General features: G+C 38.1%; 48 protein-coding genes and 1 other annotated feature (1 of these 49 running past the window's edge). Of the genes, 39 read left to right on the forward strand and 9 right to left on the reverse strand.

The features are described from left to right. The 28 genes from AC5WOF_RS08355 to AC5WOF_RS08490 form a co-directional block, all read left to right on the forward strand. Positions 1-717: the 3' portion of a hydroxymethylglutaryl-CoA lyase gene (locus AC5WOF_RS08355; RefSeq protein ID WP_496049506.1), read on the forward strand. It extends 183 nt beyond the left edge of the window; only the last 717 of its 900 coding nucleotides appear in the window; its start codon lies beyond the left edge, outside the window; its stop codon occupies positions 715-717. Next, positions 714-1,487 (forward strand): enoyl-CoA hydratase-related protein, encoded by a 774-nt coding sequence (locus tag AC5WOF_RS08360; RefSeq protein ID WP_496049507.1) that lies wholly within the window; start codon positions 714-716, stop codon positions 1,485-1,487. Before AC5WOF_RS08355 ends, AC5WOF_RS08360 begins: the two co-directional genes overlap by 4 nt. 5 nt (positions 1,488-1,492) lie before the next feature. Next, entirely contained in the window at positions 1,493-2,995 is a 1,503-nt protein-coding gene (locus AC5WOF_RS08365; RefSeq protein WP_496049508.1) for an acyl-CoA carboxylase subunit beta, read from the forward strand. Between the two features lie 6 nt (positions 2,996-3,001). After that, complete coding sequence (locus AC5WOF_RS08370) at positions 3,002-3,913, forward strand: ketopantoate reductase family protein (RefSeq protein WP_496049509.1); 912 nt, start codon at positions 3,002-3,004, stop codon at positions 3,911-3,913. 60 nt (positions 3,914-3,973) lie between these two features. Continuing rightward, entirely contained in the window at positions 3,974-5,560 is a 1,587-nt protein-coding gene (bshC, locus tag AC5WOF_RS08375; RefSeq protein WP_496049510.1) for a bacillithiol biosynthesis cysteine-adding enzyme BshC, read from the forward strand. A 29-nt stretch (positions 5,561-5,589) separates the two neighbouring features. Continuing rightward, positions 5,590-6,849, forward strand: a complete 1,260-nt coding sequence (locus AC5WOF_RS08380; RefSeq protein ID WP_496049952.1) for an adenosylhomocysteinase — start codon at positions 5,590-5,592, stop codon at positions 6,847-6,849. A 220-nt stretch (positions 6,850-7,069) separates the two neighbouring features. After that, positions 7,070-7,501 carry a division/cell wall cluster transcriptional repressor MraZ gene (mraZ, locus tag AC5WOF_RS08385; RefSeq protein WP_496049511.1) on the forward strand — a complete coding sequence of 144 codons (432 nt, stop codon included), beginning with the start codon at positions 7,070-7,072 and terminating at the stop codon, positions 7,499-7,501. Between the two features lie 15 nt (positions 7,502-7,516). Continuing rightward, positions 7,517-8,449, forward strand: coding sequence for a 16S rRNA (cytosine(1402)-N(4))-methyltransferase RsmH (gene rsmH / locus AC5WOF_RS08390; protein ID WP_496049512.1), 933 nt, complete (start codon positions 7,517-7,519; stop codon positions 8,447-8,449). A gap of 109 nt (positions 8,450-8,558) precedes the next feature. Further along, positions 8,559-8,765, forward strand: coding sequence for a hypothetical protein (locus AC5WOF_RS08395; RefSeq protein ID WP_496049513.1), 207 nt, complete (start codon positions 8,559-8,561; stop codon positions 8,763-8,765). Then, entirely contained in the window at positions 8,758-9,111 is a 354-nt protein-coding gene (locus AC5WOF_RS08400) for a hypothetical protein (RefSeq protein ID WP_496049514.1), read from the forward strand. Before AC5WOF_RS08395 ends, AC5WOF_RS08400 begins: the two co-directional genes overlap by 8 nt. Before the next feature lie 40 nt (positions 9,112-9,151). Further along, positions 9,152-10,903 (forward strand): peptidoglycan D,D-transpeptidase FtsI family protein, encoded by a 1,752-nt coding sequence (locus AC5WOF_RS08405; RefSeq protein ID WP_496049515.1) that lies wholly within the window; start codon positions 9,152-9,154, stop codon positions 10,901-10,903. Between the two features lie 1,270 nt (positions 10,904-12,173). Next, positions 12,174-12,332, forward strand: a complete 159-nt coding sequence (locus AC5WOF_RS08410) for a hypothetical protein (RefSeq protein ID WP_496049516.1) — start codon at positions 12,174-12,176, stop codon at positions 12,330-12,332. A gap of 53 nt (positions 12,333-12,385) precedes the next feature. Further along, positions 12,386-12,609: a binding site (T-box leader), on the forward strand. Positions 12,610-12,848: 239 nt separating this feature from the next. Further along, complete coding sequence (locus AC5WOF_RS08415) at positions 12,849-14,138, forward strand: bifunctional folylpolyglutamate synthase/dihydrofolate synthase (protein ID WP_496049517.1); 1,290 nt, start codon at positions 12,849-12,851, stop codon at positions 14,136-14,138. A 17-nt stretch (positions 14,139-14,155) separates the two neighbouring features. Then, positions 14,156-15,538 (forward strand): UDP-N-acetylmuramate--L-alanine ligase, encoded by a 1,383-nt coding sequence (murC, locus tag AC5WOF_RS08420; RefSeq protein ID WP_496049518.1) that lies wholly within the window; start codon positions 14,156-14,158, stop codon positions 15,536-15,538. A gap of 158 nt (positions 15,539-15,696) precedes the next feature. Further along, the gene (locus AC5WOF_RS08425; protein ID WP_496049519.1) at positions 15,697-16,335 is read left to right on the forward strand and encodes an SCO family protein; all 639 of its coding nucleotides are present in this window, start codon (positions 15,697-15,699) and stop codon (positions 16,333-16,335) included. A 138-nt stretch (positions 16,336-16,473) separates the two neighbouring features. Continuing rightward, positions 16,474-16,899 (forward strand): hypothetical protein, encoded by a 426-nt coding sequence (locus tag AC5WOF_RS08430; RefSeq protein WP_496049520.1) that lies wholly within the window; start codon positions 16,474-16,476, stop codon positions 16,897-16,899. Positions 16,900-17,043: 144 nt separating this feature from the next. Then, a complete protein-coding gene (locus AC5WOF_RS08435) occupies positions 17,044-17,691 on the forward strand; it encodes a DUF4004 family protein (RefSeq protein ID WP_496049521.1) in 648 nt (215 codons plus the stop codon). Next, the gene (locus AC5WOF_RS08440) at positions 17,684-18,406 is read left to right on the forward strand and encodes a polymer-forming cytoskeletal protein (protein WP_496049522.1); all 723 of its coding nucleotides are present in this window, start codon (positions 17,684-17,686) and stop codon (positions 18,404-18,406) included. The genes AC5WOF_RS08435 and AC5WOF_RS08440 overlap by 8 nt, the downstream gene beginning before the upstream one ends. 14 nt (positions 18,407-18,420) lie before the next feature. Then, entirely contained in the window at positions 18,421-19,923 is a 1,503-nt protein-coding gene (locus AC5WOF_RS08445) for an MDR family MFS transporter (RefSeq protein ID WP_496049523.1), read from the forward strand. A gap of 78 nt (positions 19,924-20,001) precedes the next feature. Continuing rightward, positions 20,002-20,685, forward strand: coding sequence for a prepilin peptidase (locus AC5WOF_RS08450; RefSeq protein WP_496049524.1), 684 nt, complete (start codon positions 20,002-20,004; stop codon positions 20,683-20,685). 25 nt (positions 20,686-20,710) lie between these two features. After that, on the forward strand, positions 20,711-21,742 hold the full coding sequence (locus tag AC5WOF_RS08455; RefSeq protein ID WP_496049525.1) for a hypothetical protein: 1,032 nt from the start codon (positions 20,711-20,713) through the stop codon (positions 21,740-21,742). 255 nt (positions 21,743-21,997) lie between these two features. After that, entirely contained in the window at positions 21,998-22,600 is a 603-nt protein-coding gene (locus tag AC5WOF_RS08460; RefSeq protein WP_496049526.1) for a Maf family protein, read from the forward strand. A 12-nt stretch (positions 22,601-22,612) separates the two neighbouring features. Next, positions 22,613-23,296, forward strand: a complete 684-nt coding sequence (gene radC, locus AC5WOF_RS08465) for a RadC family protein (RefSeq protein WP_496049527.1) — start codon at positions 22,613-22,615, stop codon at positions 23,294-23,296. 64 nt (positions 23,297-23,360) lie between these two features. Then, positions 23,361-24,041 carry a septum site-determining protein MinC gene (locus AC5WOF_RS08470; protein ID WP_496049528.1) on the forward strand — a complete coding sequence of 227 codons (681 nt, stop codon included), beginning with the start codon at positions 23,361-23,363 and terminating at the stop codon, positions 24,039-24,041. A gap of 15 nt (positions 24,042-24,056) precedes the next feature. Continuing rightward, positions 24,057-24,851 carry a septum site-determining protein MinD gene (gene minD / locus AC5WOF_RS08475; protein ID WP_496049529.1) on the forward strand — a complete coding sequence of 265 codons (795 nt, stop codon included), beginning with the start codon at positions 24,057-24,059 and terminating at the stop codon, positions 24,849-24,851. Between the two features lie 225 nt (positions 24,852-25,076). Beyond that, positions 25,077-26,282, forward strand: coding sequence for an ATP-grasp domain-containing protein (locus AC5WOF_RS08480; RefSeq protein WP_496049530.1), 1,206 nt, complete (start codon positions 25,077-25,079; stop codon positions 26,280-26,282). 561 nt (positions 26,283-26,843) lie between these two features. After that, complete coding sequence (locus tag AC5WOF_RS08485) at positions 26,844-27,587, forward strand: peptidoglycan DD-metalloendopeptidase family protein (RefSeq protein ID WP_496049531.1); 744 nt, start codon at positions 26,844-26,846, stop codon at positions 27,585-27,587. Positions 27,588-27,592: 5 nt separating this feature from the next. Next, positions 27,593-28,432, forward strand: coding sequence for a M50 family metallopeptidase (locus tag AC5WOF_RS08490; RefSeq protein ID WP_496049532.1), 840 nt, complete (start codon positions 27,593-27,595; stop codon positions 28,430-28,432). Here the strand turns inward: AC5WOF_RS08490 and AC5WOF_RS08495 are convergent. After that, on the reverse strand, positions 28,421-29,332 hold the full coding sequence (locus tag AC5WOF_RS08495; RefSeq protein WP_496049533.1) for a S66 peptidase family protein: 912 nt from the start codon (positions 29,330-29,332) through the stop codon (positions 28,421-28,423). The two genes, AC5WOF_RS08490 and AC5WOF_RS08495, sit on opposite strands and share 12 nt — an antisense overlap. 313 nt (positions 29,333-29,645) lie before the next feature. Between AC5WOF_RS08495 and AC5WOF_RS08500 the strand changes: the two genes are divergently transcribed. Beyond that, positions 29,646-30,314, forward strand: a complete 669-nt coding sequence (locus tag AC5WOF_RS08500; RefSeq protein ID WP_496049534.1) for a hypothetical protein — start codon at positions 29,646-29,648, stop codon at positions 30,312-30,314. Positions 30,315-30,483: 169 nt separating this feature from the next. On the opposite strand, the gene AC5WOF_RS08505 is transcribed toward AC5WOF_RS08500, so the two are convergent. Continuing rightward, the gene (locus tag AC5WOF_RS08505) at positions 30,484-31,263 is read right to left on the reverse strand and encodes an SGNH/GDSL hydrolase family protein (protein WP_496049535.1); all 780 of its coding nucleotides are present in this window, start codon (positions 31,261-31,263) and stop codon (positions 30,484-30,486) included. Positions 31,264-31,605: 342 nt separating this feature from the next. Between AC5WOF_RS08505 and AC5WOF_RS08510 the strand changes: the two genes are divergently transcribed. The 6 genes from AC5WOF_RS08510 to AC5WOF_RS08535 all read left to right on the forward strand — a co-directional run bounded on the left by AC5WOF_RS08510 (position 31,606) and on the right by AC5WOF_RS08535 (position 40,705). Beyond that, the gene (locus AC5WOF_RS08510; protein WP_496049953.1) at positions 31,606-32,283 is read left to right on the forward strand and encodes a response regulator transcription factor; all 678 of its coding nucleotides are present in this window, start codon (positions 31,606-31,608) and stop codon (positions 32,281-32,283) included. Positions 32,284-32,298: 15 nt separating this feature from the next. Continuing rightward, entirely contained in the window at positions 32,299-33,318 is a 1,020-nt protein-coding gene (locus tag AC5WOF_RS08515) for a sensor histidine kinase (protein WP_496049536.1), read from the forward strand. A 155-nt stretch (positions 33,319-33,473) separates the two neighbouring features. After that, positions 33,474-35,414, forward strand: a complete 1,941-nt coding sequence (locus AC5WOF_RS08520; RefSeq protein WP_496049537.1) for an FtsX-like permease family protein — start codon at positions 33,474-33,476, stop codon at positions 35,412-35,414. Between the two features lie 136 nt (positions 35,415-35,550). After that, on the forward strand, positions 35,551-38,565 hold the full coding sequence (locus tag AC5WOF_RS08525; RefSeq protein WP_496049538.1) for an efflux RND transporter permease subunit: 3,015 nt from the start codon (positions 35,551-35,553) through the stop codon (positions 38,563-38,565). 351 nt (positions 38,566-38,916) lie between these two features. Further along, positions 38,917-39,693, forward strand: coding sequence for an ABC transporter ATP-binding protein (locus AC5WOF_RS08530; RefSeq protein ID WP_496049539.1), 777 nt, complete (start codon positions 38,917-38,919; stop codon positions 39,691-39,693). A gap of 460 nt (positions 39,694-40,153) precedes the next feature. After that, positions 40,154-40,705 (forward strand): GNAT family N-acetyltransferase, encoded by a 552-nt coding sequence (locus tag AC5WOF_RS08535; protein WP_496049540.1) that lies wholly within the window; start codon positions 40,154-40,156, stop codon positions 40,703-40,705. Positions 40,706-40,751: 46 nt separating this feature from the next. Here the strand turns inward: AC5WOF_RS08535 and AC5WOF_RS08540 are convergent, their stop codons facing one another. Together AC5WOF_RS08540 and AC5WOF_RS08545 are read right to left on the reverse strand one after the other, a co-directional pair. After that, positions 40,752-41,477: a sensor histidine kinase gene (locus tag AC5WOF_RS08540; protein ID WP_496049541.1), complete on the reverse strand. Its 726-nt coding sequence runs from the start codon at positions 41,475-41,477 to the stop codon at positions 40,752-40,754. Between the two features lie 415 nt (positions 41,478-41,892). Further along, positions 41,893-42,648 (reverse strand): helix-turn-helix domain-containing protein, encoded by a 756-nt coding sequence (locus AC5WOF_RS08545; RefSeq protein ID WP_496049542.1) that lies wholly within the window; start codon positions 42,646-42,648, stop codon positions 41,893-41,895. Between the two features lie 185 nt (positions 42,649-42,833). On the opposite strand from AC5WOF_RS08545, the gene AC5WOF_RS08550 reads away from it, so the two are divergent. Next, a complete protein-coding gene (locus tag AC5WOF_RS08550) occupies positions 42,834-45,200 on the forward strand; it encodes a beta-glucosidase (protein ID WP_496049543.1) in 2,367 nt (788 codons plus the stop codon). A 272-nt stretch (positions 45,201-45,472) separates the two neighbouring features. On the opposite strand, the gene AC5WOF_RS08555 is transcribed toward AC5WOF_RS08550, so the two are convergent. Continuing rightward, the gene (locus tag AC5WOF_RS08555) at positions 45,473-46,009 is read right to left on the reverse strand and encodes a DinB family protein (RefSeq protein WP_496049544.1); all 537 of its coding nucleotides are present in this window, start codon (positions 46,007-46,009) and stop codon (positions 45,473-45,475) included. 405 nt (positions 46,010-46,414) lie between these two features. Between AC5WOF_RS08555 and AC5WOF_RS08560 the strand changes: the two genes are divergently transcribed. After that, entirely contained in the window at positions 46,415-48,316 is a 1,902-nt protein-coding gene (locus AC5WOF_RS08560) for a PhoX family protein (RefSeq protein WP_496049545.1), read from the forward strand. A 263-nt stretch (positions 48,317-48,579) separates the two neighbouring features. Beyond that, complete coding sequence (locus tag AC5WOF_RS08565) at positions 48,580-49,629, forward strand: alpha/beta hydrolase (protein WP_496049546.1); 1,050 nt, start codon at positions 48,580-48,582, stop codon at positions 49,627-49,629. Positions 49,630-50,208: 579 nt separating this feature from the next. Here AC5WOF_RS08565 and AC5WOF_RS08570 read toward each other — a convergent pair. From AC5WOF_RS08570 to AC5WOF_RS08580, 3 genes are all read right to left on the reverse strand, one after another. Then, a complete protein-coding gene (locus AC5WOF_RS08570) occupies positions 50,209-50,760 on the reverse strand; it encodes a COG4315 family predicted lipoprotein (RefSeq protein ID WP_496049547.1) in 552 nt (183 codons plus the stop codon). 78 nt (positions 50,761-50,838) lie between these two features. Continuing rightward, the gene (locus tag AC5WOF_RS08575) at positions 50,839-51,957 is read right to left on the reverse strand and encodes a M56 family metallopeptidase (RefSeq protein ID WP_496049548.1); all 1,119 of its coding nucleotides are present in this window, start codon (positions 51,955-51,957) and stop codon (positions 50,839-50,841) included. A gap of 2 nt (positions 51,958-51,959) precedes the next feature. Next, complete coding sequence (locus AC5WOF_RS08580; RefSeq protein WP_496049549.1) at positions 51,960-52,334, reverse strand: BlaI/MecI/CopY family transcriptional regulator; 375 nt, start codon at positions 52,332-52,334, stop codon at positions 51,960-51,962. A gap of 474 nt (positions 52,335-52,808) precedes the next feature. Between AC5WOF_RS08580 and AC5WOF_RS08585 the strand changes: the two genes are divergently transcribed. Continuing rightward, positions 52,809-53,570: a gamma-glutamyl-gamma-aminobutyrate hydrolase family protein gene (locus AC5WOF_RS08585; RefSeq protein WP_496049550.1), complete on the forward strand. Its 762-nt coding sequence runs from the start codon at positions 52,809-52,811 to the stop codon at positions 53,568-53,570. A 471-nt stretch (positions 53,571-54,041) separates the two neighbouring features. Here the strand turns inward: AC5WOF_RS08585 and AC5WOF_RS08590 are convergent, their stop codons facing one another. Continuing rightward, positions 54,042-57,521: a DUF3109 family protein gene (locus tag AC5WOF_RS08590; protein ID WP_496049551.1), complete on the reverse strand. Its 3,480-nt coding sequence runs from the start codon at positions 57,519-57,521 to the stop codon at positions 54,042-54,044. Positions 57,522-57,671 lie beyond the last annotated feature (150 nt).

The following is a 57,671-nucleotide window of genomic DNA, read 5'->3' on the forward strand; positions in this document are numbered from 1 at the left end:
GTACCAAAACTAACCACCAATAAAAAGATCAGCTATCGAGCTTTAGTTCCTAATCTCAGAGGAATGGAGCGCGTAAAGATCCCGCCTTTGACAGAAATAGCTGTTTTTGTATCAGCAAGCGAGACGCACAATCTCAAAAATGTAAACGCTACCACAAAGTCTGCTGTCGATCAAATCGCACAAATTGTACAAAAAGCTAAAATATATGCATTGCCTGTAAGAGGCTATATATCTTGTGTTTTTGGATGTCCTTATGAAGGAGAGGTTCCTTTATCAGTTGTAGAAAACTTATGTTCTTCTTTGTTAGATTTAGGGGTGTACGAAATTTCCCTTGGAGATACGATCGGTATTGCAGTTCCAAAACAAGTGAAGCAAGTACTCCAATCACTGCAACCTTCTTTTTCTGGTAAGTTAGCCATGCATTTTCATGATACGAGAGGACTTGCATTGGTCAATACTTATGTGGCGTTAGAAAATGGTGTTACAACCTTCGATAGTTCAATAGGAGGAATAGGAGGATGTCCTTATGCACCAGGGGCATCTGGAAATGTGGCAACAGAGGAAGTAATAACCTTATTACATGGTTTAGGGATCGAAACCGGAATTGATTTAAATATTCTGTGTGAAACAGCCCATTGGTTACAAAGTGTTCTAGGAAAAGAGCTTCCTTCAAAAGTATTACAGCAGTATCTTGGCAAAGGTGGGAATGAAGGATGACTTGGATCAAGAGGGAACAATGTGGATTTATCACGATACTTCAACTTCAACGTCCAGAAGTACATCATGCACTTAACCGACCATTATTGCGACAACTAAGTCAATATCTAGACGAAATCGAGAAAGAGAAAACGAGGGTAGTGATCATCACAAGTACAGGAGAAAAAGCTTTTTGTGCAGGAGCAGATTTAAAAGAACGTCAGACAATGAGCGAAGATGAGGTAAGGAAGTATCTCACTTTGATTCGCCAAACCTTTTTTCAAATTGAATCTCTCTACTGTCCTGTCATTGCTGCAATTGAGGGGGTAGCATTCGGGGGTGGAATGGAATTAGCCCTTGCTTGTGATTTTCGAATTGCTGCCCAAAATGCAGTATTTGCCTTACCTGAAACTTCACTAGGAATTATTCCTGGAGCAGGTGGGACACAACGTCTAAGTAGGATAGCTGGTATAACTGCTGCAAAAGAGCTCATCTATACTGCTAAACGGATATCTGCGGAAACAGCATACAAGCTGGGAATTATCGGAAAAGTGACTATGTCAGGAGAAGCTTTGAATGAGGCATTTCATATGGCTGAGGAGATTGCCCAAAATGCACCATTGGCTGTTTGGCAAGCGAAATTGGCGATTGAGGAAGGTTATCTCCTAGAAATAGGTTTAGCGATGGAAAAAGAAGCTTATGCCTATGAGCATCTGATCCCTACAAAAGATCGTCTAGAAGGATTATCAGCATTTCAAGAGAAGAGAAAGCCGCGGTTTCGAGGAGAGTGATAGAAATGAGTGAACTTACTGACAAAAACGAGCGACTACAAAATGGAGGTCATCCTAAATATCATCAGAAATTGGCTGAACAAGATAAATTGTTTGCTCGAGAACGCTTGGCACGGTTATTGGATGAAAATTCTTTTGTCGAGGATGGATTGTTAGCTAATTCAATGGAGGAAGGATTGCCTGCTGATGGGGTGATCACCGGGATAGGAAAAATAAAAGGCACTACGGTTTGTGTGATGGCTAATGACTCAACAGTAAAGGCCGGTTCTTGGGGGAAAAGAACAGTTGAAAAAATCATTCGTATCCAAGAAACAGCAGAAAAATTAAACACTCCTCTTTTTTATTTGGTTGATTCTGCTGGAGCACGCATAACAGATCAACTCGAGATGTTTCCTGGGAGACGTGGAGCCGGAAAAATATTTTATAATCAAGTCAAGTTATCAGGTGTAATCCCACAGATTTGCCTCTTATTTGGCCCATCAGCTGCTGGAGGGGCTTATATTCCAGCTTTTTGTGATGTTGTTATTATGGTAGACAAAAACGCCAGTATGTATCTAGGCTCCCCAAGAATGGCTGAGATGGTAATTGGACAGCAGGTTTCTTTGGAACAGATGGGAGGAGCACGAATGCATTGCTCCGTCAGTGGTTGTGGAGATTTTTTAGCAAAAAATGAAGATGATGCCATTTTGATTGCGAAAACCTACTTTTCTTATTTGCAAAAACCAGTACAAGTCGATTATTGTACCAGTCCCATTGCTGATAAGATTAGTGAGCTTATTCCACACGAACAAAATGTTCCATTTGATATGAAAGAAGTAATAGATGCATTGGTCGATAAGGATTCGATGTTGGAACTCAAAGAACTTTTTGCCCAAGAATTAATTACGATGTTTGCACGTCTTGAGGGAAAGTCGATCGGGATCATTGCCAACCAATCAAAAACAAAAGGAGGCGTTTTATTTGGAGATTCTGCTGATAAAGCAGCACGATTTATTACATTGTGTGATGCGTATCAGATACCATTACTCTTTTTAGTGGATGTACCCGGATTTATGATTGGTACACAAGTAGAGAGAGCAGGTATTATTCGTCATGGAGCCAAAATGATCGCAGCTATGGCAGAAGCAACTGTTCCTAAAATATCGGTGATCGTTCGGAAAGCATACGGAGCTGGTTTATATGCGATGGCAGGCCCAGCGTTCGAACCAGATTGTTGTATTGCACTGCCAACTGCTCAAATTGCGGTGATGGGTCCAGAAGCAGCAGTGAATGCTGTATATCATAATCAGATTCAAGCTTTAGATCCAGAAGATCGAGATTCTTTTATTCAAATGAAAAGAAAGGCGTATCAGGAAGATATTCATATCTATCGGCTAGCTAGTGAATTGATTGTGGATGTCATGGTGGACCCTGAAGATTTGCGTAATGAGTTAGCAAAAAGGTATGATCTATATAGTGAAAAACAAATGAATTTCAGTAGACGAAAACATCCTATTTATCCGGTGTGAGTTCAAATGAAAATTGGTATAATTGGAGGAGGGTCACTTGGACTTTTATGGGCTGCTCGTTTAAATGAGTATGCAGACGTGACCCTGATTTGTAAATCTGAGCAACAAGCTGAAATGATCAGGCGAGATGGTGTAATTCTAACCACTCTAAATGATCAAGAAATCAAATATTGGGTTACAGCAGAATGGATTGATCAATTCAATCATTCTGCTGGTTTTGATGTGCTGTTTCTGATGACCAAACAGCCAGCATTAAATCGAGTACTTTCTATTATCCCATCTTTTATCCATGAACAAACGCATATAGTAGCATGGCAAAATGGTTTGGGGCATGTTGAAAAATTACGAGCCTGCTCCTATTCAAATTGCTATGCGGTTGTAACAACCGAAGGTGCGAGAAAAATATCAGTAAATCATGTCCATCATACAGGGAATGGCTATGTTCGATTAGGGAGTGTAAATCAGAATCAAACAGAAACAATGGATCCACTTTTTCTTTCTCTCATGCAAACTATAGGGATAGAGTGGGTTGAGGATATTGAAAAAAATATGTGGCGAAAATTTGCAATAAATGTAGTGATCAACCCTTTGACTGCTCTTTTGGAAGTACCAAATGGAAAATTGATGGAGTTAGAGATACAGACGATTATCAAACAACTAATTAAAGAATTATGTTTAGTAGCAGATGAAAAAGGTTTTTACCTTAATCAAACAGAGATTTATCATCAAGTGAGCGAAGTTTGCTTTATGACGTCAAAGAACTTATCTTCGATGCTTCAAGATATTCGAAATAAACGACAGACAGAAATCGATTCTCTCAATGGAATAGTAGTTTCGTATGCTGACCAACTTCGTTTAGCTGTTCCTACTCATGTTGCTTTGACTGAGTTGATAAAAGCAAAAAGTATGTTGTTTTAAGCATGTGGTATACTTTACTTATGATAAGTAAGTAGCATCTGGAAGAAGGGCTGGCGGAAATTGAAAATAGAAAAGTTTTTGATTCCTAATGAAAAACTCCAACAAAAAACATTGTTTTACCATTATGATCCAACCCAAGACGAAAGCTACTTTGAGCGTTATCGCTATGTAACCAATCAAAAATACAAACGAGACCAGTTGGTAGAAGTTCTTCGGAATTATCATCATCCTGAATTAGTGCATCCAGCTGTCGAAATAAATCTAGATCGATTGTCATCACCTGATAGTGTTGTTGTTATCGGGGGCCAACAAGCAGGAATATTAACAGGACCGTTATATACGATTTATAAAGTAATCACGATTATTCAATTAGCAAAACGAGAAGAAGAACGACTACAAAAACCTGTAATACCTGTTTTTTGGATTGCAGGAGAAGATCATGATCGACAAGAAGTAGACCATGTTTTTATGCCAGAAGGAACAGGTATGGTGAAACATTCCTTCCCTTTGCAAGATACGAAAAAAGCATCTGTGTCGACTATTACAATCGAACCACATATCGTTCATCAATGGTTAGATGAACTACATCAAGCAATTGCGGACCGCCCATATAAAGCAGATTGGGTGACTCTTTGTGAGCAATTAACACAAGAACCTATCACATGGACTAGATTTTTTGCCAAAATCCTTCACTACTTATTTGCAGAATATGGTTTACTGTTAATTGATTCACATGATACGCTGCTGCGGGAACTAGAGGTAGATTACTTCCGCAAAATGATCGAAAAGAACGCTATGCTGGGCGATGCGGTGAATCGAGGGATTCAAAAATGGGAAGAAGGAGGGAGTCCGTCCCCTCTACAATTGGAAGATAACCAAGCCCATTTATTTATTGAAGAAAACGGACAAAGGGTTGCACTTTATCGAGAAGGAAATCAATTTACAAGTCGTAATCATTTTTTTCAGTATAAAATAGAGGATCTACATGAAAAACATAACAGATTCAGTAACAACGTAGTAACTCGGCCACTGATGCAGGAGATGGTATTTCCAGTTCTCGCATTTGTTGGAGGAGCAACAGAAATAGATTACTGGGGTTGTTTAAAAGAAGCTTTTTCTGTATTCGGTTTGCAGATGCCCATTGTTTATCCTAGACAAAATGTTACAATTGTAGAGCGTTCGATTGAAAAATATCGAGAAAATTGGGGAGTAGATTGGGAAACTTTATTTACAGGCAAAGGACAATCCTTGATAGAGTTATGGAAACAGACTAATCAACCACCTAATGTAGAGCAGCAATTTGCGGAATTATCCCATCGATTAGAAGAGCTATACACACCATTTCTTCAAGAACTTACCCAGACGGTAGGCGGTAATATGGAGCAAATGGGAGAGAGTACAGCAAAAAAATTACAAAATCATGTGAGTTGGTTGAAACAAAAAGCACATCGTGTAATTGATACGCAATTAGAAGTAACACTTCGGCAACAGAGGCAGGTTGTAAATGCGATTTATCCACTGGAGGGATTTCAAGAAAGGAGTTATAACCTTGTTTATTTTTGGAATAACTATGGATTAGATTGGCTCCATATGTTATGTAAACAAGAGTTACCCGAATGGAATACTCACCAAGTGCTATTTCTATAGGTAGAAAAAAACAAGGAGTGAAACGTCAAATGAATGCTCTAACAGACAGTGTAATAAAAGATATCTCTTTAGCTCCAAGTGGGAGACAGAAGATCAATTGGGCAAAAGATCATATGCCTGTTTTAAATAGAATCAGAGAACGGGTAATCTTAGAAAAACCGCTTACAGGAAAACGAGTAGCTATTTCCCTTCATTTAGAAGCAAAGACAGCTTGCATGGCAGAATTGATTCGGGATGCTGGTGCTGAAGTTGTCATTACCGGAAGCAACCCTCTCTCTACTCAAGATGACATTTGTGCCGCTTTGGTTTCAGAAGGAGTAACGGTATTTGCCCGTTATAATCCAACACCAGAAGAGTATAAGTCTCATTTTATTATGACACTGGAAACAAAACCTGATCTTATCATCGATGATGGCGCAGATTTAGTGACTATTTTACATAGTGAACGTCCAGATTTACTAGAACAAGTACAAGGTGGATGTGAAGAGACTACTACAGGAATTAAACGCTTATTGTCATTAGAAAAATCAGGGCAATTAAAGTTTCCAATGATTGCAGTAAACGATGCATTTTCTAAATCGCTATTTGATAACCGCTATGGCACTGGTCAATCTGTTTGGGATGGAATCAATCGTACCACCAACCTAGTGGTTGCAGGGAAGACTGTAGTAGTAATTGGTTATGGATGGTGTGGAAAAGGTGTCGCAATGCGTGCAAAAGGGCTGGGTGCTCGTGTAATTGTCGTGGAAGTGGATGCCATCAAAGCTACAGAAGCTCATATGGAAGGTTTTACTGTTTTACCAATGGTGGAAGCAGCAAAGCAAGGTGATTTCTTTGTCACCGTTACGGGTAACAGGGCGGTTATTAGCCGGAATCATTACGAAGTGATGAAAGATGGAGCAATTTTAGCAAATGCTGGTCATTTTGACATCGAAATCGATATAGTAGCACTTGAAGAAATGTCTGTAAAAGAAGAAGTAGTGAGGAAAGATATCACCCAATATCTGTTAGCAGATGGACGCAAAATCAATTTACTAGCCGAAGGGCGTTTAGTAAACCTTGCAGCAGGTGATGGTCATCCAGCTGAAATAATGGATATGACCTTTGCGCTGCAAGTGTCAAGCCTTCTTTATTTGAATCAATCCAATGAAAAAATTGGAGCGCATGTGATTGATGTTCCTTATGAAATTGATGAACAAGTATCACGTCATTTCTTGGAATCATTAGGAATTCAGATTGATGAATTAACTCCAGAACAAACAGAATATCTCAATAGCTGGGAAGTTTAATCATATTTTCCAAAATAAGATAATTTTGTTCAAATCCTGTACACAAGTGCAGGATTTTTTGTATGGATTGTGGTATACTTACCATTGTGGAGGAAAGTGGAGGGAAGTGGAGAGCTATGGTTCCACTTATTCATTCAACTGAGAGTAAGAGGTGAGGGATAAGCAGAAAAAACTCATAAAACTGGTCATTTTATGAGTAGATCAGGAGGGTCACATTGGCATGTTTATGGGGGAGTTTCATCACAGTGTGGATGATAAGGGAAGAATGATTGTCCCAGCAAAATTTCGAGAAAATCTCGGCTCCTCTTTTGTCCTAACTAGGGGACTGGATCAATGTATTTTTGCTTACCCTCGAGAAGAATGGACACAACTAGAACAGAAATTAAAAGCCCTTCCCTTTACCAAAGCAGATGCACGTGCCTTTACCCGGTTTTTCTTTTCGGGCGCTTGTGAAGTTGATTTGGACAAGCAAGGCAGAATTGTATTACCATCAAACTTGCGAACCTTTGCCAATCTCACAAAAGAATGTGTCGTCCTTGGAGTTTCTTCCAGGGTTGAGATTTGGGATCGATCGATTTGGGAAAGCTACTATGCAAAATCGGAAGAGTCGTTCAATGAAATTGCAGAAAGTATTGTCGACTTTGACTTGTAAAAGGATGATCAAGCATTGTTTCAACACATCACAGTATTGTTAAATGAATCCGTAGATGCACTGAACATTAAATCAGATGGTGTATATGTAGATTGCACCCTAGGCGGCGCAGGCCATAGTAGCTTGATCGTAAAAAGATTGGGACCAAATGGCACACTCATTGGTTTGGATCAAGATAATCGAGCACTAGAAGCAGCAAAACAAAAATTAAGCCAAGCTTCCTGCAAAGTGATTTTACATAAGGCTAATTTTCAATATGTACAAGAAGTAGTAAAGTCATATGGTATCGACCAAGTAGATGGTGTGTTATTCGATCTAGGTGTTTCCTCTCCTCAGTTGGATGAAGGGGAGAGAGGATTTAGCTATCATGAAGATGCACCACTGGATATGCGTATGGATCAAGAACAAGAGTTAACTGCTTATCAAGTGGTCAATGAATATTCCGAAGAAGAACTTAGTCGTATTTTATTTCAGTATGGTGAGGAGAAATTTTCTAGGAGAATTTCCCGTCATATTGTGCAACATCGGATACACAAACCGATTGAAAGAACGATTGAGTTAGCGGAAATTATCAAAGAAGCAATACCAGCAGCAACAAGGAGAAAAGGACCTCATCCAGCACGAAGGTCATTTCAAGCTATACGTATTGCAGTGAACAACGAACTTGGAGTGTTTGAGGACGCTTTGCAACAAGTGGTACCTCTACTTCGAACAGGTGGGAAAGTAGCGGTGATTTCCTTCCATTCTTTGGAAGATAGAATTTGCAAACATTTTTTTCAAGAACAAGCGGTTGGTTGTATCTGTCCCAAACATTTTCCTGTTTGCGTTTGTGGTCATGAACCAGTTCTCACCATCATAACAAGAAAACCCATCGTTCCTACGAATGATGAAATAGAAATTAATGCTCGTGCTAGGTCAGCAAAGTTACGAGTAGCAGAGAAATTATAGGGGCCAAAAAAAGAATTCAAATAAATGAAAAGATAGATGAAAAAGTCAAAAGAAGAAATTGGGTCAATGGAAGACAAAAAGAGAGAATAGAAGAGATGGTAAAACGGTCATGAAGTATACAGTGGTGTTAGATAAAAGAAGGATCATTGCAGCAAAAAGAAAAATAGACGAACATGGGTCGATTGGTCTAACTGGTCGAAGGGTTGATATTCAAATGAATCCCACGACTTTAGCCTTGTGGAGTTTCAAAAAATACATCATTCGAGAGTTGTGTAAAGGATTTGAGCGAAGAGTAGAGGGGGATCATTGTGCGTAAAAAACAAGGGAATACCTCGTTAGCCTATCAATTACCAGTATCTACACCTAAGACTCGCACTCAACCAAGATCAAGAAGAGTAATCAAAGGTCTTCCAGCCAGTGAGAAAGTTCTATATTTAGTAAGTACACTTATATGTATTATGGCTGCTATCTTTGTATTGACTCGATATGCTGAATTAACGCAACTAGATGTATCTATCCAACAAACGGAGTCGAGAATCAACAAAGTGAAAGAATTGAATACCCAGCTAGACTCTGAAAAAATGAAAAGAAGTAGTTTAGAATATATTCGTCAGTTTGCGGAGCAAAACGGCTTGCAAATCATTCCCTCTATTCACCCTTAGATAGGCGTACAATTTGTCAAAATAGAATGGTGGCACTGGTATGCAGCAATCGGAGAAGAAAAATAAAGTTCGTTCCGTCATGATTGGATTCACACTTATGGTGCTACTAAGCTGTGTATTAATACGATTATTGTGGATTCAAACGTTTGATTCAAAAGAATTATTAGCAATGGCAGAGAAGCGGTGGGAAAATTCTAACTCCATCTTGCATGCTAAGCGTGGTTCCATCTATGATCGAACCAAGCAAGAAGCTTATACATGGGAAGTACCGGGTTATTATTTTGTTGCTGATCCAAGTCAGATTAAGGATGTTTCTCAAACAGCGAAAATATTATCTCCACTATTGGAAATACCGGTTAGGGTGTTAGAAGAGAAGCTATCCCTTAAAAAAAAGGCTGTTGAAATCAAGTATGAAGGGAAAGGGAAATATTCCCCTTCTATATACAGCAAAATTTTTGCTTTGAAGAAAAAAGGTAAAATTGCTGGTATATATGGATATCCCACAGAAATGAGAGAGTATAATAGTTCAGAGTTAGCGCATGTATTAGGCTTTTTAAATAGCAATGGTGATGCTGTTGGTGGTGTAGAGCAAGTCTATGATAAATGGCTTCGTGGTGTTGATGGAACAATTAAATATCATAAAGCCAAAAATGGAATGATGATTTCAGATGGACCAGAGACTTTTAAACCGCCTGTAAATGGAAAAGATTTAATCTTAACAATTGATGCTAAAATACAACATGAAACAGAAGTAGCAATGAACGAAGCAATGAAAAAATATCAGGCAAAAGGTGCTACTGCAATTGTAGCAGATCCTAAAACAGGCGAAATATTGTCGATGGTAAGCAGGCCAACATTTGATCCCCAAAATATAGCAAAGACTTTTGATCCAGCTAAAAACGGACATAATATTGCCGTTGAAAGTCAATATGAACCAGGTTCTACTTTTAAAATTGTTACACTAGCTGCAAGCATAAATGAAAAGTTATTTAAGCCTAATGCAACGTTTGCTTCTGGTTCTATTAAAGTTGGAGATCGAACTTTTCACGACTCCAATCGCAGTGGTTGGGGAACCATTACATATCAACGTGCTGTAGAATTATCAAGTAATGTAGGATTTATCCATCTAGGTCAACAACTTGGAGCAGAAAAACTGTCTGATTATATCCGCCGTTTTGGATTTGGTAGTATCACTGAAAAGTTTGGAAAAAGAACAGGGATTGACTTACCTGCTGAAGGTAAAGGATATTACTATAATCGCGCCTTGTATCCCGTAGAGTTAGCTGCTAGTTCATTTGGACAAGGTATCTCTGTTACTCCTATTCAACAAATAGCGGCGATCTCTGCTATTGCTAATAATGGTTATTGGATCAAGCCCCATGTATTAAAAGAAATAGTGGACCCACGAACCAAGAAAGAAGTGTATCAATATCCTATCACGAAGCGTCAAATTATAGAACCACAAACAGCGACAAAAGTAAGGCAAATTTTACGTGGAGTAGTTCAAAATGGAACAGCAAAAGCTGCTAATTTGTCTAATTATGAAGTTGCAGGTAAAACAGGAACAGCACAGATTCCTGATCCAAAAGGGGGATATATTCCAAATGAATATATTGTATCCTTTATCGGATTTGCTCCCTCTAGCCATCCAGATGTGGTAATATATGTGGCTTTTGATAGGCCGACTACGAATTTTTCCAGCATGTCAGGCGGAGCAATTGCAGCACCTGTTGCCAGTGAAATTTTAGAAAAAATATTACCGATACGCCATGTAGCAAGTGAAGAAAACTAAGGGATGTGTCTTGGTTTTCAATCATAGACAAACGCATAGCCACATCATGTAGATAAGATAAAATTTATATATGTTGATCCCCAAAAAAGACTCTCAATGATAGAGTCTTTTTTTCGATTGTCTACGTCTTCCCCCTCTTACAAAACACCTAATACTGATCAATGGAATAGAGATTGCAGTTGCAAGTAAGATACCTACAAACACGTTTCTCAACTCCTTTCTGCTGTCTGACTCAAATTTGCATCTGGTGTATAAAGTTTACCTGATGCAAAATTGTTTTTTATACATGTATGTTGGCTAGTGGAAAAATGTTATGGTGTTGGGACTATTTTTAAAAAAAATAGCATTTGCATTCCCAGTTATTTTTAAAAGTTACTTTTCGTTAAGGATTGTTATTACTCTCGTAGGACTCCCAATATAATATACAAATGTTATGAAATACATGTTTTTTAGAATAATAAAGAATAATAATTAAAAGGTGTTAAAAAATGGGAGATGCAAGGCGTATCGACTACTTTTTAGTTTACGATGATAATGGGGTAGAAAAAGAGTACAGAGTAAGGTATGTGGATTGTCTTCCAGTATCGGAGATACGATTTATCTAAAGGATACTCAACTGGAATATCAAGTAACAAAAGTAGTACATGAAATAAGTAAATATAGTGATTTCGTAGGGGCTAACATAGTCGTTTATAAGGTTTACGTGAGTGAAAAGGCATAACCAATTGTTGAAATTAGGGGAAATATATATTATTTTGCTTCTATATCCTTTTTGTTTCGTTCATTTCGATATCCGTAATAAATAAAAAAGATTCACTAAATATAAAGGTGAGTTTTTTTGATTTTTGCTGGATAAATAGGGTTCAGTACGAACACATTCGAATATGGAGTTTAGTGAGTAGAATGTTGATAGTGGTAACCTGTAAGAACCGAAGGCAAAAGGAAATAAATTTCTCTCGCATTTTATCTAAAATAAATCATATAATTAAGCTTAGATTCGATCCTTTTCTAATAGATATGATGAGAGGTAATACTTAAAAAGAGTGAAGTTTTTTATGTTAAAAGTAAATATATTTTTTATGATATAAATAGAGTTGAATACTGTTTTTTATTTTCAACATGGAATGTTCAACCTTTAGGGTTGAAAGCGAGTATAAAGTGTATTACATTGGTTTTTGGGATTTAAAATGTGGAAATATCTGCGAAGTGCGATAGAAGAGAAAAACAAAAATACTCGTAGAGACTTTAATATGAGGGAGGAGCGAGTTTTTTGGAAATTGTCAAATCCTTTGCCAAAAAGTTTTATCGAGGCTTACTGTTTATTGTTTTGCTTGCTATTTTAATGCTTTGTACGATCTTATTTATTACCTTTTTAGCTGATCCTTCAAGAATGATTGAAACGATTAAAGGTACTTTTGGAATAACATAAGATAATAATGAATAGCTAGTAGCAGTTATCGAGAAAGTTGTATATAATATTAGCTACAAGTGAGGATAGGGAAGAGTAAGCATCCCCTTTTATATAGAGAAGAGAACCCTTGGCTGTGAGGTTTTCGATAAAAGACTGCTGAATGTCGCCCTTGAACTGTCTTTCTGAAAAAAGTAGGAAAGACCGGATGACGTCCGTTATCGTGATGAGTGCACAAACTTTTTATTAGGTTTGTGAACAAAGGTGGCACCGCGAAACCAGTCTTTTCGTCCTTTGAGATGAAAAGGCTTTTTTATTTATATAAGGAGTGACGAATTTATGTCTTATGAACTAAAGTCTATTGGATCGAAATGAAAGTTTATAAAGAAAAACGTGCATAATTAGAAGCGTGAAATGCCGATTTACAAGCGTAATCCATGAGAGGTAGGATTGCTCTCCTACCTCTTTATATTGACGAATAATCTTCTACCATGCAAAATGAACAACGAGAAGTTTTCTAAGGAGGAAGCCAAAGGTATGTTGCAAACAGCAAACGATGTCTGGAATTGGTTGTCAGTTCACACTCCTGCAAAAATACATCCAGGGTTAGAGCGAATGGAACATGTATTAGAAGAATTGGGTCATCCAGAAAGACGTTTAAAGGTGATCCATATTGCAGGAACCAATGGAAAAGGTTCTGTAGCAGCGATGCTATCGAGTGTATTACAAGAGGCAGGCTATTCGGTAGGACTTTTCACCTCTCCAGAACTTACGCATTGGAGTGAACGTATTCAACTAAACGGAGAAGGGATTCCTGAGCAGGAATTGATTCGCTGGACGGAACGACTTCGTCCTATTGTAGAAGAGATGGAAGAGCCTCCAACAGAGTTTGAATATTGGACATTGATTGCACTATGTTATTTCGCATATGAAGCAACCCCTTGGTTTACCATCATGGAAACTGGTCTAGGAGGGCGATTGGATTCTACCAATGTAGTTTATCCATTAGTGAGTATCATTACGGAGATTGATCGTGATCATATGGAGTTTCTAGGTTCTACCATCGAGGAGATCGCTTCAGAAAAAGCGGGGATTATCAAGTCTGGTGTACCCGTAGTGACCAGTACGAAAGGTGAAGAAGGATTAGCAGTTTTGGAAAAAGTGGCTAACGAAAGACATAGTAAATGTTATGCATTAGACAAAGACTTTGAAGTTCAAGCTATTTCACATGATGAAAAAGGGCAATCATTCCATTTTACCAGCAAAATGTTAGAAGCAAAATTTGGCATCCAGCTAAAAGGGGAACATCAACTCGCGAATGCAGGAGCAGCTATCATGGCGATTTCCATCTTGCGTAGTCAGTATGCGACCATTGTAGAAACAAGTCATTTGGAAAAAGGACTGGCAAAAGCAACGTGGCCGGGACGTATGGAGGAAGTTGGTAAGCATCCAATCGTTTTACTGGATGGAGCACATAATGCATCTGGGGTAAGGGCTTTAGTGGATACCCTGCGAAATCAATATACATATGAAAAGTTATTTGTTGTCTTTGCCATGATGAAAGAAAAAGAAACAGAAATGATACAGCCACTTCTCCCGCTCGCCTATCATATTGTAACTACAGAAGTATCAAATCAAAAGCGTAGTCGGACAGCAAAAAATTTGATGGATATCATTTTAGCTCAAAATTCGAATCAGTCTGTAGAAGCTATCGCATCTGCCAAACAGGCGCTACAAACCGTCCAAGCGAAAGCAGGACCAAATGACATGATTGTGGTTGCAGGTTCACTATATTTGATCGCCCAAATTAGACCAATATTTATGTAGACATAAGAGAGGATGAGATGAATTTGACAAAACAGCATGTCCATTTTATCGGTATAGGTGGCTACGGCATGAGCGCGATTGCTCGTGTTTTGCTTGACTTGGAATATGAAGTATCTGGTTCTGACGTGGAAAAAAATGCCCTTGTGGAGAAACTTATGGATCGAGGTGCAACTGTCACGATCGGCCACCAATCGGAGAATGTGATAGGAGCAGACAAAATTGTTTATTCCACCAGCATCGCAGCTGATAATGTGGAATTGGTGGAAGCAACAAAGAGAAGAATACCAACCTATCATCGCTCCGAAATGCTTGCTGAATTGTTAAACAGCAAGAAGGGGATAGCAGTAGCGGGAGCACATGGGAAGACGACCACTTCTTCGATGTTAGCTCAAACACTGGAAATCTGTGATGTAGATCCAACCTATATCATAGGTGGGGAGATTGTTGGACTAAAATCAAATGCTAAAGCGGGCAAGAGCGATTATGTTGTGGCAGAAGCGGATGAGAGCGACGGGTCTTTTTTAGCATATCAACCTCATCTGGCGATTGTTACCAACATTGAAGCTGATCATCTGGAAAACTATGATAATGATTTTGAGAAGTTAAAACAAGCCTATGTGGAATTTATCAATCAAGTACGTCCAGAAGGCACAGCAATTATTGGCTGGGATGATGAGCATGTTCGCAGTATTGCACCTCAGCTAACAAGCAATGTGATCACTTATGGTATTGACCATCCTGCGGATTATACGGCAAAAGAGATCAAACCAGAAGGACATCTCATCTCATTTGCGGTTTATCATGGAGAAGAACGATTAGGCAAAGTGACTCTGCAAAAACCAGGAAAACATAATGTATTAAATGCTCTTGCTGTTGTGATTGCTAGTCTCACACTCGGTCTGTCATTTGATGAAATTGCAACAGCTCTGTACCAATTTCAAGGGGCGAAACGTCGTTTTCAGATCATTGGGGAAGTAAATCAAGTGTTGGTGGTTGATGATTATGCACACCATCCAACCGAAATCGCGGCAACGTTAAAAGCAGCAAAAGCGTTGAATCGTCGAATTGTTGTTGTATTCCAGCCACAACGGTATTCTCGCACACATCTGTTGATGAAAGAATTCAGTGAGTCTTTTGCTGAGGCAGATGAAGTGATTATCAATACACTATATGCACCAGCTGGTGAAGCTCCTATCCCTGGTGTAAGTGCAGAACGTTTGGCAGAACTAATCAAAGAAAATAGTAATCCCAATACGATATTTCTAGCAGAACATGCTGCGGTGATTGATCATCTGATAACTCATTGTAAAGAGGGTGATTTGGTATTTACGATGGGTGCAGGTGATATCTGGCATGTATCTCATGGTTTGGTAGAAGAGCTTAATAAGATCACGAAATAAGTTTTTTCAGTTTGAAGAATGCTGAGCTTAGAACATAGAAGAATATCCGACATAGCACATATGTCGGTTTTTTGTTTGAATATGTCAGGCAAATTGAGATATCTACGTACCTATGATAAGGTGAGGGATGGTTAAGATCATAAAAGGGGGATAATTTGTTGATACATAAAAGTGCAAAATTGGCTTTCTTCATTGTTCTTATTTTTAGTGTTCTAATCGGTTGTTCCAAACCATCTAGCGATGTTCCACAACAGCAAACAACAGCACAAAATGATGTAACCAATTTAAATTGGCAAGTGCCGCAATTCCAAGCAATCGATCAAAATGGGAAATCCGTCACCAAAGATACGCTAAAAGGGAAAGTTTGGCTAACACATTTTCTTTTCACCCGCTGTCCAAATATTTGTCCGCCCATGACCACAAATTTGGCAAAAGTGCAAAAAGCAATTGAAAAAGAAGGAACATCTGCAACGATGGTCTCATTTACGGTCAATCCAGAATATGATAAACCAGATATCTTAAAAAAATTTGGACAAGATCATGGAGCTAATTTAACGAACTGGTATTTCCTCACTGGGTACTCGTTTGCAGATATTCAGAAGTTAGGGAAGGACGCATTTAAAGGTCAGATCAGTAAAGTAGAGAGCAATGATCCCAATACCGTTTTGTATAATCACCCATCGCAGTTTTACTTGGTAGATCAAACAGGGAAAGTACGGAAGTTTTATGATGGATTAAAACCAGATGTCAAGCAGATAGCCGCAGATGTCAAGCAGATAGTAGAAGAAGGGAAGTAACCACCTAATAGAATAGTTAACCTTATAATTTGAAGGATAGCTTTTGTGATTGCCAATATATTATTGATGAGATTGAAGGAAATTGCTTAAAATTATGTTATTATTGGGATACATCCCTAGTATTCTCTGGAGGAATCTGTGACGACGCTTGCCGAACTCTTCATCAAGGGTCTGTGCGCCGAGGTCATCATCAAGGGCGGTCCCCAGGTCACCATTCTTCAGATGGCCAAGAGCGCTCATAACGAGATGGCCAAGGAAATCGTCAAGATCCTGAACATCGAGGCTGACAACTGGATCGAGGACAGCCCCGCGGTCGACGCCGAGGCTGCCAACGCACTCCTTCGGAGGGTGATGAACGCCTGCGACGTGATCGAGATCATCGTGGCAGTGAGGCACCGTGACATCCAAGCCATTTTGGGGATCAACCAGGTCCTCCTCCTCGCAACCCTGATCGAGCGGAAGCTCGACAGGGGAGAGGCTGTCACCCTGTTCGATCTCGAAGAGCTGGAGTCGTTCTTCTACTCCTGTGCACCGAGTCACAGGATTTTCGAGAATCAGGGCTGAGTATTTGGTGCAGCTTGCACCGGATAGCCGAGATGAACCTGTCTCGGCCCCAAACGAAAAACTCACCACCTTCAGGGTGGTTTTTATTTCGCTTGCTATCAAAACAATGTTATGTTACATTGAATCGAAAAGGAGGGAGTTTCCTTGACTCAAGAGTTGATATCAAAAAAAGATCTTCTTATGGAAACCGGTATATCTTATGGTCAATTGTACCGTTGGAAACGAAAAAAACTGATACCAGAAGACTGGTTTATTCGTAAATCTACGTTTACAGGACAAGAGACGTTTTTTCTAAAAGAGGAAGTACTAGAACGAGTGGAACGAATCAAAAGCATGAAAGATGATTTATCGCTAGATGAGATGGTTAATGTATTTAACGAACGTTCAGAGTCTGTGCCTGCATTTTTTACGAAGCGGAATTTATTAGAACGTAACATTGTTACTCCTATGGTGATTGAGCAATTTGCCAAAGATTATGAGCTGGAAAGTCACATTTCATTTGGTCACATCTGTCTATTTTATTTGATTGATAAGATGTTAAAAGCAGGTCAGATCAGTCGATCAGAAGGAGAGCTCATTTATCAAACGGTAGAGCCTTATTTGTCAACTGTACAAAAAGAAGATGGCCAATTTTATTTCGCCCGCAAGATGGGTGTTCCCATTGTGATAGTAGTCACGCCACTTGGGTTGGTTCATTTTGATCATGAAGTAGGGATTATTGCCACATACGGATTTCAGAAATTGTTCGAAGAAGTAAAAGTGAAATGGCAAGGAGGCAAGCAAGATGAATAACTTGAGCTTGATGGGGCATGGAACAGCATCTGGCGGCGTATATGATCGAGTGAGGATAAATGGAGATGCTACGATAACAGGCGATGTTGAATGTAACGAAATCATCTGTAATGGTAGGGTCAAGATAACAGGAAATGTGAAAGCTAAATTAATTCGAATCCACGGAGAGGGTACTTTTGTGGGGAGTGTGGAGGCAAATCGGATTAAACTGTATGGTCAAGTTACAATCGGCGATTCTGCTCAACTAAAAAATGCTTCTATTTATGGGGAAGTAAAAATCAAAGGAAGTGCTGCTTTTGACGACATTCACTTAAAAGGTGGATTGCAAGTCGCAGGAGACTGTGAGGCGGAAGAATTCAAGGTGCATGGCGCGTTCACAATCCAAGGGCTCTTGAATGTGGGAACTGCTGATATTGTGCCTTATGGGGATTGTAAGGCTCCAGAAATCGGTGGAGAAAAAATAATCGTTAGAAAGGCTAATCGACCATTTGGTATAATAAAATGGTTTAAATTTTTATCGCAGTATGAAGCTGAAGTAGTTACGGATATGATGGAAGGAGATGATCTGGATTTAGAAACAGCAAATATTAAAGTAGTTCGTGGGAATCGGGTGAAATTAGGTAAATCAACTGATATTCATCTGGTAGAGTACCGGGATCACTTGGAAAAACACGAACAAGCGGAAGTGAAAGAGACAGTAAAGATAACAGCTTGACGGAGGGAATATACATGGTTGCTCAAAATCAGAGCAAAGTTGGTTTTGTAGTAGCTGGATTGCTATTAGGTATTTTTATCGCGGCGATGGATAATACCATTGTCGCGACAGCTACAGGTACGATCGTTTCCGATCTCGGCGGATTTGACAAATTTGTTTGGGTTACATCTGCCTATCTTATTACACAAGTGTCCGGCACACCGATCTTTGGAAAACTATCTGATATGTATGGCCGTAAAAAGTTTTTCTTGTTTGGTTTAATCGTTTTTTTACTCGGAAGTATTCTGTGCGGAACTGCTCAAAGTATGGTCCAATTGAGCATTTATCGAGCAGTTCAAGGAATTGGGGCAGGTGCTTTAAATCCGATTGCGTTTACGATTATGTTTGATCTTTTTCCTCCTGAAAAAAGAGGGAAAATGTCTGGGCTTTTTGGAGCTGTCTTTGGTTTATCCAGTATTTTTGGACCATTGTTAGGTGCACTGATAACAGACAATTTTAGCTGGCACTGGATTTTTTACATAAATGTACCGCTAGGAATCATTTCTTTGGCGCTCATTATCCCTTTTTACAAAGAATCTCAGACACATGCGAAACAACAAATTGACTGGTGGGGAGCATTGACACTCGTCGTAGGAGTAGTTTCTCTCATGTTTGCTTTAGAACTAGGTGGAAATGAATATGCTTGGGATTCTGCTGTTATTTTGGGGTTATTCACTTCTTTTGTAGTATTTATTATCGCCTTTATTTGGATTGAAACACGGGCAGCGGAACCGATTATTAACTTTAAGATGTTCCAAAAGCGGCTTTTCACTTCTAGCGTTCTAGCAAATTTGTTTTATGGAATAGCTTTTATCGTTGGCACAGTCTACATTCCTATCTTCGTAGAGGGAGTTTTAGGAGGCTCTACTACCAATTCAGGATTAATATTAATACCGATGACATTTGGTAGTGTTGTGGGAGCTCAAATTGGCGGTATTCTTGTATCAAAAACAAGTTTTCGAAAAATCATGGTCTCCTCTTGTGTGATTTTTATTATTGGGATGTTGTTACTGAGCACCATTGCTCCTGATACTACAAAAGGTGTATTGACTACTTATATGATTATTACTGGTTTTGGAGTGGGTTTTTCCTTTTCAGTGTTAGGACAATCGGCTATACAACCATTTGGTTATCGAGAACGTGGGTCAGCTACCTCTACCAGCACCTTTTTACGTACGCTTGGAATGACACTTGGGATTACGATCTTTGGGATATTACAACGGAACTATTTTACCGATAAATTAGTAACTGCTTTTGCTGGTGCGGATGGGCAGTTGTCAGATCCAAGAGCGATTTTATCACCTGAGACAAGAGCCCATATCCCACCTGTGATTTTGAATAAAATTACGGCTGTTCTTTCTGATTCTATCGCTTATACGTTTACATGGGCGATTGTTCCAGCAGTTATGGCATTTATCTGTGTTTCACTGATGGGGAGTGAGCGAGTAGCAAGTCCTAGCAAACTAGCGACGGAATAAAAATTTGGAAAGCAACTCTATCAAAAAGAGTTGCTTTTTTGTTATGATGATCTCAAAAAATAGAAATGAATGATAAAATTGGAAATTTTTTATCTGCTGGTCACTATGCTGTGCAATGGTCTTCTAGGTTTCCATTTACCATGGATTGGGAAAAGATTGCTGGCTTATCGTAAAATTCCTCTTTCTAACACCAAAGATGTTTCCCTTTTTTTGGGGATTATTGCTAGTGTAGCTGGAGGGATGATCGCATTTCGATTTTCCTCTTTTTGGGAAGTTATTCTAGCATTAATTTTTCTCTTTCTTTTATTATTGATTGGTTGGATAGATTGGCATACTGGCTACATTTTAGATCAGTTAACGATCAGCGGATCGTTAATCATTGGTGGGATAGAGTTTGTTTGGAACCCTTCTGTACTACCATCCAAACTAGCAGGCAGTATCTCTATTTTTCTTCTTTTGTTTTTTCTAGCGAAGACTACCAATCGATTGGGGCAAGGAGATGCAAAGTTGATGGCGATGTGTGCTCTGTTGATGAATTGGCAGGGTATATTGCTGGCGATTTGGCTAGCATCGATCAGTGGGCTCATTTACATAACCATTGTCACATTTCGAAAGAAGATAGACATACGAAAGTATGCACTGCCATTTGGTCCTCATCTCGCCTTTGGATCGTTTAGTGCTTATTTATTTGGAGAACAAGTAAATCATCTTTTTTCCAGTGAAGTTGTTCTATCAATTCTATCAGTTCATATACTCTATTAACACGTTTTGAGAGAGGGTAGATGAAATGGAAGTAAAAATAGGGGCAAAAGTAAAAGCAAATATAGCCCAAAAAAAGAATAGAGACACATTTGAACCAAATGTAAAAGTACAGACAAAAAAAATCGGAAAATCTGATTCAAAGCCACACACAAAACCACGAATTATACCATTTCCAATGGAAGATGAGAAAAAGAATGTGATCGATTGGGTATCACCTGGAAAGCCATTTGCCCGTGAGAAAAAAGATCAGCGGAAATTGGTTCATCTATTTATTTCGATAGCTGGTGCTCTTCTTGTGGGGACAGTAATGGGTTTTTCTGTATTGGCATTGTTTTTTTCCGATCATCCTAATACAAACAACAATAGCATAGATGCACACTTGCCAGTAACATCTTCCGAAAAAAAAGCAACGGTTCAGGAACCAGTGAAACAAAAACCGGCAGCTTCTACTCCGGCGAGCATCAATCTACCCAAGTTGCAAGTTTCTCTTTTACAAGCGGGTAACTATCAATCTAAAAGTAGTGCAACCAAAGTAGCAGAAAAGTATCGAACCAACGGATTTGCAGCTGTCATGTCTGATCAAGCACCATTTCGAATTTATCTTGGGGTAGGAGTGAATAAAACAAATGCCCAGCTATTGAGACAGCGATATGCAGCGAAAGGGATTACTGTTTATGTGAAAGATGTTACCCTCACTGGGAAGGTTCCCAAAATGGAAGGATTAGTCGAAACATTAAACATGGGAAACCAGTTATTTACCGAGTTGCAAGCTATTTCTGTTACGAGTATTACAAAAAATACGAAGATTCATATACCGAGTAACTTAAAAGAAAAACAGATGGCTTTTATGAAAGCAAATCAGCAGTCAAATCATTATCCTGTTGAAGCACGTGCAGCGATGATGGAATTAGCCAGAGGCTTGGATCAATCCGTTCAAGGAGCAATAGAATTTTCCAAACATCCAAATGATACACTTGCTTGGTTTATTCAAGAAGGTCTTGTGCGTTATATCACTGGTTATGAACATCTACTCTATTCCCTGAAGGGAAACAAATGATGACGGTTACGTGATTTTTTGTGAAAATAATGATAAAATATTTCTAGAGCCAAAAATTATTTTCTAGAGGCTAAGAAATTTTTTCCGTTTTATTTTATCTCCATAAGGAAAGCTGTCCCTTTATCCGTTTCTTTGAGTATTCAATGGATAGTAATTTTTCTTTCCTTCCTTACTTTGCAGGAGTTCACCAAAATATTGTAGAATAGTACAGTACGTATATTCCCATTTTTATTTTCCTTAGGAGGAATCTCTGGCTTGACTCAGCTTATTCTCGCCTCCTCCTCTCCTCGTAGGAAGGAGCTTTTGGAGCAATTATCGCTGTCGTTTGAAATTGTTACTAGTTCCGTGGATGAATCACTGATCGAGCTTACTGAACCTGAACAACTGGTTATGGAGTTGGCACTTCTCAAAGCAAGATCAGTAGCTGCCACCTCTTTTTCGTCTGCTGTCATAATTGGAGCCGATACAGTTGTTTCGATCGATGGTCAAATTCTTGGAAAGCCTGTGGATGAGAAACATGCAGTAGCAATGCTTCACCAACTATCAAACAGAAAACATCAAGTATTTACAGGTATTTCACTTGTAGAGGTAAAAGAGGGGCAGATTGCACGACATATCACAGACTTCCGGCAAACGGATGTATGGATGAGATCTTTATCCGAACAAGATATTTCATGGTATGTGAGTACAAGAGAGCCTATGGATAAAGCTGGTTCGTACGGTATTCAAGCATATGGTGCATGTTTTGTAGATCGTATCGATGGGTGTTACTTCAATGTAGTAGGTTTGTCACTTCCGTTACTAGAACGAATGTTTCGACAACTTGGCTATAACTTGATGACAGACTTTACCCGCTAAGGGGGGGGCTAGTTGTTGTTAATTCGGGATCTTCCAACTGGTGAACGTCCAAGAGAGAGAATGATGCGTCTAGGACAAGCTTACCTATCTAACGCAGAGTTAATCGCTTTGTTACTGCGAACTGGTACAGCAGGGTTGTCCGCTACTCATCTTGCGGAGAATTTGTTGAGTAAAACTGGTGGTCTTAGAGGACTTGCTAATATGAGCCTTGCAGAGCTGACTCAATTGAAAGGAATAGGTCCAGCTAAAGCTATTCAGTTAGTGGCTGGCTTGGAGTTGGGGAGAAGATTCACCAGAGTACAACCGATCGAGAAGCAGAGAATGCAAACACCAGAGGATGTTGCAAGTTTTGTAATGGACGAGATGCGATATTTAACACAAGAACATTTTGTTTGTATCTATTTAGATACGAAACATCGTGTTATTGAGAAAAAATGTATCTTTATTGGAAGTTTAGATACGGCGGTTGTTCATCCTCGGGAAGTTTTGCGTGCAGCAATAAGCAGCTGTGCTTCTGCTTTCATATGTGTACATAACCATCCGAGTGGAGACCCATCGCCTAGTCGAGAAGATATCGAAGTGACAGAACTTTTATACCAAGCATCTATCACAGTGGGAATAGACTTATTGGATCATATTATCATTGGTGACCAGCGATTTATTAGTTTAAAAGAACGGGGTTTTTTTCCTCTATAAGTAGGAACAGGAAGGAAAAAAGTAGGGTATAGCGAAAGAATAATGGAGATGGGGTGAGATTAGAATGGCTAAAGTAGTAAAACCAAGTGTATTAATCAAAGGTACGAAAGATGGACTTCTTTTCTTTTTAGATGATAGCCTCCCCTTTTCCATAGTGCTTAATGAGTTAAAACATAAATTGTTACATGAAAATGCGTCCCATATTTGGAATGGTCCTGACATGCGAGTGCAGATAAAGCTGGGAAAAAGACAGATTACGAGAAGTGAAGAACAAGATTTACGAGAGGTTTTTTCAGCTCGCAAAAATCTTCACATTTATACCTTGGAATCTGATGGTATACCGTATTTATTAGACTCTCCACGAAAGATGGAAATGCTTACTGGTACTGTTCGATCAGGACAGGTTCTTTCTCATAAAGGAGATTTATTATTACTTGGTGACGTCAATCCTGGGGGTTGTGTACAATCAACTGGCAATGTTTTCATTTTAGGTGCACTGCGTGGATTGGCTCATGCAGGAAGTGATGGAGACGAATCTGTCATCATCGCTGCTTCTATTTTTAGACCGACACAACTTCGAATCCATAATATTATTTCACGACCACCAGATGAGTGGAAAGAATCTGAGAATCACATGCGTTTTGCCTATATAGTCAAGGAACAGATCGCAGTAGATAAGATGAATCATCTCAGTCATATTCGACCTGAAATGGAATGGAAAGAGATCGGTAGGAAATTTGGCTAGGGAGGAGGACCAGTAATGGGAGAAAGTATTGTTGTAACATCCGGAAAAGGAGGAGTAGGGAAATCTACTACTTCTGCTAACATAGGCACTGCATTAGCGCTAATTGGTAAAAAAGTATGTTTAATAGATACAGATATTGGTCTACGTAACCTAGATGTGTTGATGGGATTGGAAAATCGAATTGTCTATGATATTGTCGATGTTATCGAAGAAACTTGTAGAGTGGATCAAGCTCTTATACGTGATAAGCGATGCGAAGAATTGTATTTACTCCCAGCTGCACAAACAAAAGATAAAAGTGCTATCACTTCCAACCAATTACGTAGGTTAATAGCTGATTTACGAGATCAATTTGATTATATTCTTATCGATTGCCCAGCTGGAATAGAATCTGGATTTCAACATGCCATCGCAGGTGCAGATAAAGCGATTGTCGTGACTACTCCGGAGCATACAGCTGTCCGTGATGCCGATAGAGTAATTGGTTTATTGGAAAAAGAACGAATTGCCACACCAAAATTAGTAATTAATCGTTTTCGGAAACAACTAGTGAAAGATGGAGGAATCTTGGATGTAGAAGAAGTTGTTTCTATTTTATCGGTAGATTTATTAGGAGTAATTCCTGATGATGAACATGTGATCCGATCAGGAAATGCTGGAGAACCAGTCGTATGGAATAGTGCCTCTCTTGCAGGGAAGGCATACCGCAATGTAGCACGACGCATCATGGGAGAAATGGTTCCACTACTCGTACAAGAAAAAGAACAAAATATGCTGGTTAAAATGAAGAAATGGCTAGGATTTGCTTAACCACCGACCCCGAAGGGGGTTTTTTATTTTGAAAAATGCATTCCCAGTATAGAGAAATATTGCACAAAAATGTATTTTTTTAGGATTAAAAAAGAAAATTCATTCTTTATTACAAATAACTGATTGATTGGCATTTACAAAGAGATATAATTATAATGGGGGAGGATGGATTGATAGGAGTTTTTAGAAGAAAATTCCGTAAATGTAGAAAAAGAGGAGGAACCAATGAGTATCTTAATTTTAAACGCAGTTTCCCATACAGATTGTCCATATGATGAGTTGTTAGGTGACTTGGGTGAAGAGCTAATCTTGCTGACAGATCGTAGATATGTGGAGGGCTTCCCCAAACAAAAATACACCTATATTGAAGCATTTGACTCATACGACGTAAATAGTAACGTTGAACTTCGGGCGATTGAACTGTATGAAACTTACCAATACCACACTGTAATAGCTTTAAAAGAAATGGACATTTTACGAGCCGCTAGTATTCGAGATTGGTTTGACCTCCAAGGGCAGCGTACCGATAGCGCTGAACAATATCGGGATAAAGTGCGAATGAAAGAAGTTGCTGGCGATAATGGTATTCCAGTAACGAAATTTCGCCGTATTCACTCCTCTTTCGATCTCATCCAATTTGTCAAAGAGTATGAATTTCCAGTGGTTATCAAGCCTGTTTTAGGAAGAGGTTCTACTGGAACATGTGTACTCGATGATAAAGCCGCATTATCGCAATTCATAGAGAAAGGTGTCCCTTTGGAAATTGCAGTAGAAAAGTTTGTAGAAGGTGAAGTGTATCACGTTGATGGAATTGTTCAAGAAGGCAAACTAGAATTTATTAGTGCTTCCAAATACTACGATGCTCCTTTGCACTTCCATACTACTAGTTACCAAGGTGCATTCTTACTAACTCCTACTAGCGGAATTGCTGAAAGATTGGTAGAGAAGACCAAGAAATTAATTGCATGCCTTGATACCCCCGATTTTACCACGTTTCACGCTGAATGGTTTCATACTCCTGATGATCAAATCATATTAGTTGAAATCGCGAGTAGAACTGGTGGCGGACGTATCGCTCAAATGAATGAACATGCATTTGGAGCAAATCTATTGGAGGCTTCTTTGCGTTTGCAATGTGGTAAATCTGTTCCTGTTCCTTCGGTGGAAAAACAAAAACATCCAGATATTTTAGCAGCATGGATGATTTTGCCTCCGCACAAAGGTACCCTCCGTTCTCTGCCAGCTGGTCAACCGCCAGATTTTGTAGTTGAATACAAAGTAGTAGGAAAGATCGGACAAAATTATAATGATCCTGTAAGTCAAGTTGATCATATCGCCTCTTTTGTAGTAGAAGGGGAGAATGAAGAGATTCTACAGGAACGTGCGCAAGCCGCATATGAATGGTTTCACCAGTCTACTACTTGGGATTAGATCAGGATTTCATAGGATTCTGAGTGACAAAACCACGGTTTGAATCATGGGATGAAAACGAGCGTTAGATGAGAAAGAGTTTAGCTCTCTCAAGTCCAACACTTTTTCAACAAAAGATATTTACAAATATACATTCTGATGATGAACTATCGTCAATTACAAATTTTGGATAGTTTGAAATGCGAAAACCAAGTAATAGGACTATTCCATGTTGTAAGGGAACAGTGGGGCTCACGGGGCTAGCTTGGTAATGAAGTAGTCATTAAGATTACCACCGTCCCAAGAATCCTACGGCTTTAGCTGTATGGAGTGACAAAAGGGTAAATATGGTGCAAAAAGGCGACCCATAACAGGTCGCCTCTTCCAATTAGGGCTGTTTTTTTGTTGGTAATTTTGTTTTGCACCATTTTATTGAGGCAGTCCACACTTTGTTTACCCAGTCGCGAACTTTTGTCATTTTTCATACCCTCCTTTTTCAAGTTGTACACTAGGAGCATATGAAGGACATCCCTGACATATGATTGTACAAATGGTACGAGCAGTGAGAGGGAGGGATAACAAATGGCCGATTGGGGATATGAGTTAAATAAAAATAGAGAGCAAAAAATTCGATCACTGGAAAGAAAATTGGAATCGGTGAATCGAACACCTACATGGGAGCCGAAAGAAAAGTTTGATGAGATAGATAGATCATCCATTGTAAAATGGACGGATACACAAGAAGGAAAAGCTAAAAACAATCCCAAAAATGTGTTTCTGATGCAAATGGTAGCTGCCTCTATGTTATTTTTGATTACTCTTGTAGGGACGAGATACCCCGTTGCAGAAAGATGGATTTCTACTGCTTGGAGTCAGAAAATTCCTTATGAGAAGGTAAGTGCTTTTTATCAAGAAATAGTAGGAAGCCGACCGACTTTGCTGCCCGTGTTTTCAGGTGAAAAAAAACAAGTAGAGAGATGGGCAGCTCCAATCAAGGGAAAAGTAGTTCTATCTTTCAATGAACAACGAAAAGGAGTCGTGATACAAACTGCTGGTAAAGTGCCAATAACAGCTGCAAAAGCGGGAGTGGTTACTTTTGTAGGAAACAAAACAGGAATAGGGCAGACAGTAATTATCCAGCATGAAGATGGAAAACAAACATGGTATGGATTTCTTGGTAAAATTCGGTTAAAAGTGAAGGACGAAGTGAAAAGAGGTCAGACAATTGGGCAAGTTACTCCCCGTAGTAATCAGTATTTTGTTTATGTAGCCCTGCAAGAAAATGGACAATTTATCGATCCTACTGGCATTATTCCTTTTAGGTAGGGCAAATGGCTACATTTCAGAGATTCCGATTACATCCAACATTCTGGTTGCTGGTAGTTATTTCGGTCTGGACAGGGCACTTTCTTGAGATCATCACTTTATGCGTCTTAGTTTTTATTCATGAATTGGGGCATGTTGCAGCTGCTTGGTCATATGGTTGGCGAATTCAATCAATCGAGCTTTTGCCAATTGGAGGAGTTGCAAAAACAGATGAGTGGGGTACCGTTCCAGCTAAAGAAGAAATTGTAGTAGCTTTAGCAGGGCCTTTTCATCATGTTTGGATGGTATTGTTTAGTCTGCTCGCCTTTCATTTAGGTTGGTGGAGTGAGGCTTGGACTACTTATTTTATCCAAGGAAACTTGTTCATTGCCCTCTTCAACCTTGTACCAATCTATCCTTTGGATGGAGGAAGAGTACTTCAAGCATTGCTAAGTTATGTGTTACCTTATCGTTTGTGTATTACTGTTACATACTGGGTGAGTATTATTTTGACGATTGGTCTCATTGGATGGGGATTATCTTCGTCTTTTCCGTTGTTTACGATTTCTCTCTTTTTACTCATGACAAATATAAAGCACCTGCGATCACACCATCTTCAATATTTACGTTTTTTGTTATATCGTCATCATAATGGAATACATCATGATGTACCTATACGTCGTATCGTGTTGCAGCAACCGATCGTAACTTCATCTATCATTGATCGCTGGTACAAAGAATCTTATCACGTCTTTGAGTTGAAAGATAAATCAGGTACATCGCTGGGTTTTATTCCAGAAGAGAGGTTGCTAAAAAAATATTTTGAAGATGGGAAGATAGGTAAGATACAAGATCTAGTCAGTTAGAGATACCATACAGAAGCAAGCATTTGCATCAACAAAGGCTTCTCCCCCAATGGGGATGGGATAATTAGGTAAGGAATGCCCGGCAGGCAAGCCGTAATAAGACGGTTTGCAAACTCGCCCGATGTGATCAGTTAATATTTTTATAACAGGTAAGCTCGGTTTGTTTGCTGGGGCATGACAGTCGGTAAAATCACCAAATACAATTCCGCTGCAAGCTTGTAATTTACCAGCTAAACGAAGTTGAGTTAACATACGATCAATTCGATATGGATTTTCTCCCACTTCTTCGATAAATAAAATGCAGCCGGTTGTATCGATTTCAAAAGCAGTCCCCAGCGATGCCACAAGTAATGATAAATTTCCTCCAACAATAGATCCTACTGCTTTTCCAGGGAACAGGCAGTGGGCTTTTTTTGTTCTAGGGTACGTATAAGTACTCGTTGGATTTTGAAGTAACCGCCACAAATCCCTCCACCAGTCTTCTCCTGCTGATTCGGGTAATTCTGCTAACATTGGACCATGAATGGTAGGTATTCCCGTCATTTGATAAATGGCATTGAGCAAAGTAGTAATATCACTATAGCCGATCAACCATTTTGGATTGCGACGAATTAGCTCAAAATCGAGTTGATCGACGATCCGCAGACAACCGTATCCTCCACGCAAGCAAAGAATTGCTTCAATTTCAGGGTCTGCATACATACGATGTAAATCCGCTAAGCGATCCTTATCATTTCCTGCTAAAAATCCATTTTGATCGAAGATTGCATCCCCGAGAACTGGTATATAACCAGCATCATGTAGATGATCAATTGCTTGGTGTGTTTTTTTAGGATCAACCGAGCTCGAAGGTGCCACAATACCAATATAAGCTCCTTTATGCATAGGTTTTGGAATCATTCCTTCAACCCCTTTTTATTATGAATATGCCAAAATGTCACTTGTTGATGGAATATGGTGTAATGTAAACCTTTTGTTTTCGAGATAGTCCTTTTTAAAATGAAATAGGATTACAATGTTGTTTTTCATATAAAGAAGGTAATTTAAAATGAATAACATTCTATTTTGTATGGTATAAAACACTTTTATTATTAAAAGAATATTCAAGGAAAGTACATCATTATGCAGTTTAGAATAGATATTTATATATTAAAATATGAAATATCTTTATTTAATAAAATAAATGAATGATGGGAAAGAAGGAATATATAAAATGTTCAAAAAAGTTGTTTCCGGTGCATTTGCAGCTACTCTTGTTTTGGCAATACCAAGTCTTGCGCTAGCATGTAACTGGGGAGCACAAGCGAGTGGAGATTGTAAAAAGTTAGATGTATCCGTTTCAGTTGAACGTGGCAATGATGAAAAAGCTGGTAGCTATGACCTGTACTGGTCAAAAAGCGGTAATCCAAAAGAAGGAGAAAAGATTGCAACTGGTGAAATCCCAGCCTTGGAAAAAGGAAAAGTACATAACATTTCCTATGATATTGCACAAAACAAAAATGGGAAAGAAGGCCATTATATTTTCCATTTGATCGAACCCAAAGGTTCTATTTGGAGCAAAGAAATCGTGGTGACAAATTGTACCGAAGTCCCACCGGCAACGGATAATGGAGGAACAACACCTCCAACATCAGACAATGGGGGAACGACAACTCCTCCATCTACCGACAACGGTGGAACCACAATTCCGCCAACTACAGATAATGGAGGAACGACAACCCCACCAACAACGGACGAAGGTGGTAAAACTCCTACACCAGTAGTGACCAAGCCAAACGGTGGGAAATTGCCTAAAACTGCAAGTTCCTTTCCAACTGCAATCGCACTAGGTGCAACACTCGTCGCTGGTGGAGCACTTTCCCTTCGTTTACAAAAACAATAATGAATGCAGATAAAAGAAAAGAGGCCATTGTGTCCTTTTCTTTTTGTTTATCTTGCCTTTTCGGGGTTATAGAATTTTAAAAAACTTGATTCTATTGAGGAATCAAGTTTTTATTCGCTTTTTTAGTTAAGAATTCGAATCAGGAAGGCCTAATAGTATATGCGTTTCTTTATCTAACTAATTCTTTCCATTTTTTATGAAGAATCTGCTCTCCTAATTGAGCTAAAACTTTTTGTCCTTCAACCGTTGGATGAACATCATTTTGGGCTAAACGAACTAATGTATGTTGCTGTTCATCAAATGCAGCATGTGCATCTGCTACTTTTAAATGAAATTTATTTGCATTGTTTTCGATGATAGTATTGAGTTGTCCGATTATCGATTCTGAAAAAGGATGTAAGTAAACAGATGCAGATGGAAACGGATTGTAGAGATTATATAAAACTATCTTAGCTGAAGGAGCAAGTTGTTTGATGTTTTGAATGATAACAGGCAAGTTTTCTGCAAAAGTTTGCGTTGCTTGCTCAAATCCTTTTTCTTGTTCTGGAGTCAACTGAATCGGTTTTTGTGTGTTTTCTGGATTCAATAATCCATATTGAGAGGCGAGTCTTAAGATATCATTACTTCCTATATCTAATGTGACAATTTTTGCTTGTTTAATGGCTGTTTGGAATTTTTCCGTTTGCAAAGCCTGTAATAAATCGCCTGATGTCCAACCAGGAACCCCCAAGTTTGCAACATTCTTATTTAAATGAGCTCCGATCAAATAAGGAAAAGCATATGGAGATGGTGAATGATTATCCCCTAAATTGTATCCAAATGTAATGGAGTCACCGAGTGCTACAAGGGATGAATGATGTGCTTTTAGGGATGAAGCAAAAGAGGAGTAGGGTAAGACAAAAGTACATATCAGTGTAAGAGCAAACATAAGTATGGAAACTTTTTTCATGCAAGCAACCCCTTGATGATTGTATTTTTGTGACCACCACAATCATATTACAATTTATTTCATATTGGTATGAATATATCGTTAATCATAATGAATGTATAATGGTCTCTTGTTTGATAGTCTGATTATGCTTATTTAGAGAGTAATGGAAATGAAGTATGACAATAAAAGAAATATACGTAGCTGCACTATAAGGAGAAATCCTTACTTTTATTTATGATCACATTTAGGGAACATCATTTCTTTATTGATGTGATCTTTAAACTTGCATATGTCTAACATATTTTCACCTATTTTTTCATTTATAATGATATTTATGAAAGGAAGTGCAACGGAGTGGATATGAATATTTTCATTGTGGAAGATGATATGGCTATTTTTCAGTCGCTAAAGGAACGACTTGAACAGTGGTCTTTTCAAGTTACAAGTCCAGATGATTTTCATCATTTGATGGAGTCTTTTCTAAGTAAACAACCGCATCTGGTTATCATGGATATTCAACTGCCTGCGTATGATGGTTTCCACTGGTGTCGAGAAATTAGGGCAATATCAAAAGTGCCCATTCTCTTTTTATCCTCAAGAGATCATCCGATGGATATGGTGATGGCGATGAATATGGGAGCGGACGACTACATTCAAAAACCTTTCAATATGGATGTATTTATGGCTAAAATTCAGGCGTTACTCCGTCGAAGTTACAATTATAAAGAACAAGTCACTGATCTAATGGAATGGAATGGTGCGATCATTGATTTAAAGCGCGCTGTTATTCGGATGGCAGGAAGCGAGATTGAATTGACAAAGAACGAGTTGTTTATATTAGTTGTTCTTGTTCAGATGAGTGATCAAATTATTACCCGTAGTGAACTCATAAGGAAACTGTGGGATGATGAGCGATTTGTCAATGACAATACGTTGACTGCAAATATAACAAGGTTACGCAGAAAACTTGCGGATTTCAAGTTGGAAGATGCGATCGTGACCAAAAAAGGCATTGGCTATATGGCGGTAACGTTATAAGAAAGGGATAAAGATATGTTTATTCGCTATCTAAATGATAGAAAAAACTGGATTCTCTTTTATTTTATTTCTCTTGCGTTTACCAACTTTATCATTTGGCTAGATAGTGGAATATCTCTCCAAATAGGTTCTATCATCTATCTAAATCTATTACTGTTCTGTGCTTTCCTTCTCTTTTTTGTGTGGCGTTATAAGAAAGAAACAGGGTTTATAAAAACACTTATGGCAATTGGGGAAATGGAAGAAGATTGGATCGAGATGTTACCAGAACCAAATTTTTTGCTAGATGAAGTGGTAAAGGAAACGTTGTGTGCAGCGGATCGTTCTTATAAACGAAAATTATCTATGATCCATGAGGCTCATGTAATGGAAAGAGATTATGTTGCATCATGGGTACATGAAGTAAAAACACCGCTTACAGCTATGAAATTAATGATTGATGCGAATCGAAGTGATCCTGCATTGCAGAAGATTGGAGCAGAATGGCTGCGTATTCATCTGCTTATTGACCGGCAATTATACATATCTCGCCTTCCTTATCTGGAATCCGATTACGTTTTAGAAAAAAAACAACTGCATCGGCTTGTTGCTAGTGAAGTCCGGGAATTAGCCTCGTGGTTTTTGGAGAAGAATGTTGCGGTTGAGTTTGAAGGGGAAAATGTAGCAGTGAAGACAGATAGTAAATGGTGCCAATTTATTTTACGACAAATCTTAGTAAATGCAGTGAAATACAGCCCAGACGGCGGGGTAATCACGATAGAAACAGAAATGATATCTACTGGAAATGTTGTTTTGAAACTAAGAGACGAGGGTCCAGGGATTGCCTCACACGATTTGCCTCGCATTTTCGATAAAGGGTTCACAGGCGGCACTGGAAGATTACAAAACGCAGCAACGGGACTAGGATTGTATCTGGCAAAAATGGTAGCCAGTAAAATCGGGATCACTATTTCGGTACAATCAAAACAACTGCAAGGAACTACTGTGTCTTTGACATTCCCTATTGAAAATGAATATGAAGCAACACGAACCTGACAATAATGTCACATTGGCTTTCTTGATTGTCACGTGAAACGAACGATTTTTTCGACTTTTAATCATAAAATGAATATCTAGCGAGGAGATGAACACGAACCAGAATTTAATTCCAAAAGCATTTTTACATGTACAGGCTGTGTTTGGGGGCGACTATGTTGACAATATTTGAGTTGGTCATCCGCAACATGAGAAGAAATATCAGACAGTATTATCTCTATCTTTTTGCACTTGTTTTTAGTTTAGGTCTTTATTTTATCTTTTCCATGCTGCAGCATGACCCATCCATTGTGGCAATAACAAGTTTAAATGATAACTTTCGTGATTCATTTCAAATCGCAGGGGTAATTTTGATTGTTATCATCATTAGCTTTATGATATATGCCAATCATATTTTTCTTCGACTTCGCAGCAAAGAAATTGGACTATATCAACTAATCGGTTTGACCAAAACAAGGATAGCTCGCCTTATTATCAGTGAAAACATCATGATTGGGGTAAGTGCGTTTGTTTTTGGGATCATTGGTGGTACCTTAACTTCGCGACTCTGTAAACTGATGCTTATGAAATTAATCGGTGATGACAGTATTATCACTATGTCCTTTTCTGTTGAGGCAGTCTTGGAAACTTTATTTGTGCTTATTGTGCTTATGTTAGTAAATTCAGCACAAATGGTTTTCGCCATTTATCGTAGTACATTGCTTGAATTGTTCGATGCTGATAAGCGAAGAGAGTATATAAAAAGACCTCAAACTGTCAAAGCAGCCATTGTCACTACATTTGCTATTGTTCTCCTTGTATTTGGATATTGGTACTCAGGATACGTTATCAATCAATCTTCCACCATTCGTGTGTTAGTACTATTTTTAACGACAACAGCAGGCACATACTTGCTTTTCCGAGTTACCATCAGTTGGTTTTTGTATGAGTTTCGAAAAAAGAAAGATGGTTACCTTGGTTTGCAAAATAGTCTTTCTATCACTCCGATTATGCATCAAATGAAGTCCAATGCGCTCGCTTTTACTTTGATCACCATCCTATCAACAGTGAGTTTGACGATGATTGCTGTTGGTAATGCGACTTACTGGACCTTTGCGAAAGAAATTCGTTCAGCTAATCCATATGATTTTATTTTTGAAAATCAGGAGCAAGATGCAACATTATTTCAGGATAAGCTCACAAAAGAAGGCATTTCTTTTATTCGTTATCCAATCACAGGGGTTCAGTTAGAAGTGATGAGCACTTCACTAATGAATGAAATGCCAATACCAATTATCCCGACTAGTCGTATTTCTATCTTCTCAGCCGAACAACTTGTCAAGGCTGGCGCTGACATCACGGTGCCGAAAACAGGGGATGCTGTTCTCTATCATTCAAGTGCAAATAAAGACTTTCAAAATTCAAAAATGAGATTTCCTGTCCATATTCATGTTTATAGCAGTCGAGGTCTGCAAACAATCCGATTAACGAGAATAGTAGAGAAGACCGTTGTTAACGATTTTGACGTTACTGGGTTTCAACTGGTTGTATCAGAAGAAACAATGAAAGAGCTTAAAAAGAACAATGAATCATTGGAAATAGACGCATTTCAGATATCAAACAGGCATGATCTTGCCAAGGCATCTGCTATTTATAAAAGTATAGATGAAAATATCATGTCAAACAGACCACAAGGAAAATTTCTGCCTGATTATTATACGGTTTATGAGCTGGAATATCAGTCTTCTGGATTGCTTATTTTCGTTACTGGTTTTCTTGGTCTCGTCTTTCTCATCTCGACTGGCAGTGTCATATATTTCAAGCAGATGATGGAAGCAGAGCAGGAGAAGAAAGCCTATATTATCTTACGGAAATTTGGTTTTGATGTAAAAGATATGATGAAAGGCATTATTCGTAAACAACTGTTTGTCTTTTCTGTTCCTCTTGTGATTGCACCTTTGCATGCTATTTTTGCAGTGAGAGCAACCATGATAGACTTGCAAACGGATATCACTGTGCCTTCTATGATTTCCATAGGAGTGTATGTATTGTTTTATTTCACCTTTGCCAGCTTAACAGTCAATTACTACCAAAAAATGATCAAAAATGCACGATAATAAATTGCGTGATATATCTTGTATTTCGTAGGGATTATGCTGCACGTGAAAAATAGTTCGGCTATACCTACGATCACAGGAAATTATGTCGGAATATTATGATTTTTTAACAAGGCAAAGAGAGAGGGAATGTGTAGTGGATCGATTGATACGATGGGGTTTAAATAATACTGTGGCCGTTATTATTTTGAGTATTCTTGTACTAGTTACAGGGGTTTTATCTGCTTGGAATATCCAAGTGGAATCGCTTCCAAGTGTTCATTCACCAACATTGGAAATATCGGTTTCCAAAAAGGGTTATTCTGCTGAGGATATAGAACAAGACATAATAAAACCAATAGAAGATCGCCTTTCACAAATGAAGGAAGCTCAATACATTAGTGTTTCCAATGAAAATACTGGATCTATTGAGATCACTTATCCATTTGAACAAGATATAGATCAAGCAAAGGAGAAAGTACAAGATGAATTAGACAAACTTAGTTTCCCAGAGGAAACAGAAGTGAAGCTGGATAAAAGTTCGACAGAGAATAAAACGGTTTATGAAGTTGCTTTTAGTTCATCAAATAGTCTCAAACTACAACATTTGCTTGAGGGAAAAATTATTCCTGAGTTGAAAAAAGTGGATGGTGTTGAGGAAGTAACACTATCTGGTGATAAACAGCAATCTTGGGTTGTCAGTGTAGATCTGGATAAGGCTAAAAAATACGGGATCACTACCCAATCTATCTATGATGCAATCCAGACGTCTAACACCTCCCTGCCCATTGGCACCGTTCAGAAGTCAAAGTATACCATACCAGTAAATTTGTCTGGGGATAAGATCTTAAAGATCGATGATTTAAAGCAAATCGATATAGTAGGTGGCACATCTCCCTTAAAATTGGGTACTATTGCAACTGTCAAAGAGGCGGCTATACCAAATGGAATTACCCGTTTTAATGGGGAAAGTGCTCTCTTGTTAAATGTCACAAAAACGGATACCGCAAATTCGCCAGAAGTTGGTAGTAAAGTAAAACAAATTGTGGACAAATACCAGAAACAAGAAAAATTCAAAATGTATTCTCTCACAGATGATGGGCAAGCTGTATCAAACTTGATTCATTCCTTAATGAGAGAGGGTTTACTAGGTGCTTTATTTACTGTGTTAATCATTGCTCTTTTCCTGCGTAATCTGCGTGCAACTATTATTGCGATTGTGTCTTTGCCGCTATCTGTCTTTGCTACAATGAGTTTTCTAGATTTGTTAGGTTATACACTAAATATGATGACTTTAGGAGGAATAACAGTAGCAATTGGTAGAATAGTGGATGACAGTATTGTAGTGATCGAGAATATTTTTCGTTGGAAACAGCAAAACAGCAAAGAAAACAGTGACAAAAAATTGGCTTTCTATGCAACTAAAGAAGTACTAAAGGCAGTCGCCTCTTCAACGCTCGTCACGATAGTCGTATTTTTGCCACTTGCTTTTATTAGTGGGGAAATCGGTGAGTACTTCCGTCCCTTTGCATGTGCTGTTGTATTTTCTATCTTTATCTCGTTTTTGGTAGCATTTCTGCTGATCCCAGTCCTTAGTAGTAAATTCTTTCTAAATGTCAAACATCGAGAAAAGAAAAGTGTACTTGTTGACTGGTATACAAAAATGTTACTAGGTGCACTGAAGCACAAAGCAATCGCGATTTCTGTATCAATCCTTCTGTTATTCAGTGCAATAGCGATGGTACCGCAGCTTGGTTATTCATTTTTACCAGCTGGTCCTGTCTCATCTTTAAAGGTTTTAACGGTTTTACCAGCTGCAACGAAGCAAGCGGATACGGATAAAATGGCAAAGAAGTTAGAAAAGTATGTGAAGGGATTAAATGATGTTAATTATAGTCAAATGTCAATCAATCTACCAGCTGAAGGGAGGATAGGACCAACGCAAGGGAACAACATAGAATTTACAATAAAATTAAATGATAGAGTAGCGGTAGAGCCGTTTATTAAAAAAATGGAACAAGCATTGAATGAGATTGTGCATGCTGATTATCCTGCTGGGATGATTCTTGTTTCTGGAATTGGACAACAATCGGCTGGTGGTCAAGGTTTTATAGGTTTTTCCTTATATGGTGAAGATTCATATGCACTAGAAAAAGCTTCTAAGCAAGTGGAGGACATACTACAGCAAAATAAGCAGTTGGAAAACGTCACCAACAAAATGGAACAGGTTATACCCAAGTGGAATCTCAAACTGAATGACAAAGGGAAAGAACTTCAGGTTGATATCAATCAGATCCGCAGTATAGTAGGATACTACTTAGAAGGACAGAATATCGATGATTTTAAGATTGGCAATGAAAAACAAATGTTGACGATTTCTTACAGTAAAGGGATCACCTCTCTTACGGAATTAAAAAACATTTCTGTGCCTACAAAAGCAGGAAATAAAAAACTAAGTGATATTGTAACTATTACAGAAACAAAGACTCCAATATCGATTCAACATGAACAAGGAAAAAATTATGCTAGTGTGACTGCATCGATCAAGACAACTGATGTGAAAAAAGTTACCAAAGAAGTAATGGCAAAAGTAAATCAGCTTACATTACCAGCAGGGGTTACCCTTGGATCGGACGGTTCACTAGAGGAGACCGAGGAAGGTTTTCAAAGTTTGGGGATTGCTATTTTTGTAGCGATTGGTCTGGTCTTTCTTACTTTAAGTGTTACATTTGGGGGAGTAGTAACGCCATTGATTATTCTCTCTTCCATTTTGTTTATACCAATTGGTTCAATTGCTGCACTATTGATAACAGGACAGACACTCTCGATAAGCGGAATGATAGGTGTGCTGATGCTAGTTGGAATTGTAGTAACAAACGCAGTAGTTTTACTTGACCGGATTGAAACCAACCGCAAATCAGGTATGGAGATAACAGAAGCAATTGTAGAAGCAGCAAAAATAAGACTCCGGCCGATTTTAATGACTGCTATTGCAACGATATTTGCGCTTATCCCTCTTGCGTTGTCCGTAGCTTCTGAAGAGTTGATTTCCAAGGGATTAGCGATAACCGTTATTGGTGGCTTAACCACCTCTACTTTAGTAACGTTGTTTTTTGTTCCAGTCGTATATGCAATAGTAAGAAAAAATGAGCGGCAAAAAGAAATAATATGATACTTAACCCCTCTAGTATTTCCCTTGTTGGGTATGCTAGAGGGATTCTATTATACTTGGAAATACAGAAGGATGATTTTTCGAAAATGAGTTCACAGAAAGTGTTGAAAGATAAGGCAATTGGACAATTTATATTCAGTACATACTGATGTTAATAAATAAGATACAACATTGCTATATAATCTAGTCAGATGTAGTTATGCTCAGGACGTTCACAACTAAAAATGAATTCCAATATGGGAAGCTACCTGATAATATGTCACACTTCTCCTGCCATTTGTCATCTGAAACAAACGACCATTTATACAACAAACAGTAGAATTTAATATAGAAAAGGAGGTTAGAAAACAAATGGATCACAAAAAAACAGTTTTGCATGCTCAAAATATTCGTAAATCTTATGGCACACGTAACAATGTACAGCAAGTTTTGAAAGGGATCAATCTTCGTGTTCTAGAAAATGAATTTGTTGGAATCATGGGACCTTCGGGGTCTGGGAAGACGACATTGTTGAATGTTCTTGCCTCCATCGATCGCACAACGGAAGGGTCAATTTTCATCGAAGACGCAGATATTTCCAAAATGAAAGACTCCGAATTGTCTGCTTTTCGAGGTAGAAAACTAGGATTCGTCTTTCAAGATTACAATCTTCTTGACACATTAACAGTGAAGGAAAATATTCTTCTTCCTGTATCACTTAGCATGATGAATAAGAAGGCAGCGGAAGATGAGTTCCAGACAATTGCTGAAGTCCTTAGCATTAAAGAACTTGCTGACAAATATCCACATGAAATTTCTGGTGGTCAAAAACAACGGACATCTGTTGCACGTGCGCTGATTAATCAACCATCCATGGTATATGCAGATGAACCAACAGGTGCACTTGATTCAAAGTCGGCATCTTCTCTATTAGGTATGATGGAAGAGATAAATAAGAAAAGAGGCACTACCATTGTGATGGTGTCACATGATCCAGTTGCCTCCAGTTATTGTAGTCGGGTTGTTTTTCTAAAAGATGGGATGATCTATTCGGAATTGTATCGAGGAGACAAAACGAGACAGGCTTTTTTCAAAGAAATTTTAAATGTCCAAGCAGTTCTCGGGGGTGACAATGTTGACACTCTCTGATCTTGTTCTGTGAAGTATGCGGAAGAATATGAAACACTATTAACTCTACTTTTTTTCGCTTATTTTCAGCATAGGTCTCTATTTTATCTTTTTGACTTTGCAGCATGATCCTTCGATCGTTAAGAAAGCAAGTCTGAGTAGTAACTTTGCTATGTTACTTCGAGTGGGAGGGATTCTATTATTTTTTATCGTGATGGTTTTCACGGTATATGCAACTAACATTTTCCTAAAGCGCAGGAGCAGGGAAATTGGACTTTATCAGTTGATTGGTCTAACAAAAATGGCTGTTGCTCGTTTTAGAAAATGAATTGTTTGGTAAAATTATAATAGCTCATTACAAGATGTTCGATATCAAACAATGTGGAGGTTTACCGGTTGAAAGAAAACTATGTTTTTCGCTAAGTCCGAGCTCCCCCGTATCCGTTTATACTTCAAGTATTTATATTTATAGGAGGTACAAATGGATATTTTTATAAGAGACATGGTAAATGGGGATCAAAACAAGTTTATAAACTTAGATGATAGTTTTGTAGTAGATTCTGTTCTCATATTGTCTGTAGCAGATCAAAAAGTAAGTTACACAGTAGAGGAACTTCCGAGTTATACAAAGAGTTATCAAGATGATCCAAATGAAGAAATATCGGATAAAGATTATTTGACATATATCAATAACCCAAATCAGATTATTTTTTTAGCATTTATAGGAAATAGGCTGGTTGGAAAAGTTATGGTAAAGAAAAATTGGAATGAGTATGCTTATATCGAAGATTTACAGGTAGATAGCCGATATCGAAGACATGGAGCAGGACGACAACTGATTGAAAAAGTGAAACAGTGGGCTAAAGTTAAAGACTTACCTGGTATCATGCTGGAGACACAAAACACAAATGTCCAAGCATGTAAGTTTTATGAAAGACTTGGATTTGTTATCGGTGGTTTTGATTTTTGTGTCTATAAAGGTGTCCAACAAATGGATGAGACTGCAATATACTGGTACTTACTGTTTGAATAACATCATAAAAAGGCTTGATTCCACTACGGTGATCAAGCCTTTTGTTTTATTCATCTCTACGTATATCCTCTTGTTTCCAAACTTTATAAACTATATCTGTGTGGCAGTCAATGGCAGAGTAAAGGTAATATGGGTACCTTGTCCCAGTGTACTTTGTATGTGCAGTTCGCCTCCATGTAGTTGAATGATCTCTTTGCATATAGCTAAGCCTAAACCTACTTCCTTTCTTTTTACTTGTACCTTTATGAAATCGTTTTGTGACATTTTTTAATTCGGATGCCTTGATTCCCGCACCTGTATCTATCACGGCTATTGATAAAAAGTCAGTTTCTGTTGTTAGTACGAGGCGGATCGTTCCGCCAGCTTCGGTAAATTTGAAAGCATTATCGATTAAGTTAATGAATACTTGTTTTATTCGATTGGGGTCAGCAAAAATTTCTACTACATCTTGATATTCCAATAGAAGAGGTATTTGCTGATTTTTGCTCTGTCTGGAAAATTGTTTTTCTATTTCTAACAGTAATTCTGTCAGTGAAAATGCTTCTTTTTCCAATCTGATTTGGCCAGCTTGGTAATGAGAAAAATCCAATAAATTTTCTACTAGTTTGGTCAAGCGCTGAGCTTCTTTTTTCATGATGGTAAGTCCAAATTTCGTCTCTTCTTGGTCAAAAGAATCTCCTTCCTGAACGGTCTCAATCCAACCATTGATGGAAGTCAAAGGTGTTCGAAGTTCGTGAGAAACTATGAGCTTATCGGAAGAACCTATTGGCATCTCAAAGAGTAAAAGAATTGCAAAATTTAATGCTAGTTACTACGATAAAATTTCTGCTATAGAAGTACATAAAACCTATTAAAATATGCAAAATTGAAATGGTATCCTTATTCCTTTTTAATTACCAGTAACATGTATTTCGGTTTTTTGTTTTACTGCTTCCTAAATACACAGAAACAACAACTAAGCATCGAACTGTAATTTTTCCAAAAAGTTGGAAAAGCGACTTGAGAGGTTGAAGTTTAATTAGCTATATCATCATACTAAAAAGCCGAATTCCTTTTCTGATGCAGGAAATCGGTTTTTCATCTTCGTAACCCATTTACGATTTTTTTTGATGACAAGTCGTAATATTCAAGATATAAAAATAGTATTCTTGCTGCACTATTCATTCTTTCTGTATTTTTCGAATAAATTAATAAGTATTTCGATATTGCTTTGGAGTTACTCCTGCAAATTTTTTAAATACTTTGGTGAAATGACTTTGATCCGTAAAGTGTAGATACGTCCAAATATCGGTCAAAGAATAAGAAGTAGAGGTGAGCAATCTCTTTGCCTCCTCTATTTTTTTTTGCTGAATGTATGTACGAAGGGGAATTCCAACTTCTTTCTTAAATAATTGACACAAATAGATAGGGTTTAAACGAATGGTTGTGGCGATGTCAGAGATGGTGCATTTATCATAAAGATGTTGAGAAATATAGTATTGACAAGATGCTATTACTTTTGAATATTTGCTTTGTTTTTGAAGATGAACATGCTGTGCAAATTCACAAAATACAGCATGGAGGAATTGGTCGATCACATCGGTTTCTGATATACTCTCCAAGTTTTGAATATAGAGATCACTCATGGTATATGCCTGTTCCAGTTGCAATCCGCCATCTATTGCTGCTCTAGTCGCAAGTGTTATACCACAAATCGCCAGATTTTTTTTGTTTCGTAAGGCACTAGTTTTGGAAAGTGTTCCTATACCTTCGGAAGAGGGATGTTTGAAATATACAATTAAGTCATCTGTATTGCCTTCTTTAATGGCATGCATGATTCGTTTTTCATGTAAATCACTGTGAAAAAATTGATTTTGACGTTGAAAAGACAATTGAGCAGGTATTGCTTTCTCTATCCCAGTGCGGTATTTCAAATTTGTATTTTTTTGCCTTTTCTCTAGCACCGTTTGTCTCCTCCATCATGCATACTATTTTTCTTTAGATTTTACTATAAAAACTATTTCAATATAAATAGAATACTTACAGAAATAGATAATTTACTCCGATTCCTAAAATCAGAAGTTACACAAAACTTGAAGGGAGAGTACTTGGAAACCAAAGAAGAAATGTAAATAGGGGAGATCATACGATGCAGGAGAGAAAAAGATCATATAGTCGACTAATAAAAGTTACCCTTACAACTGCGGCCTTGGCTTTATTTGCTACAGTCGGCGTAAATAGCATTATTGCTTTTGCAAAAGAGAAAGAACAAAGTACGACTCCTAAATTGGTAGACGAAAAGTCCATTGATGCAGTGATAAATGCAATGACATTAGAGGAAAAATCCAAATTAGTTGTTGGACAGGGGATACCTGGTTTTATGGGTAACCCTGATGCTAGTGTTGCTGGAGCAGTTGGAAAAACTTATGCAATTTCCCGACTTGGAATTCCCAGTTTACTTTTTGCTGATGGACCTGCTGGACTTCGAATCCTTCCGACTCGAGAAGGGGACACCAAAACTTACTACACGACTGCGTTTCCAATTGCTACTTCATTAGCATCAACATGGGATACCAATGTTGTAAATTCTGTTGGGAAAGCACAGGGGAACGAGGTCAAAGAATACGGGATTGATGTTTTATTAGCACCTGCCTTAAATATTCAACGCAATCCATTGAATGGAAGAAATTTTGAGTACTATTCCGAGGATTCCTTGATTGCCGGTAAAATGGCGGCTGCAATGGTAGACGGTGTGCAGTCAAATGGAGTAGGAGCTACCATCAAGCATTTTGCTGCAAATAACCAAGAAACGAATCGGATGACCGTTGATACAGTTGTATCGCAAAGAGCATTGAGAGAAACTTATCTCAAAGGTTTTGAAATAGCTGTAAAAGGTTCTAAGCCATGGTCAGTGATGAGTTCTTATAATAAAATCAATGGAACTACTGCTTCACAAAATAAAGATTTATTAACAACAGTACTGCGTAATGACTGGAATTATAAAGGTTTTGTGATGAGTGATTGGTTTGCTGGCACAGATGCAGTCGAACAGATGAAGGCTGGAAATGATCTTATCATGCCAGGATCAGCCGCACAATCTACAGCTATCGAAAATGCGGTCAAGAATGGTACATTGGATGAAAAGATCTTGGATCGCAATATTAAAAACTTCCTATTAACAGTGTTGGAAAGCCCAACCTTTAAAAAATTGAAGCATTCTGACAAACCAAATCTAACTGCACATGCTCAAGTAGCTCGTCAAGCAGCGGCACAAGGGATGGTATTACTAAAAAATAACAATGTATCTTTACCATTAAGCAAAGATAGCAAAATTGGATTGTTTGGAAATACCCAGATCGAAACGATCAAAGGCGGTACTGGCAGTGGGGATGTGAATGCTGCCTATACGGTTTCCATAGCAGATGGCTTGAAAAATGCAGGATTCCAGTTAGATGAAACATTGTACAAGAGTTACAAATCTTATATTTCAACTTTAAGACAAATGGATGAATACAAAATTACCGATAGTCCTTATGGTGCTGCGTTTGGGAAAGTTACTCCACCGATTCCAGAAAAATCGGTGAGTGAAGAAGAGATTCAAACAGCTGCGAAAACAACAGATACAGCTGTCATTGTGATCGGAAGAAATTCTGGAGAAGGTGTAGATCGGAAAAATGAAAAAGGAGATTTCCTTCTATCCGATCAAGAACAAGTAATGATCACCAATGTTTCTGCTAAATATCACGCACTAGGGAAGAAAGTAGTTGTCGTTTTGAACATCGGCGGTCCTATTGAAGTAGCAAGCTGGAGAGATAAAGTGGATGGTATCTTGTTAGCTTGGCAACCTGGACAAGAAGCAGGAAGTGCAGTAGCGGATGTATTATCAGGAGCTGTTAATCCATCAGGTAAATTGGCACAAACCTTCCCATTGAAATATAGCGATGTCGCATCGGCTAATAATTTCCCTGGAACTCCAACGGATAACCCAACAAAAGTAGTTTATGGGGAAGACATCTATGTGGGCTATCGTTATAACACGACCTTTCATGTAAAAGCTGCTTATGAATTTGGATATGGTCTATCTTACACGAATTTCGATTACAGTCAGATACAAGTGAACCAAAAGCAATTTAATAATAAGATCAAAGTATCTGCTACCGTACAAAATACAGGGAAAAAAGCAGGAAAAGAAGCAGTGGAAGTTTATGTGAGTGCTCCAACTGGTAAGCTAGAAAAACCAGCATTGGAACTTAAAGCATTTGAGAAAACAAAAGAATTGAAACCAGGTCAGAAACAGCAGTTAACGTTTGAATTGGATGCAAAAGACTTAGCATCTTTTGATGAAAGTCAATCTGCATGGATATTGGAAAAAGGCACCTATCAAGTAAAAGTAGGAGCATCATCAGAAAATCTTAAAGGAGTAGCTACCTTTACCGTTGATAAAACAATCGTGGTTGAGAAAGTAAATAACGTCTTAGCTCCTCAAGAAAATATCAATACGCTTTCCAAAAAATAATAGCTGGAATAGGAAAAGCCCCTAATTATAGGGGCTTTCTTACTTGTATTTACATTATTCAGAATAAATGGTACAATAATAAATAGACACAAACATACATAAAGGAGGGTTCTCATGATAATCGTGTCCCCAAATGAATGGAGCAATGAGAAAGATAATTCCAGCTTTATACTCGAGTTGAATATTCCCATAGATTTAGGAAATGAAAAACAAGAGGGATAAGTAATCCTCTTGTTTTTCATTTTTAGATAGATTTTATTGTTTTCTAACGTTTATTTTGAGTGATTTCGAAGCATTTTTTGTAGAAACTCTTCTGATTTTCCTCTGGCAACACTCAACGTTTTCCACTCATCATTTTTTATCAGCTTACCAATATACACGATCTGTCCCATGTGATTGGAGTAATGAGCGATTTGCCGCTCGATGGCTTGTAAAACAGTATGATCTTCTCCGCGAATCTTGATTTTACGTTCTAGGTCGTCCGGTGTGAGGGAGCCTAGTGTGGTAAATAAAATATTCCACCCAGTTTCCCACGCCTCAAGCAATGCTTCTTTGCTCTCATCACTTCTTTCGAATTCGGCATCGCGATTTCTGTCTGGCTTCTCTCCATCTGTCGTGAATATATCCGTCCACCGTGAACGAGTATTACCACATATATGTTTGACAATGACAGCGATACTATTGGATTCGGAAGACGGTTGTAAATGGAGTTCCTCATGAGTTAACTGAGCAAAAGTTCTGTCCCCTAGTGACTTCATGCTTTGGAAAGTAGTGATGGCAGTTTGTAAGTAGTGTTGTCCAATATTCATTTCTTGGCACCTCTATTTATAGAAGAGTAGAAGATAAGTTTAGTTTATCATGAAATCCTATCAGTTTTGAAACTAGGTACTCATCATACAATCGGTATCGCAATCCATGTAAAGAGATTGTTTTCTTTATCCAGTTGTGAATCGCTTTTTTTATCACAATTCTTGCTCCGACCGTTTTTTCCGTATTTTTGTTGAACTAGATTAAGTTATACCCAACTATTAAAATAGAATACGAAGTGAGCGAAATTGAAGAGATTCGCTCGCTTTTTTGCAGTTAGATAAGTGAAATTAATATATTTTTATTAAATATTTAAATGAAAATATACAATAACATTCATTAATCTACACTCTCTTAATAAATTGATGTTTTAATAATAGTGTCAAAAAATTAGGAGGCGAGAGATAGTGAAGAAGAGAGTATCCATTTGTTTATCGCTAGTAATCATTGGTTCCTTTGCCATCAACGCTTTTGCTGAACAAAAAAGCTATCATTCTACTTTATCCGAGCATAAGCAAATCCGTAGTGTTGAGTTTCATTCCATGGATTACCCTAAAAATATCAAAGATATGGTGAAGACTTACACGGACGCCAAAGTAAAAATTACCTACAAAGATGGCAGTGTAAAAGAAGTTCCACTTGATTATAAACAACTTTTTTTATCAAAAGATAAGATAGTGTCAAATAAAGGGGACATGATTCCTGCTGGAACTCCTATCGATGTGAATGGCAATCCGATTGTCGATAAAAGTGTTCCAAGCCAACCTTCTTATTATATTTCAGATGCCCCTGACTCCAATAGTCTTCTTGTTAAAAATGGAAGTTATTATCTTATTTCTCACTATGAATATGATTCCATTGATAATGCAGGGAAACAAATTTCTGGTCTGCCAGCTTCCATGACACTTACAAAACTGGGAAAAGACAAGAAGACAGGTGAGTTAACGGTTATTAACTCCAAAAAAATTAATTTTTCTAGTGTAAACGGTTTATGGACTCCCTGTAATGGTTCAACAACCGCGTGGGGTACACACCTAGGTTCAGAAGAATATGAACCAGATGCTCGGTCATATGAAGACTCTTCCTCCAGTTCGCATCGAGACGTTACCAACTTTGCACAATTTTACTTTGGAGATAAATCAAAAGCGAATCCTTACTATTATGGTTGGATACCTGAAATATCGATTGATGCAAAGGGAAATCCGTCTGTAGTGAAGCATTACAGCACTGGTCGGTTTTCTCATGAAGTAATGCAAGTTCTACCAGACAATCAAACTGCATTGTTTGGTGATGATGGTGGAAATACGATGTTATTCATGTATATAGCGGATAAAAAGAAAGACTTCTCTTCTGGAACATTGTATGCCTCGAAATTTAACCAAACAAGTGCAGAAAACGGTGGAGCTGGAAATCTGTCGTGGATCAAACTTGGACATGCTACAGACAATGAAATTAAAGCAATTGTAGATAAAGGTACAAAATTCAGCGATATTTTTGAAACGGCAGCAGAACCTGCCGATGGCTTTACCACTATCAAAACTGCGGCAAATAAAAAAGTCGAATACCTAAAAGTAAAACCGGGTATGGAAAAAGCAGCTGCTTTCCTAGAGGCCCGTAGATACGGTGCGATGCTAGGTGCAACATCCGAGTTTAATAAAATGGAAGGCATCGCTGTAAATAAGGAAGACAAGAAAGCATATGTAGCGATGTCATATGTAAGTGGTAGTATGCAGAAAGAACAAGGCAGTGTTCAAGACGATATCCAATTACCAGTAATCAATGCTGGAGTAACATATGAATTAGATCTAAGTAATGATCAAAAGGATAAAGTCGGTAGTCCAATCCATAGCGAATTAGTACCAACTTCGATGAAAGGATTAATCGTTGGTGAGGATTTAGCAAAACCGGATGCATATGGGAATACTGCTGACCCAGATAAAGTCGCAAATCCTGATAATCTGAGCTTTTCGGAAGATATGAACACCCTATATATAGGAGAAGATAGTGCACTACACACGAATAACTTTGTATGGGCCTATAATGTAAAAACAAAGAAACTAGCAAGAATACTATCCGTTCCAGTTGGAGCAGAAGCAACAGGTTTAAGAGCAGTTGACAATCTGAAAAGCGGTCGTTATATCTTAAGTAATTACCAGCATCCTGGTGAAGATCTGAATGGTAAACAAATTACAGCAGTAGATAAAGATGAATTAATCGAAGCAATGAAAGAAGGTTTAGGTATTCAACAGACCGGAGGAGTAGGCTATTTGTCTGGAATACCATCAGGAAAAATTCATTCTGATAAATAAACTGCTAGTCATGGAGTTTCTTTGGGAATAGACAGTTGTTTTAAAAAGGAAGTTCGAGAAGAGTATTATTTCTTAGGTAAGCAACCCAAACGCAGCCCCGCTAAAAAGCGGGGTATGTTTTTGTAGGAATAAAAAGAGTGAATGAAAGTCTCAAATCTAGTAGAGGGATTGTCTAATAATTGATAATAGTAGAATAGAAAATATTGTGATATAACTATAATTATATTGAAAGTTATATCATTATATGCTAGGAGGTAGAAAGTATGGTTTCTCGTTTTTTCTATCGTCCGTTGTCCCTTGTATGTGGAATATTTTTAGTTATGTCTTTGTTTTTTCAACCTGTTCTCAGTTTTGCTAGTGAAACTTCAACAGCTAAGACATGTATCAGCCATTCTTTTCCAGTATCACTAGAAGAGGGGCAACCTGCAAATTATCAAGTAACTGGAAATCTATGTAGTCAAGGAGACCCCTCCGGTAAGACGATCCAAGTATTGGTTCCTGGATTTACTTTGACCAGTACATATTGGGATTTTCCTTATCAGCCGGAGACTTATTCCTATGTAGATGCGATCAACAAATCAGGATATGCTACTTTGAGCCTAGATCGATTAGGGACAGGAAAGAGCAGCAAGCCCCCAGCAGATGAGATCACCGTGGACCGCCATGCTTATATTGTGTATCAAGTTATCCAACAATTGCGTGCTGGAAAAGTGGAAGGATATCAATTTCCAAAAGTAATTTTAGTTGGTCATTCCCTCGGTTCCATTGTCTCCACTGTGGAAGCAGCCAAATATGGTCAAATCGATGGATTGGTTTTAACTGGATTACTTCATACCTTTAATACAGAAGTACTTTCCTTGATAACTGGGACCGTACCAGCAGAAGAGGACCCAGTATTTAAAGATGAAAATTTACCACCTGGCTATTTATCTCTGCTCAAAAAGACTCGCCAATTCTTTTATAACCCTGATGATACAGATCCGAAAATCTATGATGTCGATGATGTTACAAAAGGAACGGGAGTCTCCAATGAGGATGACATGGTGAGTTTACTAGCAGCTATCACCGTATCCCCAACGATAAAAGTTCCCGTATATTTGGTGATGGGTTCAAAAGATGCCATGTTCTGTAACATTGCGCTGTCCTGTAATACAAAAGGGGCACTATTGCTTCGAGAAAGACTATTATATACCGCAGATTTAGATGCATATGTACTTCCTGATGCAGGGCATAATTTAAACTATCAAAAGAATGCTCCTGATTACTATCAAGCGGTAGTCGATTGGTCGAATAAACATGTGGGAACAAAGTAATAAAATATAAATCGAAACGTCCTTCCTTAGGAGGGCGTTTTTTGTAGGAGTTCTTTCGCATTACTATGGGTACAAAATGATTTTACAGGATTGATATTATTCGATAGTTTCCATATAATTGGTGTGGAGAGTCGCCAGATAAGAGTGCGACCCGAATCCGAGAGGAACCCAAGATGCTGCTGGAATACGGAGGCGGCGGTGATCCGCCCATGCCCGGGGGGAAGACTCCACCCGAGCCCACTCCGCCCGGGCCCGGGAGGAAGACTCCGCTAGTCCCAGCATGATGTAAGGGGCTTCAGGATCGGGCTGCGAGCGATGTTCGCAGCCCAATCCACCAAATCTTAATAGATAGTCACGTATGTCTAGCTGATTTTTACGTAGACAAATCTTTTTGTGCATAATATATTAAGACTTAAGAAAAGCCAACCACATCTAATAAGAAGATCAAAAAGCCAATTCCCTCAAGTAGAGGAAATCGGCTTTTTTTACTCATAATTTCATAGCATAGTATTTTGTTGAACTTCCTATCTTTCGAACCTCATATTTTCTATTAATGTAAATTTGATGGTATTTATCCTATTAATAGGAGTTATTATTAATCACAAACCACACATTTTTTACCCCTTGCCCATTGGTATCACCTTTTGTTTTATCTTTGCTAAAGTAATACAATGGAAATCCTTTATAAGTAACTTGTTTTTGTCCTGTATCCTCTCTTTTAATAGCTCCAAAATCTTGGCTGTTTAGACCGTTTGGAATAGATAATTTATCCGTTGTAAATGGTGGCCATGTTACGAGACAATCATCTTTACAATTGCTGACACCAGGTTGATCTTTTTTAAAGTAATATAATGTCATGCCATTGGAATCAGCTAAATATTTTCCAACTTTATCGTTTTCCAGTACTTGTACACCAGCTGAGGTTGAAGTTTGATTACTGGAATTTGAATTGTTGTCACTACTATAATCACTGTTATAATCGTTGTTGTTACTATTGTTTGTATTTGCATTATTGTTGGAAGATGTCGATGATGTTTGTTGTTGTTGCTGCTGAGAGTAAGGTTGACTGGAACATGCTGCGAGAAGAATGAAAGCTGCCAAACTGGAAAGTACCAAAGTCCATTTTTTCATGATGTTATTCCTCCAAATGTTTTGTAGTAGCCAATATTAAAGACGGAATATTGGCAATTTTTATATTGGCCAACCTCATTATTGTTGGCCGAATTCACAAGCTGATCTATCTCCGTTTACTAAATCTTGGATCTGTTTATTTACCAATGGCTTTATTTCCGCAGCTTTTGCATTAGTTAAGGTGACAAATGCGATGAGAAGAATGCTGAACAAACCAATGATAGACCAGACGATCGATTTTCGCTGAAAAGAGGTGATCATGATGATTCTCTTTTTTAGCTGAGCTTTGTTTGCAGAAAAGTTTGCTACAGCAGGTAATATCGGTTTTACCGAGTTAATTTGCAATAACTTGATAAGCGTATGCCCATAGTTTTTTAATTCATCAGAATGAATGTGTGAGATCGCCATTTCATCACAGGACAGCTCTTGATCTTCTCGCATCCGATGATAGGCATACCATAGGATTGGATTAAACCAGTGAAAGATAAGTAATACTGTCATGATCCAGTTCACCAAAATATCCTTGCGTTTATAATGAGCTAGTTCATGAAGGAAGATATACTTTAATTCATTGTGATCGAACTCTTGAAGTCCATCGAGTGGAATCAATAGTTTCGGTCGCACAAATCCGTATAAAGTGGGACTTTCCACCTCTGTTGTTGCTAGTAGGGAAATGGATGATTTTACTCCCATTTTTTCCTTACACTGTTCGAAAAGCGTTAAGATCGCATCATCGATAATCTTTGAAGTGTACTTCAATTTCTTAGAAAGCTTTCGATTCATTCGGAAAAGATAGATGGTGAACAGGACAACCCCGAGTATCCAAATAACCAACGCGCCAATATAAACCCAAGTGCTGATATGAAGAGAAGTGACAGAAGACAGCGGATTCTTCGTATCATCGGTAAATGTTAGTTGAAGCTGGGTCCTATCGTCTTGCGTGATTCCTTTGATTGGGGCTTTTTGTTCATCCACTAAGGAAAACAAGTTAAACAGACTAAAAGAAGTTTCAGGTGTCCATGGTAAGATCAATCGGAATAATAGAACAAACCATATTAGATATTGCCACTTTGCTTTTAGGCGTTCTTTCATGATTCCTTTTACGAGTAGGATCAAACCTACCAAGACAAAAGCCATGATTGAAGTGGTACAGATCCATTGAAATAAATCAATCAATGATAATACAATTTTGTCCATCTTCAGCTCTTCCGTTCATTTAGAATCTGTTTTAGTTCCTCAATATCTTCCTTCGTTAAATCTTCATGTTTTAAAAAGTTGACCAAAAGAGGTTTCAACGCACCCCCGTAGAGACGCTGGAGGAACGATTTACTTTCTGCTTGTAAACATTCCTCTTCTGTTACCAATGGATAATAAAGATAAACTTTTCCCTCTTGTTTAAAGCCCAGTGCTCCTTTCTTGACTAATCTGTTGATCAGACTCTTGATCGTTGCAGGCTTCCATTCAGCATCATCACTGAGAGTGTCAATCACATCATTTGCAGTGGTCAGAGGAATTGTCCAAAATACTTTCATCACCTGCCACTCAGCTTGCGAAATACGTGGTAATTGCTTCATAACCATTCCTTCTCTCAACGATTACACTTGTAATTGATATTTCTATCTTAAGATTACAAGTGTAATCGGATTTTGTCAATACAAAATTGATAAAAAATTTGATTTAGATTCAATGTTTTTATTCATCATAAGAAGAGTAATATTTTTATAGAGATAGAATAGGGTGAAAATGAGAAAAAGAGGAGAAAAGGGTGTAAAAACGCTTCGGATATGACCCATTCAACATCAGCCAAATCTCTTTTTTTAACAAGAAAATATTCCTATTAAAGGTATTATCTTCTCGTATATATAAATATACTTTTATTTTATTATCAAATGAACTGCCAAGTCGAAAATTCAAATCTAGTATTCAAGATGTCATATATTCTAAACGGTTTAAAAGAGCAAGATTTGTAACTTAGGGAAGTGATTGTTTTCCCAATTCGATAGAGAAAGTTATGAGAAGAAGAGTAATTGAGTCAGGAGGGGAATTTTATGAAACCGATTATCGGGATAACGGCGAATTATTCTTATGAAGAAGAGGTTGGTACTAAAATCCATATCGGGGTGAAAGGGCAAGAATGGCAAGTATTAGCTGATGATTATATAAGAGCTGTAGAGTTTGCAGGGGGAATTCCAATTATCATACCAATCACCAAAAACCTTGACTCCATTATACCTATTCTATCTATCGTAGATGGAATTCTCTTTTCAGGAGGATCAGATATCGATCCACAATGTTATGGAGAATTACCTAAGTTTGGTTTGGGACAAATTGATCCAAAGAGAGATCAGCACGAAATTCAACTTGCTCAAAAAGTTTTATATGAAATGGAAATACCAGTATTAGCTATCTGTCGTGGAAGTCAATTGATTAACGTAGCAGATGGAGGAACACTTTATCAAAATTTACAGGATGAAAAACGAGAGGCGATCAATCATTCCCCACAGGCCCCTAAATTTCACGCAACTCATCCAGTAAATATAGAAACGAATTCGAAACTATACTCCATTTTAAATAAACATAAAGTTCTTGTTAATAGCTTTCATCATCAAGGTATAAAGAAGATCGGAAAAAATTTTGATGTAACGGTAACTGCTCCAGATGAAGTAGTTGAAGGCATAGAAATGAGAGGAGACCGTTTTGTTGTCGGGGTTCAATGGCATCCAGAGATGATGATAGACCAACAGCTTGAGTCTAAAACTTTGTTTGAAGTCTTTGTTCAAAAATGCCAACAAAGAGTAAATTCGAGATGATATTACGTATGGTAATACCAAGTGGAACATCTTGAAACTATCATATGTCCATAAATGGATTTTTTTAGGAGATTCCGAAACCATAAAATAGAATTTGTATTTAGGAATTATTCATTGGTTAAATTTAATATATAATCTAAAAAATGTAACAAACAGAAAGGAAATAATATTGTAGAATAGTTTTTGGCAAACCCGCATCATTTATTTCAATACATATCAAAAATAGAAATACCTGCGGATGAAATCGCCACTTATGGGAGGTTGAAAAAATGATAGCAGTTATTATTCATGCGATTATCGTTCTTTGCTAATTCTTTATAGTTGAATAAGACACGAATGAAAACGTTTGATCCGAAGTACAAGGATTAAGCGTTTTTTATTATTTTGACATAAACCACTAGCAAAAGGTGGATTCTCTATTAAGATGAAATTATTTTTACATATAGTATAAGAAAAACGGCCGAAGCCGCTCTATTTTTTGGTTTTCTGTTTTAAGTATTGCAATTCCTGCTGATAGTGTTTGAACCAACTTGTTCCTTCATCTTGATGTTTTGCACATGGGACAAATTTGCTATAACCAGGGTAGTTTTCATCGATATAATCTGGATCTTGTTCCTCTTTGGTAGATGGACCTGATATTTTTCCATTTTTCCATCGGATGGGGAAAGACCAGCATGCAGTAGGTTTAAACTTCCATGGGTGGAAATCTAGTTCTGTAGCTGCTTTTTGCAAGGAACATAGTCCATTTTCTAAGGCAAATACACAACGGTTTTTTTCAAAATGACTGGGAAAATGCTCAGATTTGTAGGTATGCGGTTTAACAGCTGTTTTTCTGCCTACTTGGATATTTTGCCAATTTCCATCGACAATGAATTCTTTAGGGAGATGTTGAAAATATTCGGGGTATCGATGGACAGTCGTTTTTATCATTTCTTCTTCATCTTCTAAGAGATATACCCCATCATAACAGCAGATCGCCTCACACTTTAAAGCACAATTCTTTATTTTTGGTTCTGTTCCATACTCTTGTTCTAACTGTTGCAAAACATCATAGCGGAAGTGAAGAACAGGGTGAACATATCTTTCGTTCCAATCTTTAAAAGAAGAAAGCAGGGAATCATCTCCAAGATCTTCCTTGCGGACTCTTTGGATTGAATCACTGATGATTTCGGGAAAACCTTTTATACCCTCACATTTTAAAGTTGACTCTATCATCTCTTGCGCAAGTTGTGTTTTTTCATTTGGAACCACATCTTTCAGCTTCAGATATGCTGCGATGGCTTGTGCGTATAAGCCCGGAGTAGAGTCTTTTTTGATCGATGCCAACATCTCTCTTGAATGGGGATGCGTTTTTGCTAAAAAAGCAGCAGCTAATAACGAGAACGTTGCGGCCAAAGAAGACAAGTATTCATACCCTCTGTTATCACACTCCACTTTGTAAGTAATTAGATTCGAAATAGAGAGTGGATCACCAAACCTAGCAAGACAAATAGATCGCCAAATCAACCCATAATACAAATCCCAATTATGTTTGATTTGTTTGGATAGGTGAATTCCTTCCTCATAGTACTGAAAGGCTTCCGATAATCGTCCTTGTATCGTTAGTATGTTTCCATAACAGATTGCGGCGATATTGTGGGCATTCACCCAATTACTTGCTTTAGCTTTCTTATACACACGATCTATTTCTTTTTCTGCTTCCGTTAACATTCCGATACCCATATACCCATCTGCTAAATTCACACTAGATAACATCTGATTATAAGTATCATGAAAGCCAGAATAAGCTTTTTTACAAGTAGATGCTTGTTCTACTACTTGTTGATTTAAATCGACATTATGGCATAAAAGGGAAAATGTATGATGAAAGGAGGCGTTTATCCTTTCGTTATCTTCTAAAAAATCTTGAAAATCTAGTTCCATTTTCGTCAGTGCTGCAAAGCCTAGTTGATTTTGTCCTGCATAAAAATAGGCGTTTACCAATTGTTCATGGCATTTGTATGCTTGATAATCTTTTGTAGATGATGCTTTCTGTACCGCTTTCTCTGCGAGAGATACGGCTTTTTCGGTATGAAAAAGTCGTTGATGATATTTGGATTTGTAGAGAAGTCCAAGTAAATCCTGATCTTTTTCGTTATGGAGAAACGTATTCTCCGAGTATAATTTGATATATTTTTCTTCCAACTCTACTTCTCCAGCATCAAAAGAGGCTTTGATTAAGATACTTAGGACATATTTATAGTTATCGTTGGACAAGTGAGAAGAGGATATTAGACTATCCCCAACCTCCATACAACTTTTAAAGAACCCATTTTGCAAACAGAGTTCGAGTAACCGGATACCCGATTGGGTGTACAGTTCATGAAGGGGGGCTTGCTGGTTGCTTTTTTCCACTTGATAACGGAACTCTTCATAAATTGTGATTTGCTCGTTGCTATCAAGTGTATCAATTTGCGAAGTGGAGATGATTTCTATATAAAATTCCAATAACATCGCCTCAATTTGCGGACGATGTGGTAAATCTTCTAATATTTCTCTCGCGATTTCATAGTATAAACGTCGATTGAATGAGGACATTTCCTCAAAGAGGACATGTTTTTTTACTTTTATGAGATTGTAGGGTGTCTCTAAATGATAAAAATGAGACATGTCCACGTAAAATTCGTGTTTGAATTTCTGGATACAGCGTTCTAAAAAAGGTTTGGAGAACTTAATCCCTTGTGCACTGCCCCATGCAAGCAACAAAACCTTCTGTATCCCTAAATCTAAAATTTTTTCTCGTGCGATCTCTTTCTTTTTATTGGAGCTGAAATGCAAACGCGATAAAGGAATTTGCATTTCACCAGTCGCCCCGATAAAACCGGGCGTATTTTTTATTCTCTTAATAGAATCCCAAAGCAGCTCAAGATCACCACTGCACTCTATCGCCAATTTTTTCTTTGCTACAGTGCTAATATTGCTTAGCTCCATACTAATAATCTGCTCGACATCGCTATTTCGTAACTTTCTCATTTTGATGAGATGAGTTTGGCTGATAGCTTGTAATTGGTTTACCAAAGCTCCAAAGTGAGCCAAATTCTCTCCTGTTGATGTTAAGTTTTGTTCTTTTAAACTAGATTCCCAGCACGTACATAAAATCAAAATCGGCCATTTTTTATCTATGCTTGTTTCCACTAACCGTTTTGTGAAAGATAGCGTTAGAGGATCAGCCCACTGCGCATCATCCACTACCAAGATAAGCGGTAACTTATGTTCTTTTTTATTGGTAGAAAGTATGGCAGAGAAAATCTTCATCGTCTGATCGATAAAAGAGGTGTATTCCTGTTGAGCAAGGATAGTATTGCGATCCCGGTGTTGATTTTCTTTATTGGTTCGCCAATTACTCCACATGTTTCGAAGAGATTCATATGTATTTAGCCCATTATCTAGTCCGGAAAGGATGTCGGAGATGAGTCCCAATGCCGCTCCGCTCCCGGGGAAAGCATAATTAATAAAGAGCGAAACCCCATTGCGTATCGCCTTCTTGTTATCTTCACTCTGCCGCTTTTTTTCAATCAACCCACCGAGATGCAACTTGACTTGCTTGCGGATTTGATTTAATGCTGTCGTATGATATCGGCTGTTCCGTTCATCCGTATTGGGACACCGCAATGCCATCCATAGCCAAGGCATTAGGAGTTCCTTGTTATTTTCCAGCACATCAAACTCTGGCACAATCGTCATCGTGTGCTTCGTATCTTCTAAGTTATCCGGCCAATAATTGGGGTCATCATCATGAATCGTCAAGTAATGATACAACTCTTGAATTAACCGCGTCTTCCCAATCCCTGTATCTGCTTCCAGTATCACCACATTTGTATTTCCTGCTTTGGTATCTTCATATATATCCAGCAACTTCGCTAGTTCCGTATCCCTGCCGATAAAATCGTTAGATTTAAAGCCCAACTTCATGAAATCACCTCTTTATGCAATAGTTGGCATAGTCAAAATTATAGCATAATAATTCAAGGTACAAAGTAACTGATGCAATATGAGATATTTTCACACCTATTACGTTTATTAATTATTTCGTATATAATTAAATTTGAAAATTCTATTTTA

The sequence above is a fragment of the Shimazuella sp. NTD250 genome (assembly GCF_059510375.1).

Bases quoted from the DNA above. Each gene is read 5' to 3' on its own strand.
- minD (WP_496049529.1), top strand. From the start codon at position 24,057: ATGGGAGAAAGTATTGTTGTAACATCCGGAAAAGGAGGAGTAGGGAAA.
- AC5WOF_RS08585 (WP_496049550.1), top strand. From the start codon at position 52,809: ATGAAACCGATTATCGGGATAACGGCGAATTATTCTTATGAAGAAGAG.
- AC5WOF_RS08370 (WP_496049509.1), top strand. From the start codon at position 3,002: ATGAAAATTGGTATAATTGGAGGAGGGTCACTTGGACTTTTATGGGCT.
- AC5WOF_RS08555 (WP_496049544.1), bottom strand. From the start codon at position 46,009: ATGAATATTGGACAACACTACTTACAAACTGCCATCACTACTTTCCAA.
- AC5WOF_RS08415 (WP_496049517.1), top strand. From the start codon at position 12,849: ATGTTGCAAACAGCAAACGATGTCTGGAATTGGTTGTCAGTTCACACT.
- AC5WOF_RS08470 (WP_496049528.1), top strand. From the start codon at position 23,361: ATGGCTAAAGTAGTAAAACCAAGTGTATTAATCAAAGGTACGAAAGAT.
- AC5WOF_RS08395 (WP_496049513.1), top strand. From the start codon at position 8,559: ATGAAGTATACAGTGGTGTTAGATAAAAGAAGGATCATTGCAGCAAAA.
- AC5WOF_RS08515 (WP_496049536.1), top strand. From the start codon at position 32,299: ATGTTTATTCGCTATCTAAATGATAGAAAAAACTGGATTCTCTTTTAT.
- AC5WOF_RS08500 (WP_496049534.1), top strand. From the start codon at position 29,646: ATGTTCAAAAAAGTTGTTTCCGGTGCATTTGCAGCTACTCTTGTTTTG.
- AC5WOF_RS08580 (WP_496049549.1), bottom strand. From the start codon at position 52,334: ATGAAGCAATTACCACGTATTTCGCAAGCTGAGTGGCAGGTGATGAAA.
- AC5WOF_RS08535 (WP_496049540.1), top strand. From the start codon at position 40,154: ATGGATATTTTTATAAGAGACATGGTAAATGGGGATCAAAACAAGTTT.
- AC5WOF_RS08550 (WP_496049543.1), top strand. From the start codon at position 42,834: ATGCAGGAGAGAAAAAGATCATATAGTCGACTAATAAAAGTTACCCTT.
- AC5WOF_RS08360 (WP_496049507.1), top strand. From the start codon at position 714: ATGACTTGGATCAAGAGGGAACAATGTGGATTTATCACGATACTTCAA.
- mraZ (WP_496049511.1), top strand. From the start codon at position 7,070: ATGTTTATGGGGGAGTTTCATCACAGTGTGGATGATAAGGGAAGAATG.
- AC5WOF_RS08520 (WP_496049537.1), top strand. From the start codon at position 33,474: ATGTTGACAATATTTGAGTTGGTCATCCGCAACATGAGAAGAAATATC.
- AC5WOF_RS08455 (WP_496049525.1), top strand. From the start codon at position 20,711: ATGGAAGTAAAAATAGGGGCAAAAGTAAAAGCAAATATAGCCCAAAAA.
- AC5WOF_RS08570 (WP_496049547.1), bottom strand. From the start codon at position 50,760: ATGAAAAAATGGACTTTGGTACTTTCCAGTTTGGCAGCTTTCATTCTT.
- AC5WOF_RS08530 (WP_496049539.1), top strand. From the start codon at position 38,917: ATGGATCACAAAAAAACAGTTTTGCATGCTCAAAATATTCGTAAATCT.
- AC5WOF_RS08495 (WP_496049533.1), bottom strand. From the start codon at position 29,332: ATGATTCCAAAACCTATGCATAAAGGAGCTTATATTGGTATTGTGGCA.
- AC5WOF_RS08485 (WP_496049531.1), top strand. From the start codon at position 26,844: ATGGCCGATTGGGGATATGAGTTAAATAAAAATAGAGAGCAAAAAATT.
- AC5WOF_RS08540 (WP_496049541.1), bottom strand. From the start codon at position 41,477: ATGCCAATAGGTTCTTCCGATAAGCTCATAGTTTCTCACGAACTTCGA.
- AC5WOF_RS08590 (WP_496049551.1), bottom strand. From the start codon at position 57,521: ATGAAGTTGGGCTTTAAATCTAACGATTTTATCGGCAGGGATACGGAA.
- AC5WOF_RS08565 (WP_496049546.1), top strand. From the start codon at position 48,580: ATGGTTTCTCGTTTTTTCTATCGTCCGTTGTCCCTTGTATGTGGAATA.
- AC5WOF_RS08490 (WP_496049532.1), top strand. From the start codon at position 27,593: ATGGCTACATTTCAGAGATTCCGATTACATCCAACATTCTGGTTGCTG.
- AC5WOF_RS08505 (WP_496049535.1), bottom strand. From the start codon at position 31,263: ATGAAAAAAGTTTCCATACTTATGTTTGCTCTTACACTGATATGTACT.
- murC (WP_496049518.1), top strand. From the start codon at position 14,156: ATGAATTTGACAAAACAGCATGTCCATTTTATCGGTATAGGTGGCTAC.
- AC5WOF_RS08445 (WP_496049523.1), top strand. From the start codon at position 18,421: ATGGTTGCTCAAAATCAGAGCAAAGTTGGTTTTGTAGTAGCTGGATTG.
- AC5WOF_RS08510 (WP_496049953.1), top strand. From the start codon at position 31,606: ATGAATATTTTCATTGTGGAAGATGATATGGCTATTTTTCAGTCGCTA.
- AC5WOF_RS08365 (WP_496049508.1), top strand. From the start codon at position 1,493: ATGAGTGAACTTACTGACAAAAACGAGCGACTACAAAATGGAGGTCAT.
- AC5WOF_RS08575 (WP_496049548.1), bottom strand. From the start codon at position 51,957: ATGGACAAAATTGTATTATCATTGATTGATTTATTTCAATGGATCTGT.
- AC5WOF_RS08440 (WP_496049522.1), top strand. From the start codon at position 17,684: ATGAATAACTTGAGCTTGATGGGGCATGGAACAGCATCTGGCGGCGTA.
- AC5WOF_RS08380 (WP_496049952.1), top strand. From the start codon at position 5,590: ATGAATGCTCTAACAGACAGTGTAATAAAAGATATCTCTTTAGCTCCA.
- AC5WOF_RS08480 (WP_496049530.1), top strand. From the start codon at position 25,077: ATGAGTATCTTAATTTTAAACGCAGTTTCCCATACAGATTGTCCATAT.
- AC5WOF_RS08405 (WP_496049515.1), top strand. From the start codon at position 9,152: ATGCAGCAATCGGAGAAGAAAAATAAAGTTCGTTCCGTCATGATTGGA.